We start from the raw sequence: 42,875 nt of genomic DNA, 5'->3' as shown, positions 1-42,875 counted from the left end.
GCGACCGGCAGGTCCTCATGCTCTTCACCCTGCCTGACTCCGACAAACCCCAGCAGCTCTATGGAGTTCCGGTCGGATACCACGAGCAGGGCCAGTACACCTTTTACCTCGACGAGATCTTCTTCTACGACGACCCGCACCAGCTCTATGCGCATTGGGGACCGGAGATCTGGAAGGCCGTCGACTCGCACCAGGTCATCCTCGGGATGACCGAACGCGAGACACAGCTCTCCCTCGGCCAGGTCTCCAAGAGCGTCAGCAAAGATTACGGCAATCGCCTCGTCGTCTATGCGAACTTAGGCAAGCCCATCGCCGTAACCTTTGTTAACAACAAGGCGACGGCCTTCCGGCCCGACCAGGGCTTCTAACGCCGCATCGCCAGCAAGTCCGCCGCACAGCCTCCCCATGCGGCAAAAAGGAGTTGGCGTATGGGTCAACCAAATGCAACCACGAGGACCAGCTGGATACGGCCGGTCCTCTTTCTCCTTTGCTTCATCGCGGCAGCCGCAGCCCTGCGGCGAATCGTCGCGCTGCTTCTTGTCCAGGCCTCGACCCGAACGGGACAATTCGGCGAGCTGGACGCCGCGTTTGCCGCGCGCAAAGCCCTCACACTGGCCCACGTCGTTCCGGCGCTGATCTTTGTCCTTATACTTCCGCTCTGGTTCTCGGTCCGGATGCAAAGCCGGGAGCCGCTTCATCGGCGGATGACCTGGACTCTCTTCGCCCTCGGCTTTCTCGTCGGAGCGACCGCCATCCCGCTGGTTGCGAATCCGGTGGGTGGCGCGACCGAGCTCTCGGCCATCATCGTCTTCGACAGCCTCTTTCTTCTGTCGCTCGCACAGGCCTTCCGGCTCTTCCTGCAGCACAAGCCGCGGTATCGCGAGTGGATGCTGCGCGCAATCGCCGTCCTGCTCGGCATCGCGACGACACGGCCTGTCATGGGCGTCTTCTTCGCCACAGCGCGGCTCACGCACCTCGAGCCGCACCAGTTCTTCGGGATCGCCTTCTGGATCGGCTTCGCCGTAACCTATCTCGCCGGCGATGGTATCTGCAGCGCCATCCGATTCCGTTCGGCGCCGCAGCCTGAAGCTCAGCCTGTGTTCCGCAGTCCTGCGCTGATGCCGTTGATCGTGGCCGAGATCGCGCGATCCAGTTCAGCCGAAATGGTCTCGCCCTTCGCGGTCGCAACCCGCTTGCGGCGGATCAGCTCAACCTGGATCAGACTCATGGGATCGACGTAAGGATTTCGCAACCGGATCGATCTCTCGAGCACCGGGTTGGTTTCAAGTAGTCTCTGCTGCCCGGTAACCGCAAGCACCATCTTCTGGGTCAGCTCGAACTCGTCTTTCAGCATGGTGTAGACGCGTTCCCGTAGAGCCTTGTCTTCCACCAGCGAAGCGTAGAGCTGCGCAATTCCGAAGTCGGATTTGGCCAGCGCCATCTCCACGTTCCGGATGATGTCGACAAAGAGCGGAAAGTCCCGCGCCATCGAGCGAAGCTGCTCGAGACCGTCCGGAGTCTCTCGGGCGAACGCATCCAGCGCGTGACCGACGCCAAACCACGCCGGAACCAGCTGGCGCGACTGCATCCAGCCGAAGACCCAAGGAATGGCACGCAGGTCAGCCATGCTTCTCTTCCCGCTGCGCTTGGCTGGACGCGAACCGATCCGGGCGTTCTCCAGCTCCGCAACCGGCGTCGCCTGCTCAAAGTAAGTGAACGTGTCCGGGCTGTCGATAATATGGCGCCGGTAGAAGGCATAAGAGGTCTGCGACAGCTTCTCCATCGCCGCCTCCCATCCCGGCGTGATCTCGCCGGTAAGGTGAGGTGTCTTCGCACCCTTCTGGAGGACCGCGTCCGGCCGGGTCAGGGCGTCGAGCGAAGCAGCGATCATCAGTTCAAGATTGCGCTCCGCCAGCACAACATCGGAGTACTTCCAGTTGAGAACTTCGCCCTGCTCCGTCAGCCGCAGCTCTCCGGAGAAGCTATCGACCGGCTGCGCGAAGATCGCGCGATGCGTCGGCCCTCCACCCCGGCCGACTGTACCGCCACGGCCGTGGAAGAGACGCAGCGTAACACCGCAGTCCGCAGCCACCCGATGCAGCTCGCGATGAGCCTTCCAGATCTGCCAGGTACTGGTGATCATGCCACCGTCTTTATTCGAGTCCGAATAGCCCAGCATGATCTCCTGCCGGTGGCCCCAGGACTTGAGCAGAGGCTGAAAGGCCTCGCTCGACCAGAGACGCCGCATGATTGCCGGAGCGTTTTCGAGATCTTCGATCGACTCAAACAGAGGAACCGGTTGCAGACCCGGATCATGATCCCGATCATCGCCCGGCTTGCCGCCCGCGGCTTCTACACGGACACCGCCCAGCCGAGCCAGCCAGAGGACGTTGAGCACATCCTCGGCGCTCGTTGCTCCGCTGATCACGTACTGGCAGATCGCTTCGGCGGGATATTTGCGTTTCAGCTCGGCGATGGCCCGGAAGGTCTCCAGAACCTCTGCCGTCTGCGGAGAAAGGGCGGACGGCAGCTGCAGTTCCGTCGCACTCTGGCTGGTCTGTGCACAACCCGCAATCTCGGCCACGGCCGCTGCATGAACGCGCGCGTGCTGTCGGATATCGAGCGTCTGCAGATGCAGGCCGTATGTTCGCACCTCCACCAGCAGCGGATCGACCAGCATGCGGGCGAGACGCTCTCCCTTGTGCTCCATCAGGCTGGACCGCAGCACGGAGAGATCGGCCAGCAGATCCTCCTTACGCTCGTACGGTTCCAGGGCCGGCTTGGGAGGCAGGGGCACCGAGCTCTGCGGCGACGCGCCCAGGCGCATCAGGATGCACGCGATCAACAGGCGGAGATACTCAAAATGAAATCGCTCTTCCAGTCCCGTTTGACCGGCGTTACGAAGCTGGTCCAGGTATCGATCCAGCAGTCCCTGCAGCTCCGCCGAGACCGGCACCTGCTGGGTTGAGCTGCCCAGCTGCTCGAAGACATTCTGCAACCGGCGCCGATAGTGGTTCAGCAGCAGCGTCTGCGCCATCCCGAGCGAATCCCTGGTCGTCTGTGGGGTCACGAACGGATTTCCATCGCGATCGCCGCCGATCCATGAGCCAAAGCGCACCAGCAGCGGAAGCTCGGCGATACGAACCTTGACCTCGGGATACTCTGCCTCGATGGCATCCGCGACCTCTGCATACAGAACCGGCAAAGTATCGAACAGCGAGGCCTCGTAGTAATCCAGAGCCATGCGGGTCTCGTCGCGGACGGTCGGGCGAGCGCTGCGAACGTCATCGGTCTGCCAAAGGGCCGTGATTTCGCCCGTGACTTCACGCTCGAGCGCTTCCAGCTCCTTCTCGGGGACGGCAATCCCGTCCAGGCGCTCCAGCAGGTCGGAGATGCGTCTCCGCTTGAACATTACAGAACGCCGGGCGACCTCGGTGGGATGAGCCGTGAACACCGGCGTGATAGTGATGCGCTCCAACATGTCCAACGCCCGCTTGGCGTCGAAGCCTGCGGCACGCAATCGGCGCAGTGTGCCTCGAAGGTCTCCTCGTTGAGGAGGCGCATCGTTCAACTGGCTGGCACGCCGTCTTCGCTTGCGATGATTCGTCTCCGCAAGGTTGATCAGTTCGAAGTAGAAGCTGAATGCGCGGGCGAGCTGATAGGCGCGGGTAAGGTCGTCTGCGTGTGCGTGGACCCGCTCGATCGATTGCTGCAGCTGTTCCGCAGCGGCGGTCGTGTTTCCGCTGGCATCGGCCTCACGACGGGCGATAGCGGTTCGCCGCAGCTCTTCCACGGCTCCGTAGAGATCGTCGCCCGACTGCTCCTTGAGCACTTCGCCCAGGAGCATGCCCAGGGAACGTACGTCACGACGAAGCGGAGCTTCTTTCAGCTCGCCGGTTGAGGAAAGCAGTTCCGAGAGGCGCTGCGGCCAGTTAGAGGGTGTCCAGAGTGACGGCATCACTATTGATTATGCACCGGGCGAGAGTTGTCCGTTATCCGTCCACCATGCGAGGCAAAGCCACAAGGGCCAGAGGTCCGAGCCCCGCTTACATCATCAGAGCGATCTGCTCGAACTCTGCCTGCATCAGCTCGACGTTGTAGCGCGACGATTCCAGTCGCGACGCCGTTGTTCGTGCCGCGCGGGGGGAGACCCCATAGCCCTTGGTGCTCAGATAGTGGCTGATCACATCAGCGGCCTGCCAGAAATCCAGGTTCCCATGCAGCAGCTCTTCACGGAGTCCAGTGAGATCAGCGGTTGAAAATTTCTCGAATTCGCTTGAGCTGGGCACAATCATCGCTGTCTTATCCTCTCGGGCCGGTGGCCTTCTGGCGCTATTAGTTAGTTGTTAGACGCGATTTCTCCCCTTGGGATGCGTGGCGGATTCATTTGCGTGAACAAATAAAGTGACAGAGTACTGCAATGACGCGGTAATTGTCTGAGCGGTGTCGTCTTCTCGTCTCATTTTAGAGATTCGATCCCTCAGCACATGTCAGAGCTCTGTCAGTGCAGTCGCTCTGTCGGCTGATAAACATAAATTGCTCGCACCGTGCGACCGAAGACCTGCGTTGTGGATGTGCGGCGGAGAGGAGAGTCGCTCCTTGCCGTGCAATGCATTGAGACAGCCCCGTTGATGAAGCCGCGATACCATAGCCCTATGAACGATCTTCCTCATGTACTGAACGGAATAGCCGTCGCCGCAGAGATCAAGGCCGAGGTAGCTCGCGAGGTCTCTGAACTTTCTTCGCGCGGTGTGCGTCCCGGACTCGCCGTCATTCTGGTGGGAGAGGTTCCCGCCTCGCAGATCTACGTGCGCAGCAAGGTCAAGACCTGCGGCGAACTGGGCATCTACAGCGAGATGCTCACGCCGCCGGAGAGCATCACAACCGAAGAGATGCTCGCGCTGGTCTCTGACCTCAATGCCCGCGAGGATATCGACGGCATCCTGATCCAGCTCCCTCTTCCGAAGCACGTGGACACCAAGCGTCTGCTCGAAGCCGTCTCTCCGGACAAGGACGTGGACGGCTTTCATCCGGTCAATGCCGGCCGCCTGCAGAGCGGTCAGCCCGGCCTCGCACCCTGCACGCCAGCCGGGATCATAGAAATTCTTCGCCGTAGCGGCCTGCCCATCGCTGGCGAGAATGCGGTCGTGGTCGGGCGCTCGGATATCGTCGGCAAACCCGTCGCTCTCATGCTGTTGAACGAGTCCGCCACCGTGACTGTCTGTCACAGCAAGACGAAGGATCTTCCATCGGTCACACGCAACGCCGATATCCTCGTCGCTGCGATCGGCCGGCCGGGCTACATCACGCCCGAGATGGTCAAGCGCGGAGCGACGTTGATCGACGTGGGCATCAACCGTCTCACCGATGCCGCCGACGTCGAGAGATTCTTCTCTGGCGATGCGGAGCGGGCTGCCACCTTCGCAAAGCGCGGCTCAGTGATCGTGGGCGACATCGACCCTGCCGCCTTCGAACTATCCGGAGCCTACACACCGGTTCCGGGCGGCGTTGGAGCCTTGACCATCGCCATGCTGATGCACAACACAGTGAAGGCCGCAAAGCTGCGCCGCGGCATCTCCACAGGCAAGCGCTGAATTTATGTTGCGCGTCGGCCTGACTGGAGGGTTGGGCAGCGGAAAATCAACCGTCGCCCGGCTATTCGCGCTGCACGGCGCACACATTCTTGAGGCTGACGCCATCGGGCGGGAGATGATGCAGCCCGGTAATCCGGTCTATGCCTCTATCGTGCAACACTTCGGTCCCGAGGTGCTGCTCGCGGACAAGCAACTGGATCGTACTGCTCTGGCGCGCATCGCCTTCGCGGGAGGTCGCGTCGAAGAGCTGAACGCGATCGTTCATCCTGCCGTGATCGCACGCCAGGCAGAGCTAGCGCAAGCGATCTTCAGGCGCGATCGCAACGCCGTCGTGATGGTGGAGTCTGCTCTCATCTTCGAGACAAAGTACACCCAGCAAGCCTTTGGCGAGACGAACGCGATAACGGATTCCGCGGCTCCATGGAAGGCTCGTTTCGACTGCATCATCCTGGTGACTGCCCCGGAGGAGCTGAGGATCGAACGCTATCTGCGGCGCATCGCGGCGGGCACACAGCTCTTCCCCGAGCGCCGGACGCAGCTTGCGGCGGATGCGCGTGCCCGCCTGGGGCAGCAGGTTCCCGATGAGAGCAAGATCCCGCTCTGCGACTTCGTTATCCAAAATGACGAGTCGATGATGCAACTGGAGGAACGTGTCGACGAACTCTGGCCCCTGCTTCAGTTCGCCTCAGTAAATACACACCAGCACTAACCTGCTTGCGCCTCAGCAGCAATATGGTCCGGGGGTAAAGTAGAGCGAACTTCCACCGCACTCCTGACTTCTACGGCGAGGTCCGCGTGTGGTCCACCGGCCCATCCCTCGATACAATTAACCCAGTGCGGTCCAACGCTCGACCGCGATGGGAAGATCCAGGAAACTCACCATGAAACTACGCCCCGTTCTGCTCGTCATTCTTCTTCTTTCCGGCTTTTACTACGTGACGACTCATTCTGCGTCCACCGGAAGAATCTTCCCCTGGCTCCACTCCTCTTCGGAAAGCGGGGCGGCCACCAACGATGCTCCCGTCAGCGGTCCCATGGGCAGCTTTCATCTCACCGAAGCTGCGGCCCAGCCTGCGTTCGATACGGAAGAACAGCAGAACATTGCCGTTTATAAGAAGGCGATTTCGTCCGTGGTCAACATCACCTCGACGGAGGTCGCATTCGACTTCTTCTACGGTCCTGTCCCGCAGCAGGGTCAGGGTTCGGGATTCGTCCTGACCAAAGATGGGCTGATCCTGACGAACAATCATGTGATCGGCAACGCGCAGCGGCTTGAGGTGATGCTCTCGGACAAGCACAAGTACAAGGCTAAGGTTCTGGCTGTGGACAAGAACCACGACCTGGCGCTGATCAAGATCGAAGCGCCTAATCTCACCCCGGTCACGCTTTCGGACTCGCGCAATCTGATGGTCGGCCAACGGGTCTATGCCATCGGCAATCCCTTCGGCCTGAACGGCACGATGACGCGCGGCATCATCTCTGCGATTCGTTCTATCCGGGGCCCTCAGGGCAATCCGATTGAAGATGCGATCCAGACGGACGCTGCTGTCAATCCCGGAAACTCCGGTGGTCCTCTGCTTAACTCCAAGGGCGAGGTCATCGGCATCACTACCATGATCGCCAGCAACGGCGCGGATCAGAGCTCCGGCATCGGGTTCGCCATACCCGTCAATACGGCCCGCGCCATGCTGGACGACTACGCCAAATACGGCTATGTCCGCAGGCCAACCCTCGATATCGTCACACTGCCCATCGGGCCGGACATCGCCGAGCAGATCGGTCTTCCGGCCGATTACGGCATCCTCATCGAACGCGTCCTTCCCGGTGGAGCCGCAGAGAAGGCGGGTCTGCATGGTGGAACGCAACGCGCTTATCAGGGCAATATTCCCGTGATGCTCGGCGGAGATCTTATCGTTGCGATGGACGGGCAGGAGATCACCAGTCCTCAGGATCTCTCGGCGGCGATGGACTCACATCGCGCCGGGGACGCCGTGACGATTACCGTCTTCCGCGGTCGCAAGCGTATGGACGTCAAGGTGACACTCGGCGACGCTCGCGATCAGCAGGACCCCCGCGGAGCCCAGAGCACCTAGCCCGCAGCCTTACAACGGAAGATAGCGACGTCCCACGATGTGGAATCTTCCGCTCAGTACATAGGAGATCGCCTCAGGGTAGGCGATGTGCTCCTGCTCGAGGACTCGTGCCGATAGGGTGTCGGCAGTGTCGTCATCCAGCACGGGTACGGTCTTCTGCAGCACGATCACACCGTGGTCCACCGCCTCGTCCACAAAATGGACGGTGCAGCCGGCGACCTTCACGCCGTACTCAAGCGCCTGGTGCTGCGCATCGAGACCCGGAAACGCTGGCAGCAGAGAGGGATGGATATTGAGAATGCGGTTTGAGAATGCCGCAACGAACGCCGGGGAGATGATACGCATGTATCCGGCGAGGCACACCAGATCGACGTTGAAGTCCGACAGGGCTGTTATGACCCTGGCATCATGGGCTTGGCGTGCGGCCTGTCCCTTGCCCTCCTGGGGAATCGCCAACGCGGTCAGGCCAAGCGAGCGTGCAGCCTCAAGCCCACCTGCCTCGGGCTTGTTGGAGATGACAACTGCGATCTCTGCGTCCTGAATGCGCCCATCGGCAATCGCACGATGGATAGCGAGAAAGTTCGAACCTCTACCTGAAAGAAGGATGCCTAGTCTGCGCACTATTTTTCCTTGACGTGCTGTTCTCAGGTTCGATTCTAAAGCGCCGTGCGGACAACCTACCTGCTTCGCGAAGACTCACACCTTTCATATGAGGTAATTAGTCCCGCGGCTATGCCGCAATGAAGGAGTCTCCCCGATGAGAATCTCGAAGAAGCTTGCCTGCTGTCTTTTGCTGTGCGGTGTCGCCGCAGCTATTCCCTCTGCAGCTCGCGCTGCTACAGACGATGACAAGAAGTTCCTCGCCACTGCGTCCCAGTCTGACGTCAATGAGATCAAACTCAGCCAGCTCGCAGAGCAGAAGGCGACCAATCCCGCAGTAAAAGCGTTCGCCAAGAAGATGGTTGCGGAACACACGAAGATGTCCAACAGCATGAAGCCATTCGCACAGTCCTGGGGGCTGACTCCTCCAGCAGATCTGGACGACGACCATAAGCAGGGATATTCAAAACTGAACGGACTTTCCGGCGCTGAATTCGATAAGGAATATATCGATCAGATGGTAAGGGACCATACCAAAGCGCTCGAGCTGTTTACCGATGAGGCGAAGGCTACAACGGACGCGAAGTTCCGCGCCGCTGTCCTGAAGGCCAAGACGGCGATCGCTGCACACAAGAACATGGCCTACGACCTGCAGAAGAAGCTCTAGCAGCACCAACGGATCGGTCCTCCAGACGCTTCTGGAGGACCGATTCAAGTCGCACAGCTTTATCTCTATCTATCCCTCCGGCGGCTCCCCCTGCAAAATCATTCGAAGTCTTTCCGGATCCACTCAGGATCTCTGCACCCGCGCCTCCATCTGGCCTGTGCTTCTCTTAGCCGCGGTGTGCGAATTCCAATCTAATCGCCTTGTGTCGGTACTCCCGACATCACTGGCGTACTACTGGGAGCGGCTGAACCTTCGGCTCTCTCGATCGTGATCGCAAAGGCCTTCGCGGCGATGCCGGGGGGAAGAGGCGGCATCACGACGCTCGCGTCGCCGCTCTGGTCAGGAACGAAGACACCAGCAGGAAGAGGCGCCGTACCGTTGGCCGGAATCACCCACAGTTCGTAGGCCTTCCCCTGGGGAAGACGCTTTAGATTGTTGCCCTGGAAGATCAGCTCTCCCCGATCTGCGAGGTAAATGGCGTGCCCAGTCGGTTCCACCGGGGTCTTGGCTGCGGTCAGGGTCGCCCGTTGTGCGCCTGGTGACTTCAGGAGGTTCACGACACGTTGCGAACGTACGCTCTCTTCCTGAGCCCGCGCTACCAGCTGCGACTGATTGTGCAGCTGCTCTCTCAGTGTGTTTACTTTGACCCCCAGCCCTGCCGCTCCGATCCCGAGCGCGGCCGCTATGGTCCATGGCAACCAGGCCGTTCGGGAAGCAGGTTTGGGGAACGGAGTTACTCCCGGCGCAGTCTCGCTGACACTCTCCGCCTGCACCTCAGTGCCGAGGCTGTCGAGGAATCGCTGGCGGGCCGCGGGGGGAACAGGGTGCTGCTCCACACTCACCGCGAGCGCCGTCAGGTCTCCCGAAATTGCGCTCAACTCTTCGCGGCACTCTGAACAGCTCTGCAGATGGGCATGGATCCGCGTCCGCTCTTCATCGCGAAGGTTACCCATCGCATAGAACGCGAGATCTTCCAGCGCGATATGTATGCCGCCGTTCATGCCTGCAAAGCCTTTCTTAAACTCATCAAAGCCAGCCGGATCCTGGTCTTCACCGTACCCAGCGGGTCTCCGGTTCGATCGGCGATCTCCGTCTGACTCAAGCCCTCGAAGTACGCCAGTTCCACCACATTCCGTTGCTCAGGTGGAAGCACTGTCAGAACCGACCGGACCTTCTGCATCATCGCCCCGCGTTCTACCTCGGATGCGAGGTTCTCCCGCGATGAAAGTGGATAGTCATCGACTGATTCCATGGGACGCCTGCGTCTTAGAATATCGATTGCGCGGTTGCGGGCAACGACCAGCAGCCATGCCCCCAGCGATCCTCTGCTCGAAACAAAAGAAGTCGGATTTCGCCACAACTGGAAGAACACTTCCTGCAATAGATCTTCGGCGCTGCCCGCATCCCGGAGAACTCGCAATGCGACGGAATAAACCATGCCTCCATAACGGTCGAAGAGCTTCGTCATTGCGCTCTGATCCCGTTCACTCACGCGCTGCAACAGCGAATCGTCGCTCTCTTTGGGCTCGCTCTCATCCCGTATGTGCTGCCGTTGCGGTGCGTCACTCATAGAACGCGGAGGGAGGCCCATCGGATTGTCTGGAGAACCCGTCATTAGCGAAACTTTTTGGTGCTTCCAGCCGGTAGGATGCGACTTTTCCATAGGACGTCGCAAAGGCCGGGAATTATCCCGGCCTCCGTGTCGTGCATAAACGCGGTAACTTACTTGATGTTGCCGTTCATCGCCTTCGGATAAAAAGCGCCACCCGTACCTGCCGGGCCGCCTCCATAGACGATATTCAGGACCTGGGAGGTGGAACGGGCAAATGTCATGCCGTTATCGTCGTTATCCACAATCGTCGCCGCACCGCTGATAACACCAACACCGATGTCGTCGTTTGGCGTGGCTCCACTAAGATGTGCACGCGCAGCGGCAATCATCTGCGAAGCAATCTGCACCGCCGAACCCGCCTGGAAGATACGGGTCCGAATCGACGCCGCGTGATAGGCCTCGACATTGTGAATGCCGATAGCCTTGTCGAGGTAGGTCTTATTCGAGATCAGGCCTGCCGCTCCCTGGTAGGCGGTTACGCCGACATCCTCAAAGATGTACGCGCCAAGCAGGAAGTTCGTCTCGCTGGCGAATGGATCGAAGCTCGGCCCAAGACCCGCTGCCTGCGCGAGTGCGTTGAAGCTGTTCATCAGATCGATTGGAGGCTGAGCGACTGCGGCGGTTGCCAGCTGTGACTGGAGAAACTTCACGTGGTTCTGCTCGTCCATCGCCACCTCAGCCGCGAACTTCTGCAGCAGCGGAGTCGTGAACGCAACCTTCGCGTTCGGCTTCACCGTGACGGCACCGCCGGCGGTACCGTCGCCACCTTTGGTGGCAATCCCCGCCTGGTCGAGCGTCATTCCCGTAGTCGCGATGGTATAAAACTGCGCTTCGAGATACTCAAGGTTGAGTGCGAAGTTCAGGATATCGGCGTCGGTGACCGTGGCAGACTGGGCAAATGCAGTCCTGCCCAGGGCAAGGCCTGCGAGAGCAGCCCCGCCCATCAGAATGGCAGATCGACGCGATGAACGGTTCTCCTCAATCGACGCTATGTTCTGGTTTATCTCTTCATGGCTCATCGTCATCTCCTAGCTCGCTGATGCTGTAATCGTTCCGTTCAAGCCGTTGGGGAAGAAACCGCCCGACTTCACAACGCCGGCTGTCGGATTCAAATAGACGATGTGCAATACCTGGTCCGTCGTCCGGCTGTATGAGATGGAGCTCGTATCCGCGGCCACAATGGAGCTGGCAGACAAGGTCGTCTCCGCGCCTCCACCCGCCTTACCCCGCAATGCGGAGATCTGGTTGGCATAGGTGATGTGGGGAACGTCCAGTTGCGTCAGCAGGGTACGAATCTCGCCTGCATGATAGGCCTCCGTCGCGAGAATGCCCGCAGCCGCTGCAAGATTCTTCTTGTCGGTCAGCAGCCCAGCGGCACCGTGATACGCCGTCACCCCGACATCCTCAAAGACGAACGCGCCCACGATGAAGCTGTTCTCGTCCGCGAACGGATTGAAGGTAGCGCCGATTCCCGCAGCCATCGCCGCTGCGTTGAAGCTGTTGGTCAGATCGATAGAAGGCCTGTTGACCGCCGCCGAGCCGAGGGCCTTGCGCAGAAACCGCACGTGAGCAAGTTCGTCGTTCGCGATCTCCTGCGCATACTGCTGGATCGCCGGGGTCTTGAAGCCTACCTGCGTTCCTCCCGTCACCGCACCGGCACCGCTGCCTGCATCCGTGCTCGATAAGCCGGAGCCCGTAACCGCTCTTAGATAAAACTCCGCTTCCAGATACTCCAGGTTCAGAGCGAAGTTCAAAACGTCGGCGTCAGTAAGCGTCGGTGTCGTTGGAGTAGTAGGTGTCGTGGGTGTAGTCGGTGTCGTCGTTGTAGTCGAACCGCTATCGCTACAACCTTCCACCAGCGTCATCACTGCCACCGCGCCAGCGCTCGTCCCCGCCACGTTCAGAAATCTACGACGGGAGACTCTTCTTTTTTCTAATATCTCTTCGAGTTTGCTCACGATATCGAGCTCCTTTTGCGTCCAGAAACCTCACTTACTATCTCTGTACGCAGGAGCGTCGCCACCGGATTTATAAGAAACGATCTTTTCTGCCTGAACGGCGCCGGATCAGTTGTAGACGGTTCAGTTGTAACTGACCTTCCGCTCGCCCCTGACGATCCGGCCTATGATGCAGTGCCGCTCGTTGGCGCGATTCAGAATAGCCTTCGCCTTCTTCACCTTCTCTGCCGGGATCACGACGATCAGGCCGATTCCCATATTGAAGGTTCGCAGCATCTCGTCCTGTTCGACATTGCCCAGCTTGCGCAGATGCTCGAACAACGGAGGAACCTGCCAGGTCGCCAGGTCTACCTGCGCGCCCATTCCCTTGGGCAGAATCCGCGGAAGATTCTCCGTGATGCCGCCGCCGGTAATATGCGCCATTCCGCTGACGACCTCGCCCGCAAGGAGCTTCTTGATGATCGCCAGATAGCTGCGATGGATCTTCATCAGCGCAGCTCCCGTCTTGTCCTTCAGCTCATTTACATACTGCTCCGGACCGTACTTCGCCTCTTCGAACAGCAGCTTGCGAGCCAGCGAGTAGCCATTCGTATGCAGGCCGTTGGAAGGGAGGCCCAGCAGGATATCGCCTACCTCAACCTTCTCGCCCGTAATGATCTTGTCGCGGCTGACCGCGCCCACGATAGTTCCGGCAAGGTCGTATTCGCCATCGCCATAAAAGCCGGGCATCTGGGCCGTCTCGCCGCCGATCAGCGCACAGCCATTCGCGCGGCACGCATCGGAGATGCCCTGCACCACCGTCTCCACGACAGAGTTCTCGAGCTTGCCCGTCGCCAGATAGTCGAGGAAGAACAGCGGCGTGGCACCCTGCACGGCGATGTCGTTGACGCAGTGGTTTACCAGGTCCTGACCGACCGTGTGATGAATCCCCAGGTCGAAGGCCACCTTCAACTTGGTTCCTACGCCGTCGGCCGAAGAGACCAGCACGGGATTCGGAAACTTCTCCACATCCAGGGAGAACAGGCCGCCGAAGCCGCCAATCTCGCTCAGCACCTGCTTGTTGAAAGTCTTGCGTGCAAGCATCTTGATGCGGTGTTTGGACTTGTCTGCCGCCGAGATATCGACACCAGCATCGGCATAGCTGATGCTTCGCTTGGCCTGCGTTGCGGGCTTCGAAGCAGTGCTCTTCGGCGCAGCCGCCTCGCGAGGCTTTTTGTCGCTCGACTCCGCCTGCTTCTGCAATGTGCTGTCTGGGGTGGTCGCGTCGGTCGTGGGGGTGTTCTCCGGCAAGGTGCTCTCCAGGGGGATTTTTATGCAAAAGTGCAGAGTTTCCAGTCTAGCAGCACCCCACGAATCTCTGCCCCAGCCACCTCAACCCGCGGCTTGCACGCACCCTGCATCCATCACGCCGATAAACCGGGAGCGAATCTCTCCCTCAGGCACCGGGCAGACCGGATACCGGCCAAAGGTCGCATAGCGTATCCGCCCGACTAACGCATAAACCGCCTCACGAATAAACCGCGGCGTCCACCGCACCATCCTGCCCAGCCAGTTCCACGGAGCCTTCAACTGCCGCAGCGCCCAGGCGACGGCGTCCGAGTGGCTAAAGAACCGCTCCCTGCGCGTCATCGCATTCAGAAAGATCGCAGCCGACTCCAGGGACTCCGGCGTCTCCCCATAGCGCGCCAGCAGCTCCTTTCCCACCTCGGACTGCAGCGGAACATACCGCATCTTTCGCTCCGGGTCCCGCTTCGCACAGAACCGCGCTACCCGATTGCAAAGGCCGCAGTGACCGTCATACAGCAACACCGTCTTTCCCCTCAGCTCTGCCCTTTGTTCCGTCGTCATGCTGTTTTTCCTCCCGTCCTATACTGAATCTGATGCCTCTCTCGCACAGCCGATCACACCTTCTGCAGCAAAAAGCCGAGGCCGTCTTCCCCGGCGGCGTAAACTCCCCCGTGCGGGCCTTCCGCTCCGTGGGCGGCGATCCACCGTTCCTGACGCATGCTGAAGGCGCCTGGCTGTTTGACGAAGACGGCAACCGCTACCTCGACCTCTTCGGCTCCTGGGGACCAATGATCCTCGGCCATGCCTTCCCCCCCGTCGTCGAAGCGATCCGCGAGGCGGCTGGCCGGAGTGCCAGCTTTGGAGCCTCCACCGCCGCCGAGGCTCAGCTTGCCGCGCTCGTCCAGAGGTGTTTTCCCTCGGTTGAGAAGCTCCGCTTCGTCTCCTCGGGCACCGAAGCCTGCATGTCGGCCATCCGCCTCGCACGCGGCTTCACCGAGCGCGATTTCATCATCAAGTTTGAAGGCTGCTATCACGGCCACTCCGACGCCATGCTGGTCAAAGCTGGCTCCGGAGTCGCTACGCTCGGCATTCCCGGCTCCGCCGCGTCCCCGCCGAGACCGTGATGCACACGCTCGCCCTGCCCTTCAACGATCTCGATGCCGTGAAAGCCGCCTTCGCCGCACGACCCGAACAGATCGCCTGCGTCATCCTTGAGCCCATCGTCGGCAACGCGGGAACCATTCCTCCGGCTCCTGGATATCTCGAGGGCCTGCGCGAGATCACGCGCCAACATGGTGCGCTCCTCATCCTGGACGAGGTCATGACCGGCTTCCGCGTCACACTCGGTGGCGCCCAGCGCCTCTACGACATCAAGCCCGACCTCACCACTCTCGGCAAGATCATCGGTGGCGGGCTTCCCTGCGGAGCCTTCGGCGGCCGCGCCGACATCATGAACTGTCTTGCTCCCCTGGGTCCTGTCTATCAGGCCGGGACTCTCAGCGGGAACCCGCTGGCGATGGCGGCAGGAATCGCCACGCTCGAATACCTCATCGCCAACGAGCAGAGCGTCTACCCGCAACTCAACCAGATCACCGCGCGGATCGCCGAAGGTGTAGCTGCAATCGCTCGCGAGCAGGGAGTCAGCCTGACCACCAATCAGGTAGGCTCCATGTTTACCTGGTTCTTCAACCAGGGCCCCGTGACAGACTTCGCCAGGGCCTCAAGCTCCGACACCGTCCTCTTTGGCAACTTTCACCGAGCCATGCTCGATGCTGGGGTCTGGCTGCCACCCAGCCAGTTCGAGGCCGCATTCGTCTCTACGGCCCATACCCCGCAGGATGTTGACTACCTTCTCGATGCTGCACGCAAGGCATTCCGCTAAGCGCCCGGAGACTGAAGAGCACCTTCGCGCGTTCGCTCAGCCATTGCTTGCATAGTGGAAGTGAATCTCCTGTTCGCTCGAGATCGCTCTGCCGTTGACGGTCGCAGGCGTAAACGACCACTGCCGGACGGTGGCCAGAACCACGCTGTCGATCCTCTCCCCCAGGCTCTTCACAACAACCAGCTCGGTTACCGCTCCCTTTTCGTCGATAACGGCGTTCAGGATGATGTCACCGCCAGTGCCATCCGGAAGAAGTGACAGGTCCGGCTTCGGCCTTGGATGAACGACCGGGAGGGCGATCACGACCTCCTGCGCTCCGGCCCCGGCGAGCGCGTCATGCGAGATTCCCATGTCGGCTTTCGGGGCCTCCCTTGTCGGCGTCTCTCTCTGGTGGAGAGGCTTGCGGACCAGCGCCCTTTCTTCCGCTTTCTTCTCTGAGATCCCGGCGCGGGCATGATCCCCCGGGGAATGTGCCAGACTGCCGACGGCCAGGTAGGGCAGGATTCGTGTCCCTTGCGAGATTCCGGGATTCACCGCTTTCAGCTGTCTCGGCATCCGGTGATAGCCAACGATGAGGAGAGCGAGAAGTGCACCGTGAAGGAGAACGGAAGAGATGCTGCCCCCGGACACCCGACGGAATCCTCGCCTTCTGTTCCCTGACTTTCGATCCTTCGGTCCTGTTTGCATCGACGGAGACCTCTCGTGCCTTTGGTTTAGTCCTTGACGACTGATTTGCCAATCTAAATCTCGGAAAATACCTGCGAAGCTTCCCTGATCTCTTACGCTACACCTCGCAGCCCTCCTTCAGAAGGCGACCTCCGTGAGCACATCGGTCCGGCGATCTGAGGGAAACTCCTGCAAGTTACTGATCCTGTGCCCACGCCGCGCAGAGGCCTATGCTCACCGGTGCAAATGCATCTTCCGGTTACTTTTCCCAGCCACATTCATCTCATAGAGTGTGGGCATGGAATCTGCATCAGCGCCCGGGAGTCTTCATGTTCGAGTCCGAGAAGGTCCTCAATCAGCAGGGAAGGCAGACCAGCCGTAGGGTCTTCCTCATCGGAGGCACAGCCGCAGCTGCGTACATCGCGCTCTCGCGACTCAGCCGGTTGCACGTCGAGGCCAGCGAGACCGTTCACGGAGTAGCCGGTGAGGTCACCGTCATCAACTTCAGCAGCGATGGCAGCCGTCTCGGCGGGCAGACCGTAGCCAAGGTGCTGAAATCCGACCGCGCGTGGCTCGATCAGCTCGGCAAAAACTCCTTCCAGATCGCCCGGCAGGCAGATACCGAGATGCCCTTTACCGGCGTCAGCTGGCGCGAACACCGCAGGGGAATCTTTCGCTGCATCTGCTGCGAGACAGCCCTGTTCAGCTCGCAGACCAAGTTTGAGTCGGGAACCGGATGGCCCAGCTTCTGGCAGCCGATCGCAAAGGAGAACGTCTCCGAGCGCACCGACCTTTCCCTCGGCATGGCGCGCGACGAGGTGCGATGCGTACGGTGCGAAGCTCATCTGGGCCATGTCTTCAACGACGGCCCCGAGCCCACCGGACTGCGCTACTGCATGAACTCCGCCTCCATGCGCTTCATTCCGGCCTGAGCCGCGCAATCTGATCAGCAACGGACTACTCCGTCCGAAGCGCCACCACCGGCTCGATCAACGAGGCGCTTCGCGCCGGAAGGTAGCTGGCCAGCATACCGCAGCACGCGAGTAAAAACGTCACTGCAAGCATCACCACAACGTCATACCCGCTGAATTTATAGCCAAGCCAGACCGTCAGAAAGCGGCCGGAGGCAGCTATCAGCAAAGCGCCCATCCCTACGCCAACCGCAAGCAATAGCAGGGCGTGCCGCAGCACCAGCCACACAATCGTCTCTCGCTGCGCTCCCAGCGCCAGGCGAACTCCGAGTTCGCGGGTTCTCTGACTCACCAGGTAAGCTAACAGGCCATAGATCCCGGCTACGGCGATGACCAGCCCGGCAAACGCGAAGAGTCCAAGCAGACGGGCGGCCAGCACCTGGTTGCCAAGGGAATCATCCAGCACCTGCTGCATGCTCTTGATCCCATCCACCGAGGCATCCGGCTGTAACTCGGCCACGATGCGGCGAATCGATTGCGTAAGCGTCTCCACAGGCAGCGGCGACCGAACCGCGACGTTCATGTAGAAGTTGCCAAGGATCGGATACAGCTCGTCTTTTGGCAACAGTTGTGTGAGGTTGTAGTCGATCTCCGGCAAGGGAGGCTGGCCGACCGTCTTCTGTGGGCTGTCGTCCACGACTCCGACGATGGTGGACCACTGCCGTTCACCGGCATCGTTAAAGCGCACCTGTTGGCCGATCGGGTCTTCGTTCGGAAGGAAGCGCCGCACAAATGCGCTGTTGACGATGGCGGTCGGCGTCGTCGAAGCACTATCCGTCGGCGCGAAGAACCGTCCCCGCATCAGGCGGATTCCCATGGTCCGAAAGTAATCCTCCGTGGTGGCGCGGGCCTGGGCGTCGGCATGCGCCGACTGCGGGGGTTTGGGATGATGCGCAAGCTCGACCGTCATATTGAAGTCCCAGGAGCCTTGTAGCGGACGGACCGTCGTCAATCCCACAGACTGAACGCCCGGCAATGCCTTGATTCTTTCCAGCAAAGGCGCATAGAACGTCTGCACAGTCGACGAAACACTCTTCTGCTCCGGAGCAGCTTCTACATAAAACGCAGGCAGGTGATTTGGAAGGTAGATCTCTCCCGTAATCACCTGGCTGGCGACAAAGCCGACGCGGGTATGCCGCAACGAGACCAGCGTTCGCACCATCAGAGACGCTGCTACCAGCAGGGTAAGAGTAAGTGCGATCTCGCCCACGACGAGCGTGTCGTGCCATCGAGCCTGTTGGCGGCTGACCCCGCTGCCTGCCGCCGCGCCCTGACGCAGTGACTCCTGCGGAGTCACTCTGGTGGCGTGCAGTGCAGGCAGCAGACCGAAGAGCACCGCCGACACGCACGATGCGATAAACAGGTACGCACACACCTTGGCATCGACATGGATCTGATCGCCAAAGATAACCGCATCGGCAAGGTAGCGCTTCAACAGATGCAGGGCCAGCGCGGCAAGCTCCAGGCCCAGCAAGCCTCCCGCAAAGCTCAGCAGAAGACTCTCCGTAAGCAGCTGGCGGATGAGACGGCTGCGTTGCGCCCCCAGCGCCGTCCGTACCGCAAACTCTCTCCGCCTCGCATTTCCCCGCGCCATCAGGAGCCCCGCGACATTCGCACACGCAATCAGCCACACAGCCAGAACCGCCAGATCCAACGCGATGATCGGCGCACGAGCCGAACCCGTCACCACATCGGAGTATCTGTCGACGCGAATCGGATCGGCCCGCTCATCCTTCGGATACTCATGACGAAGCTGGTCATGAATCGAGTTCATCTCATGCCTGGCCTCCGAGAGGGAGACCCCTGCGCGAAGGCGGCCGATGACGCTCATCACGGCGGAACTGCGACTCTGCAGCGCTGCATCCCCGATCGGAGCGGGAGTCCATATGGCGTTACCTCCGGACTCCGCGGGAAATGCGAATCCCTCCGGCATCACTCCGATCACCGTATAAGGAAGTCCATTGACTGGAATCGAACGTCCCAGGATCTCCGGATCGCCGTGGTAAAGCTCGTGCCAGATCGATGCCGTCAGGATGACCACGTTCGTACGTCCAGGCTCGCTGTCCCCAGCCGCGAAGGTGCGGCCCATCATCGGTCTTGCTTCCAGCAGATCAAAGAGATTCGTGCTCGATAGAATCTGCGCCACCAGCCTTGGACTGGCAGTACCCCCCAGGGTCGGCACCTGTTCGCTGTAAAAGCCGATCTGCTGAAAGGAATGGCTGCGTGCCTGCCAGTCTCTGATGTCCGGCATCGAAGTCGGCGCAAAGCCTCCACTCTCCGTCCGCACGGCCATCTGCACGACCTCATCGCCGCGTGGAAATGGCATGGCCCGCAACAGCACCTGGTCCACAACGGAGAACATCGCCCCGTTTACCCCGATTCCAAGTGCCAGCGTCAAAATCGCCGTCAGCGCAAAGACAGGGCTATTGCGAAGCTGACGTGCAGCATAGTTCAGATCCTGCAGGAAAGAACGCATCATGGTCTCCCGAAAACCCTGCATTGCACATATGCATGCGATCTTCCGAAGTCGCCAGTCTACAAGTCTCGCAGAATCAGGTGCCAGCCCTCTGCCGAGAGAGCACCGCTGTTCAGAAATGTGATCTCCTGTCCGAAACCGGACAGCAAAAATCCGGACTCGCTCTGAGGCTGATGTCCGTTCCTCCATCCAGGGGAGTTCTGTACCATGATCGGGTTTCGAATTAACTCATCTGTACCCAATCAAAGGAGCATTGGAATGCAAAAGCAGACTCGGAGAGGCCTCTTGAAGAATGCAACCAAGGTAGCCATGGGTGGGGCGCTCGTCGCTCCGGCTGCCTCGGCGCAGACGAAGGCCGCGGTGAAGAAAGACGCAACCGGGAAGTCTCAGAAGGCCTTCCCCTTCACGACCGTGGTCTCGTTCGGGAATCTCCTGTTCGTCTCTGGAATCGGCTGCCGTGTCCAGGGCACCATCGAAGAAGAGACAAAGTGGGTCCTCGACGAGGTCGAGAAGAACCTCGTCGCTGCCGGATCGTCCCTCGAAAAGGTCCTCAAGGTGAACATCTTCATGGAAGACATTAAGCAGTTCGATCGCATGAATGCCGTCTATAAGACACGCAACTGGGGCACAGTCTTCCCGGCGCGCAACACCGTGCAGCCCGCGGCGCTTCCCGCCGGAGACTACGGCCTGGCCATCGACTGCATCGCGTACGTCTAACTCAATCGCCAAATCCGGCTTAGCAGGGCGATGAGCAGGCGGCGAGCACCTTCCCGCCGCCTCGCTCATTCTTCCTCGAGCCGCAATCAGCTCGCCGCAACCTTCTCTGCCGCGATGGAATTCAGCCTGCCGAGCGCAGCAGCAGGCAGCTCAAGGCTCGCAGCCGCAAGATTCTCGCGCAGGTGCCCCACTGACGACGTTCCCGGGATCAGCAGGATGTTGGGCGACCGATGCAGCAGCCACGCCAGCGCAACCTGCATCGGCGTCGCCTCCAGAGAGGCCGCGACCTCATTCAGCGTTGCAGATTGCAATGGACTAAATCCTCCGAGCGGAAAGAACGGCACATACGCGATGCCTTGATCCCGCAGCTCGTCGATAAAGGCGTCGTCCACCCGGTTCGCCACATTGTAGAAGTTCTGCACGCAGACGATCCCTGTGATCTTCTGGCCCTCTTTCAACTGCGCCGGAGTGACATTGCTCAACCCGATATGCCGGATCAGCCCCTTCTGTTGAAGCTCCGCGAGCACCGTCAGAGGCTCTTCTATCGCCCCGTCTGTCGGCGCCGAAATCCCACCGACGCGCAGATTGACTACATCCAGTCTCTCCAGCCCGAGATTCCGCAGATTATCCTGAACGCCTTCCGTCAGTTCCTGCCGGCTCAACGCGTGATTCCAAGACTTGTCCTGGCCTCGCTTCGCCCCCACCTTCGTCACCAGCACCAGCTGATCGGGATAGGGATCGAGCGCCCGCCGGATAAGCTGATTCGTGACATGCGGGCCGTAGAAGTCGCTGGTATCGATGTGGTTGACCCCGGCAGCAACCGCCTCCTGCAGCACTGCGATTGCTCCCTCCACGTCTTTGGGAGGTCCCCATACCTGCGGGCCTGCCAGCTGCATCGCTCCATACCCCATCCGGTTCAGCGCAATCTCAGTCCCGGGAAGAACAAACCTTCCGCCAGAGTTCATCTCATTCATCGTCGAATCTCTCCCTCATGCATCTTTCACTTGGAAGTCTTGCTTCCAGGGTTTAGATGAAGGAAGCTTCATGTTAGGAGTTCGCATTTGATCCAGTCCCCTCAATCGCACTTAAAGCCGCGTAAGCAGCCGGTTCAGGCCCGTTCTGCCGCCAGCGTCGACGCCATTCTTGAGGCTACTGTTCAGGTTTTGCTCGAAGTCGGCAAGGAACGCCTAACCACCACGCGTGTGGCTCTGCGCGCCGGAGCCTCGGTCGGAACCCTCTATCAATACTTCCCCAACAAAAGCGCGCTGCTGCAGGCGGCTCTTAGACGTCACCTGGAAGACGTCCTCGCAGCCGTCGAGCGCGTCTGCCTCGAACAACGAGGAAAGCCTCTCCACCAGATGGCAGAAGCTCTCATCAACGCCTTTCTTCAGGCAAAGATGAAGGACGGAAGGTCGAGCGTAGCTCTCTACGCCGTCAGCTCCGATCTCGATGGCGCCAGCATTACGCAACAGACAGGACTACGCGCGGGCAACGCCATCGCCGCCATGTTGGCCTCCACCTCAGATAGCCTTACGACAGACCCGCAACTCATCACCTCCATGCTCCAGGCAGCCATGGCCGGAGTAAGTCGCAGGCTGCTTGAGTCAGAAAACCCGAAGAAACACTTCGACGTCTTCCGGAAGGAGCTTATCTTCTTCGCCGGCTCATATCTTGCCGCATGCGTCGCGCGATCTTCCCAGCCGGTCCTCTCCCGCCAGAGCTGACGTGCAGGTGATTCATCCCCACCGGCCTCCGCAAATCGAGGAACCGATTACCCCTAAGTGGGATAGCGTCTTCGTTATTTCCGCGATAGCGTCTCTTGAGACCCCTTAGCTGGGTCTTCGCCGGTCTTCGCTCATGGAGATACCTTCGTCGCCATGATCTCTATCATCGGACGCGTCGCTCTACGGACGGCAAATTCCCAATTCCTGAAGGTCGGACTCCTGCGTGGCAAGAAGACTCCCTGCTCTCAACACATCCATCTGGCTCATCCTGCTGGCTGCTGTCGGATGCATTGCCTTCACTGCCGGGGGAGGGATCTTTCTATTTCGCAACACCCGAAACCTTGAAGATGCGGGCCGCTGGGTCCAGCACACGCAGCAGGTCCAGCTCTCTCTTCAGAGTGCTTCCGCGCTCACGCAACGCATCGAAACCGGCACCCGGATGTTCAAACTGACGCAGGATGAAGATCACCTCATCGACGCGCAGAAGGGTGCGATTCAGTTCGGTACCGGCATCACCCATCTACACAGTCTCACCTCCGACAATCCAGGTCAGGTCTCGAATCTCGGCGAACTCGACAAGTGCTCCTCCGCCCTCGTGCTGAGTCTCAGCAAAGACCCTCCTGCCCTGATCGAGGCGAACGCATACCTTCTTCGGTGCCGCCGCATCCTCTCTCTGATGGAGAACGAAGAGCGCGAGCTCCTCGCGCGGCGAGTTGAGGTCACCCATCAACGCTCCCAGGTCTCCATCGTCACGGAGATGATCCTGGGCGTCGTCGGCTTCGCAGTTCTGATCACATTGTTTGCGCTTCTTCTGCGGGACGCCATCGTCCGCAACCGTATCGCCCTGCTATCCGAAAAGACCAATCTCGAACTCAACGAAAGCATCCAGCGGCTGACTGAATACGCACGGGACTCGCAACTGCTCTCCATCGCCCGCGACGATCTGCAGCTGTGCACGGATCAGCAGCAGGTCTACCGCTCCGCGGCCTCGCGCTTCGCTGAGCTGCTGCCGGGCAGCAATGGTGCTCTGTGCATCATCAACAGCTCACGCAACATGGTGGAGAACGTCGCCAACTGGAACAGCAGTCAGTCTGCGCCCCGCATCTCCGACATCTTTCATCCCGACAGCTGCTGTGGCCTGCGTTCCGGACAGCTCCGCTGGTATGCCCCAGTCGCATCGCACATCCAGTGCGACCACTTCGTCGGACCCAACCCTGAGTGCTATCTCTGCGTCCCCCTCGTCGCCCATGGAGAGACCATCGGCATCCTCTACATCGACTGTCCGGACGAAAGCGTGCGGCAGATCGTCGAAGCTCGAACCGGAGGCATCCGTCAGCTGGTTCAGCTCACCGCGATGGCTCTGGCTTCTCTCCAGATGAGGAAGAAGCTGGAACACCAGTCCGTTCGCGATGGCCTGACCGGCCTCTTCAATCGCCACTTCCTCGAGATCGCGCTGACGCGGGAGCTTGCTCGTGCCACCCGCCGCAAGGGATCGCTCGCCGTTCTCATGATCGACGTCGATCACTTCAAGCGGCTCAATGATCAGTTCGGGCACGCCGCCGGAGATGCCGTACTCAAGGAAGTCGCCAGGATCTTCAGCTCCAGTGTCAGAACCGAAGACCTGGTCTGCCGCTATGGCGGTGAGGAGTTCACCATCATCCTCCCCGACATTACCCTTGAGGCAGCCTTCAACCGTGCTGAGGTCATCCGGAAAGCAGTCGCGAACCTGCGCAGCGAGCTGGACAACGAGCTCTACAGCGCCGTGACCATCTCGGTCGGAGGAGCGCTCTTCCCCACCAACGGGCAGACCTCCGAGACTCTCCTTCGGCAAGCGGATGCCGCGCTCTATCGTGCCAAACACGAAGGCCGCAATAAAGTAGTCATGGAGTAGCACCTACTCCTGCGGATTACCCGCATCACCATCCGCGAGTCTTCGACTTCAGCTATTTAGATCTCAGCGCACCTACTTTTTGGCCCCACCCATCGTTCCCGGTCGCAACTCCTTCGCGTCCTGCTTCAGATACCCGGCGAGCGCCTCGTACTGATTCGTCGCGATAAAGTTCACCCGCGCGGCAATCGCCGCCTTCCAGCGTGTCACAACCGCCTCCCGCGAACCGAAGTTATAGCTCATCCCCCACCCTTGATCCTCCGAGGGAGCAAAGCCATCAAGCGCGTAGAAGCGCACCCAGTAACCCATCTCGTGCCCGTGGTCTACCAAGGCTCGTAATCTCGCATCATCGGCGGCAGTCCAATCTCCGGCTCGCGGTTCGCCACCTTCCTCCACCGCATACCACGAGCTGTTCCACCAGCGCCGGTAGTTGGTCGGCTTCTCATGCAGCAGTTCCTCGGGGCTCACCGTCACCGCCCAGTGCATCGCCTGCTCTTTGGTCATGTTCTTTGGCGCCGGATGCGTATGTGCCGATCCAAACAGTCGCAGCCTTCCGCCTACCGGAACATCGTCGTAGAAGACCTTCTGCTGCTCGTCAGCCTCCTCGGTCACCACCAGGATCGGCTTTCGATCGATAGGCGAAAGCTTCTCCGGATCGCTTGTCTTGACCGCCGTCGAAAGCCACTCCTCATGTCGCCCAAGCACCTGCCACACGCCCTTCAACAAGGCGCTCTGGTTGTCCTTGAAGTCGAAGTGCAGCACGATCAGAGGCCATTGGTTGCGCTTGTTCTCCGCGATCGCCTTCTCCACAACCGGGCTGACCTGCTTGAAGAAATAGTCCTCTAGCGTCGGCTCATCGCCCGTGGGCTGCGGTGTGTGCGAGACCACAACCCGCCCCTTTCCTGTCCCCGGATCCACGTACCAGGCAAGATCCTGCTCAATCGACACCGGGAAGCCGGAGTTCAGGGCTCGCTGAATCCGATCGTTCCACTTACCTTGATACGGATAGCAGTTGTGCGCGTCCAGGATGGGCTCATTGTGATTGAGAAAATCGAGGTCCGGGCCCTGCGCCTGTACAAAAACAGACGAAAATGCGATCCCGGCCATCAGGGCCATTCGCGCTACCGCTTTGTGCTTCATGAGAGAGTTCCTTTTTCGAAGGTGATCGATACCGAAGACAACTATAGCGATTCTCCCGCTCAGTCGTTGAGGAGAGGGCCAGACTCCGTGTTCCTTGCACCGGATCCCAGCCTGGGAACCCAATCGAACGAACCTGTGATGGGTATAGCCCAAATGTGCTACGGCGCGAACCCACACTTAACCGTTACGGTTATGGTTGAGTTTCACAAAGGCGGTTATGGATCATCTCGCCGTTATAACAGGGACCTACGATCTTCGTCTGGTCTTTGCCTCTATCGTGATCGCACTGCTGGCAGCCTACGCCGCCCTCGATCTTGCCGGCCGGGTCACCGTATCCACCGGAATCGCACATGTCACCTGGCTCTGCGGAGGCGCCTTTGCGCTCGGTCTAGGCATCTGGTCCATGCACTACGTGGGCATGGAAGCCTACAGGCTGCCCTTCCCGGTCCTCTACGACTGGCCCACCGTTCTGCTGTCCATGCTTGCTGCAGTTCTGGCTTCTGCGGCGGCCCTGTTTGTCGTCAGCCGCAAAAGGATGACGCTCCTCGCCGCCAGCGCAGGTAGCATCTTTATGGGCGCCGGCATCGCAGGAATGCACTACATCGGAATGGCCGCCATGCGCCTGCCCGCAATGCATCACTACAACGCCCCGATCCTCGGCCTCTCTATCGCCCTTGCCGTCGTTATCTCGTTTGTCGCTCTCCGGCTGACCTTCTCGAACCGCGAACAGACCTCCTCCTTCAGCCTCCGCAAGCTCTACTGCACAGTCATCATGGGCCTCGCCATTCCAGTCATGCACTACGTCGGAATGGCTGCGGTGACCTTCAATCCCATGCCGCTCGACCCAGCCACGCTCGACCACGCGATGGGCATCTCCTATCTGGGTCTCTTCGGCATCGGCCTCGTCACCGTCTTCACCCTCTGCCTGGTCTATCTCTCAGCGATGCTCGATCGCAGGCTGTCCCTGCAGGGAATGCAGCTTGAACTACTCCAGCAGAGCCACCGCCTGGAGCTCGAAGTCGAGCGCGCGCAAACGGCCGAGAACAGCAATAAGGCCAAGAGCGAGTTCCTCGCCAACATGAGCCACGAGATCCGCACTCCTCTCAACGGCATCATCGGCATGACCGACCTCGCGCTCGAGACGGAGCTCAACCGTGAGCAGCGCGACTATCTTCAGACCGTGAAGCTGTCTGCCGATTCTCTTCTCAGCGTCATCAACGATATCCTGGACTTCTCCAAGATCGAAGCCGGCAAGGTCGACCTTGAAATCATCGACTTCGACATCTACGAATGCATCGAGGGAGCTCTCAAGACCATCGCGCTCCGAGCTGACGAGAAGGGCCTCGAGCTGCTCTGCGATGTCTCCTCCGAGGTCCCCGCCTGGGTCGCAGGAGATCCCGGCCGCCTGCGCCAGGTCATCCTCAACCTCATCGGCAACGCCGTCAAATTCACCGAGCAGGGCGAGGTCGCACTGAAAGTTCGTCTCGATCAGAGCGACGACTCGAAGGTCGCCCTTCGCTTCACCGTGATGGATACCGGCATCGGCATCGCGCCTCAGAAGCTGCAGTCCATCTTCGACTCCTTCAGCCAGGCAGACGCCTCCACCACCCGCGAGTTCGGCGGCACCGGCCTTGGACTCACCATCTCCCGCCGCCTCGTCGAGATGATGGGAGGAACCATCGCGGTCGAAAGCATCCTCGGTAAGGGTTCAAACTTCGAATTCACCGTCAGCCTCCAGCGCGCTCAGGAGCGCCGCCCGCTTCCGGCCCAGATCTCGGCTGGAGTCTCGATTCTCGTCGGAGTCAAGGTCCTTATCCTCGATGACAATCGCACCAATCGCCGCATCCTGGAAGGCCTGCTGGCGCGCTGGGGCATGATCGCCGCCGCAGCATCCGACGGCCCCCAGGCCCTGCAGATGTATATCGAGGCCGCCGCCGAGGGCGAGCCCTTCCGCCTCGTCCTCACCGACATGCACATGCCAAAAATGGACGGATTCGACTTCGTGCAACGTCTGAATGAGATATCCGGCTCCGCACCCTCTACCATCATGATGCTTACCTCTGGCGGCCAGCAGGGCGACGCACAGCGTTGTGGCCAGCTCGGAATCGCCGCCTACCTGCTCAAGCCCGTCCGTCAGGCCGAGCTGCGTGAGGCTATCGCCGGTGTCCTGATGGAGCGCGAGACCGTCCAGCCAGCTCCGCTCATCACCCGATACACGCTCCGCGAACAGGCGAGCGGAGGAAATACCTTGAAGATCCTGCTTGCGGAAGACAACATCGTCAACCAGAAACTCGCCACACGCATGCTCGAAAAACGCAACCAGACCGTCACCGTCGTAGGCAACGGCCGTGAAGCTCTGGCAGCCCTTGAAATCGCAGATTACGACCTCGTCCTTATGGACATGCAGATGCCGGATATGGACGGCTTCGAAGCCACCATCGCGCTGCGCGAGCTTGAGAAAAATACCGGCAAACACCAGCCCATCGTCGCCATGACCGCATTGGCGATGAATGGCGACCGCGAGCGCTGCATGGCTGCCGGTATGGACGGCTATCTGTCCAAACCCATTCGGCCGGAAGAGCTGGACGAAACCCTGGAGCATTATCTCGCTCTGAAGACCGCGTCCCTCGGCGGCTCTGATCCCGAGCCAACCAAAAACAGCTCCGTCGACATCCTCGAGCTGCTCAATCGAATCGACGACGACCGTGCACTCCTGGCCGACCTGAGCGATGTCTTCCGCGCCGACTACCCGCGACAGCTCCAGCGGGCCCAGAAGGCTCTCGACTCCACTGACGCAGCCGAACTGCAGGCTGTAGGACACCTGCTGAAAGGTGCGCTTTCAAATCTCTCCGCCGGCTTGGCGTCTCAGCTCGCTGGCAGCCTCGAGGAAACGGGCAGGTCCGGCAAAGTCTCCGGAGCCCAGGACATCCTGGACAAGCTTACCCTTGAACTCGACACTGTTATGCACGTACTCGACTCGCTGTGCCCCGAGAATGCTAGATGAAGATACTCCTCGCTGAAGACGAGCCCGTCAGTCGTCTGATGATGCAGCGTGCGCTGCAGCAGTTCGGATATGAAGTCGTCATTGCCCAGGACGGCCGCGAAGCTGCCGGCATCCTCTCCGCGCCGGATGCACCGCGGCTGGCAATCATCGATTGGATGATGCCGGAGCTCGACGGCCCCGCCCTGTGCCGCAAGGTACGGCAGCGCCACTACGAGACGCCCTACGTCTACATTATCCTGCTGACCTCCCGGCAGAACAGCGAAGACGTCGTGGCCGGTCTCGAATCCGGCGCCGACGACTACCTGGTCAAGCCCTGCGCCCTGGCAGAGCTCAAGGCACGGCTCCGCACCGGCCGCCGCATCCTTGAGCTCGAAGACAAGCTCGTCGAAGCTCGCGAGCAGATGCGCTACAAGGCCACCTTCGATTCACTCACCCGCCTCAAGAACCGCGCCGCCATTCTGTCGTTCGCACGCAAGACACTCAGCCGCGGACATCACACCGGCAAATCCACGGTGCTGATCCTCTGTGACGTCGATAACTTCAAACGCATCAACGACACCTACGGACACCAGTCCGGCGACGCTGTCCTCGAAGAGATCGCGCGTCGTCTTGACGCCTCCGTTCGCCCCGGCGACGCCGTCGGCCGCTACGGTGGCGAGGAGTTCCTGATCCTCCTCGCCGACTGCGATCCATCCGTGATTGAACGACGCTGCGAAGACATCCGATGCGCGGTCGCCGCAACTCCTATAAAGACTCCCGCGCACGAGATCCAGGTAACCATCAGCATCGGAGCCATCCTGCACATGGGCGGAGGCGATGATTCCGTGCTCCAGGACCTGCTTGCACGCGCCGACGCAGCTCTCTATCGTGCTAAGGCACTGGGACGCAATCGCGTTGAAGTAGTCGGATCCACCCCTGTCATCCGCACGGTAGCTTTGCCCGGTCCGCACGCATTTCACAAAGCAAAAGGTGGTCACAGTACGGCGCAGCTGCCCTTACTGATCTCAAGTCTCGGCTGACTCTCTGCGCCTCTACGAATCCGTGAACATCGTGTGATCGACCGACTCCCGGTCGTCGAACACGTAACACTTGCCCTGCCACTTGCTCTCGGACTCGGCAACCTCCTCCAGATACTTCAGGATGCCGCCCTTCAGGTGGTAGACCGTGTCGAAGCCTTCCCGCAGCATGAAGGCCGACGCCTTCTCGCAACGAATGCCGCCGGTACAGAACATCGCAATCTTCCGATCCTTCTGCTCTCCCAGCTCCTCACGCACATAGGTCACAAAATCCGAGAACTTCTCGATCGCCGGAAGTGTCGCGCCCTCAAACGTGCCTATCTCGGTTTCGTAGAGATTTCGCGTATCCAGCAGCAGTACCTCGGGATCGGCCAATAAATCGTTCCACTCCTTCGCCCCGACATACGTCCCCGGCTTCGCCGGATCGACCTTCGTCTCACGAAAGGCAATAATCTCACTCTTCACCCGAAACTTCAGCCGCTGGAACGGGGGCTCGTCTGCCGTCGAAAACTTCACCTCGGCCCGATCCAGCCCAACACTCTCAGCCAGCTCATCCAGCAGAAGATCGATCGTGGAGGCCGAACCTGCCATCGTGCCGTTGATCCCCTCAGGCGCGATCAGCAGGGTGCCTCGAAGATCGCTGTCTTCGAATCGAGCCAACAGCTTCGCTCTCAGAGCCTCCGGCTCCGACAGGGAGAAAAATCGATAAAACGCTGCAACCGTATATTTCACGCTCTTCCATCATAAATTGGACGCCATTTCGGTCGCTCTCCAGGTCCACCCGCAACCACGAAAGCGGCACTCACAACTCAATCGGTACGATTGAAATTTTCATCGAAAATCCCCGGCTAATCGAGCCGCACCGGGTGCGCCTCATCAGCCGTGATGGCTATCTCCTATATTTATAGTTGACGTATTTTCTCTTCCGGAGTAATCTCCTATTCCTATAGGAGATGCGGCAATGGCAAAGGTAGCGAAAGTCTTGACTCCTCTAGAGCGACGCATCATGCATGTGCTCTGGGAGCAGGGTGCGGGCAATGTTCAGAAGGTTCTGCAAGGCTTAACCGGTGAGCCTCAGCTTGCTTATACGACGGTTCAAACTACGCTGAACGTTCTGCACCGCAAAGGCAGAGTCAAAAGAAAACTTGTCGGGCGCGCATTCGAATACAGCGCCACCGTCACTCAGGAAGCGGCTGATTCTCACGCCATCAAAGATGTCCTGCAGAAAGTCTTCCGGGGTTCCGTGGACGACTTGCTCCTCTCTCTGGTCCGAAGCAAGCACCTCGACGCGAGAAAGCTTGCCCAGCTGCAGGCAAAACTTGAGGCTGCAGCAGACGAAGAGGAGGATGCGGAATGAATGCAATCCGAGAGGCCCTGTTCGACCTGCTGTTCAATGCGTTCTTGCAGATTGCATCCTTTGCCGTCGTTGCGGCAGCCTTCTCGCCGCTCATAGCGAAAGCGAAGGCAAAGTATCAACACCTGTTCTATCTTGGCGTGCTTGCCCTGTCTCTCGCCATACCTGTAAGCAATACATTCTGGCACACGCGGCCATCTGTGATCGCGGAGAGACCTTCGCAGGACGCACTTCACAAGGCATCATCGCTCAATGGGGCTTTCTGGATCTGGAAGGGGAACTCCAAAGCGCAGCTTCAATTCGAGTTAGGAGCAGGAGTTGAGAGTGCAATCGTCGCCATCTGGGGAGCGTTCGTTCTCTATCAGCTCATTCACTTCGGCCGCGGCGTCCGTCGAGTTCACCGGCTGCGCCGAGACGCTTCGCCGCTTTCTTCGGCCGAAATCGGAATGGCTCGCTCCGTCGTTACCTCGCCCCGGGTTGCTTTCCTCAAATCTACAGATATCGACGACCCGGTTGCTGTAGGTGTGCTTCACCCTGCGATCATCCTGCCGGCCAAGCTGATACCAGCTCTTCGAACGCACGAGCTTTTGGCCGTGTTTGCGCACGAATACGCGCACGTTCGTCGAGGAGACTTTTTTGTTCACATCCTGTGTGTAGTTCTCTCCTCTCCTGTGGCCATCCACCCTGGCATTCGATACCTGATGTCGAAGATTTCGCAGACGCGCGAGCTCGCCTGCGATGAGCACGCTGCCTGTCAGCTCGGAAAAGGTCATTTGTATGCCCGCACGCTCTTACGCCTGGCCTCACTGTGTTTGCACGCGCCCCGTGGCAACGCACTGGAGCTGGGTATTTTCGATGGTGACAACCTGGAGGATCGAATCATGATGCTAACCAACAAGAGAAATCCTTTATCACCCGCCGGTCTGTTTGGACTGGTATTGGCCATCACTTTGACGTTCGGTTCGGGCGTAGTGATCGCGCGCGCAACGAGCCGTCAAACAACCTCTCCGTCCTCCGATGCCGCGCATGGTTTCGCTGGAACTTGGCATTGGATGTTTCAAGGGAAGAGCTTCGCCACGATGACACTGGCTCGCAGAGGATCCGGCTTCACGGGATCCGTCACCGAATCGCGTATCGCATTAAATGACGAGGGAGGATTGAGCAACGCTGATCCTTCCGACGACACCACGCCAAAACAGATCGCCGAAGCAACACTGGAAGGTTCTGCACTCCACGTCAAAGTCGTGGATGGTTTTGAGTTCACGGTAACCCTGACGGACGACGGGCATGCCGAGATCCATCCTGGAGGGGCACCACCCAACATGAAGCCGATATTGGCGGATAGAGCTCAATGAGCGTCTCCTCTGGCTGCGCGGTGTTTGCGTTTAAAATCGGATGGCTGCTGACGAACCGGTCGGAAGCAGCCATCGCATTGCTCGCTAACTTTTCCTCAATCACAGAAGCCGGTGCGCTATGCTGCAGCAGGCGGTCCGAACCACGTGGTGAGAGCGTCATTGAGATCGGGTTGGGTTTCGTCTCCCACCCAGGCCACATATCCGTCGGGACGAATCAAAACGGCCGCGGGAGCAGTGACCTCCCCTACGGCCGGGAGGTCCCAGATACCTGCATATCCGGCTTCGATCAACTGAACGCGATCTGCCCATGGCGTGAAATCGAAGGCGAGGTGGTCACCGAAATTGAGCAAAGCTGGCCGGGCCCTGTGCAGCAGGCTGTAAACCCGCATCGGGCCGTTGGCCGTGGACAGATCGAGGTCCGGCATGCGGCCGCCAACAAGCGGATGCCCGTCGCCGAGGTTGTAGCGGACACCAAGTCCGGACATCTCGGCAGCGATCCGTTTGCGCGGCTCCTCCATCCCAAGGAGGTCCAATACAACTTCGCACAAGGCTTCAGTGCGATCATCAGTACGTTGTAATGCGACCTGCGCCATGGTCGTGCGCAACACGCGGGCCCCCACTGGATGCCGCTCGTCGTGGTAAGTGTCGAGCAAGGTCTCAGGCGATGTTCCTTTCACCACCTGCGCCAACTTCCAACCCAGGTTTACCGCATCCTGCACACCAGTATTCAGGCCCTGCCCGCCCACTGGAGAATGCACATGTGCGGCATCGCCAGCCAGGAGAACCCGACTCGTGCGGTAAGCCTCCGCCTGCCGCGACATGTCGGTGAACCTGGAGATCCAGGTTGGACTATAGATTCCATAGTCCTTTCCGCATGCGGCGACGAGTGCCTCACGGAGATCGCGCAACGTGGGCTCGGTTGCGGCGACGACGACCTTTTCAGTCACCATGACATTTACGGGCCCCTCATCGGCAAAGATTATTTTGCCGTCGCGAATCTCATACTTCTCCCTGCCGAAAGCGTGGGTGCCAAGTGCGGTGCGATGAATGCCTAATGGCGGCTCCTCCGTCACCTCGACCTCGGCGAGAATGCTGCTGGTCGTCGCATCCCATCCTCGAAACTCAATGCCGGCAACTTTGCGGACAAGACTGCGACCGCCATCGCACCCAACCAGATAGCTCGCCCGCAGCGACGCACCCTCGGACAGTTCCATCGTGACGCTGGTGCCGTCCTGAACGAAATCTCTTAATTCGCGGCTGCGATAGATCGGTACCTCCAACTCGCTGACCCACTCAGCGAGAATGCGCTCAATATGCTTCTGCCTCAGTGCCAGCCCGTAGTTGTGCCGGGTTGGAAAATCACTGATGTCCAAACGCGTGACCGCGAATCCCGTGACCTGGGCTATTTGTCCTTCGGCGAGGAATCGGTCCACGATTCCGCGCTGATCGAAGATCTCGAGTGTGCGCGCACTCAGACCGCCAGCACGCGAACCGGCAAGCTCCTGGTTCGGGCGGCGTTCGACAATGGCCACGTCAACGCCTGCCAGCGCCAGCTCGCCTGCCAGCATCAGTCCGGTGGGGCCTCCCCCTGCAATCACTACCGCATGCTCTTTCATCGTGCCTCCCTTTGCACCTTCTTGTGCTTCAGCCGACGATGATGCAGCATGGCTTGGGTCTTGCCGCAAGCCCCCCGGTGCGCAATAATCTAGAAGTGGGGAGGAGAAAGATCCTCTTCTTTCGTTTTCCGCAACAGCCGAATAATCCGTTTACGAAGCGCGCGGCGCGGACCATCCTTTCGAGCAGACAAGTTCTGCGGGTAGTCACCTCAGTCGAACAACTGATAATGCCCACAGATAGCCGCTCCGGACCCATTGCTAGGGCCTGTCGTCGGCCTCCTGTCCCACCACTCCCAATTGAGAACCGATCGATCTACCCGTTAAGCCCCGGGGAGGAGATCTTCATGGCATCGGGAGCATATCTGGTTCGTCCACTTACGCCCCGTGTCCGCAAAGCCTACTCCCACGCATCCACCCGTACAAATCGCATCGTTCTGTACCGCTCGAGCAGTTGCTCTACAGCTCGCACCGTATCCATGCGCTTCGCTCCCAGCCCGGTGTGGCCTCCATCGTGGAGCACCATGTCGGTCCCAAACCCTCGTCTCAGGTTGCGCTCCACGCCGTTTACCGCGTTCTTCACAATCCCATCGATGCCAATCGGCTTCCAGTCCGAGCAGATAACGTTCCACTGCACCGGGATCATTCCCATCTCCCGCACCACCCGCAACACCGCCGGTCGCCGGGCGCCATGGGGAGCACGAAAATAGCGCACCCGCTCTCCCAGGACATCTTCAATCGCCGCGTTCGCCTCGCCCAGCTCTCTGCGGATTCGCCCCTCGCTGTGCCACGCCAGCCAGGGATGCGTCATCGTGTGATTGCCCACCAGGTGTCCGGCAGCGGCAATCTCACGCACCAGCCCCGGACACTGCCGTACAAATCCGCCGATCAGGAAGAAGGTCGCCTTCACCTCCGCCCGGGCCAGCACTTCAAGTAGTTGCGGCGTCGCTCCCGGGTTAGGGCCGTCGTCGAAGGTCAGGGCAAAGTCAGCCGGTCGCGGAGGTGCAACCAGCGTCCTCCCGAAGATCTGAGACTCAGCCGAAAGGGCCGCCCATACTGAACCTCCCGCCACTGCCGTAGCAAGTCCCAGGGCAGCTCCTGCAGCCAGCGCCGGCACCATGCTCTCGGTTGATACTCTCTCGATCACCGGCGGATCTCCTCTTCCCTGGGACCTTCCTTTTCAGAAGGACGCCTCAGCAAAATCATCTCACCCTAGATGCGCAGGTCTCCCGCTCGCCCGTGTCAAGCCCCAACCACACCTAAGCTACAGATTCTAATAGACTTCAATGTGCCGAAAGGATTGCGGCCAGTCGCTACAATGGAAATAGTCACTAGGAGGAAGAACTGGTGGCCGGGATCGTTCCGCCTTCCCTTCATCTTTTTTGCTTTCAGTAATTTACCCGCAAGTTCCTTGGATTGAAGAATTTGCACCGCAAGTCCAAGCTAAGATATTTACTTTGAATAATTTACGCAAATTCAGTACCCCGGGGGGGTAGGTCGTTACCGACCCAGGTAAGTCTTATACTGGGTCTCCACCACGCCGGTATTGCGAGCCAGCGTCAACTTCGCCTGGTTGTATTGATAGAGTGTCTGTACCAGTCGAGACTGCGCGGCTGCCAGCGACGCCTGAGCCTGCACCACGGGAAGATTGTCATCGACCCCCGCGGCGTAGCGGTCCGTCGTATCCTGCAGCGCCTGGGTAGCCAGGTCGACGTTACTACGGGCTACCTTCACCTGCTCGTCGGTAGCCTCCACATCCAGCATCGCGGAGCGGATCTGCTGTTCGATCGTGACCTTCAGGCTCTGAATCTGCTGCCGCAGACCTGAGAGCTCCGCCTGTGCCACCTCGCGCTCGCCGCGAAGCTGCCCCTCCTGGAAGATTGGGAACGAAAGCTTGCCCGCGGCAGTAAAGACGCCATGGTAGAGACCGGTCGTCTCTCCCAGGACGCCGTAAAAACCACTGACCGAGACTGTCGGCAGACGCTCGTACTTCACCGCCTTCAGCGTGCGGTCTGCGACCTCCATCTGGGACTCGAGGCTGCGAAGATCCTTGCGGCGCTCGAAAGCCACTCTCATCGCCTGATCCAGCGGAAGCGCAGCAAACTCGGCGTAAGGAGTCGTGTCCGTCAGGGTAAGCTCCTGGTCGGCAGGCGTGCCCATCAGGCGATTGAGCGCGATCTTGTCCTTCGCGAACGTATTCTCATCGTTGATCAGGGTCTGCTGCTGGGTCTGGAGCTGGACCCGCGCCCGCAGAACATCCAGATGCGTCCCGACGCCAGCGTCATGAGAAGCCTGCGCCTGGTTCAGCGCTACCTCATCTGCCTTCAACAGCGCCCGGGCATTCTCGATCTCGGCCGAATCCGCCACCGCGCGCAGGTACTGTGTGCCCACATTCAATGCCACCGTGCCGCGCTCGTTGAGAGTCGTCCACGAGGCCGCATCGTCGGCCCGTTGCGCCGCCCGGTACAGGAAGTAGGCCGGAACGTTGAAGACCTGCTGGCTGAGATTCACCTGAGCCGAGGTCACATTGACCTTCACGATCGTCGGAGAGGTCGAAGTATCGAAGCCCGGAATCTGGACCGCGCCCGGCGTGAAACCCAGCGCCGCAAGGTTAATCTGCTGGGCTGAGCTCTTCGCCACAGCCGTCATGCTGGGGAGAAGATTGTTCTTTACCTGCAGTACCTGACCGTGAATCGACCTCTGGTTCTGAAGGTCGAGAAGGATGCCGAGATTATGCTGCAGACCGCGTGCGATGGCTTCATCGATGCTCAACGGCAGTGCGCCGACAGTAGCCTGCTCCACCACAACCCCGCCCGCCAGTTTGGCAACCGGCGCGCCGGAGGTAACCTGCGGTTGTGGGGCCTGCGGAAGCTCTTCCGGCTTGGGCTGCTGTGCCAGCGATACCGGGGCGAGACTCAACCACGCGGCAAAAACTGGCAGAAACTTCCTTGTCATTGAGGCGCGAGACTCCAATTTCATCAAAGGTGGGACAGCAAATCGTCTGTATTCACTACGATTAGATTACCCGGCCCCGGACGGGGTTGCGAAAATCCGCCGCAAAATCCGAGCACGCCCGCCGCGGTCGTCTAAAATACAAAGAAAGGCCTTATGCGTCCAACCACCATGAATCGCATCGTTCTCGCCGCCTCTCTGCTCCTCGGATTGTGCCTTCCCGCCGCGGCTCAGTACTCTGCTCCGCCAAATACGGGCAACTCCTTCAAAGACACCTCCATGCTGAAGCCTCCGGCCGGAGCAAAGGTGGCCATCATCAAGTTCGAGGATCTCGAGTGTCCCGCCTGCGCGCACGCCTTCCCCATCGTGCACGAAGCAGCCGATCGCTACAAGATTCCCATCGTGCGCTACGACTTTCCGCTCCGTATGCACATCTGGAGCCGCGATGCAGCCATCACCGCACGCTATCTGCAGGACAAGGTCTCGCCCCAGGTCGCAGACGAGTTTCGTGGGGCGGTCTTTGCCGCTCAGAACTCCATCGCCTCCAAGGACGATCTTGCAGCGTTTACGCGCCGCTTCTTCCAGTCTCACAAGCTGAACGAGCCCTTCGTCATCGATCCAGCGGGCCGATTCTCTGCTGAGGTCAACGCCGACTACACTCTCGGCGAACGCATCGGAATCTCGCAGACACCGACCATCTGGGTCGTCAGCCAGAAGAACTGGGTGCAGGTCACCGATATGAACCAGCTCTACGCCACCATCGACAACATGGAGTCTCAGGTCGCCCAGAACACACCGGGTAAAACAGCCTCAAACTCCAAGCTGAAGCACCCTTCGACGGTCCAGCGGTAAAAGTTATCTGAACTCGTTTGGCCCTGCGGTGGAATCCTCGCTGCAGGGCCTGAAGTTTTTAACCGCCTATTTCGCCTCGAAGATCAGGAAGTAGTCCTGCCCATCCGCCTTGGTGAAGTCGTAGGTGGCGCTGAGACGAAACCCGGCTTCGCCCATCTCCTTCTCGACCACACCGTGGTCCAGACCATGATTGGCGCCGTTTCCATTCCTGTCGATGATCCCGATCTTCGCTCCCTGCCGGAGTGCCGGTCGAAGCTTCTTCATAAAGTCCACTGGGTGGGCGATCTCGTGGTAGACCTTCAGCAGGAGCACAGCGTTCACGCTTCCTGGCGGAAGCAGGGGATCATCTGGCTGGCCCAGAACCGTTCGCACATTGGTGAGCTTATCGCTGATGACCCGCTTGCCGATGGTCTCAATTGCAATCGGGTTGATATCCTCGGCCAGCACTGCGCCGGTAGGTCCGACCCGCTTGGAAGCCCGTTCCGTAAACCACCCAGAACCCGCGCCGATGTCGGCCACGTTCTTACCGGGCTGAATCCCCAGCAGGTCCATCACCCGATCGATCTGCAGTTTCTTATCGCGATCCGGATAATCGAAGATCGACAGATCGCCGGTATAAGGACGACTTGAGGAGCGCGGGGGAGCCGAGGGCACGGCAGTCTGCGAAAAGGCAGGAAGCGCCGCTGCGATGACAAGCGTCAGTAGAAGCTGCCGGGCGGCAAAATGACGAGAAACGACGCGCATTGCGCTCATCACACCTCCAGGTCCGCGAATCGGTCCGCTATTGAATCTGCACCAGCTCCTGCGATCCGGTCTTATGGGATGAGCCCGGCGTCACTGAGCTATTTTGCGGTGCGCGCCAGTGATCGATATAGCTGACCTGGTGAACGCAGCTGATGGTGCAGCTCGGGGAGCAGCTCTTCTCAGTCAGGAACTCGCGTTTGACATCATCGACGGTGTAGTCAGCCAGAGGAACGGCCGGGAACCCGCGCTGCTGGCTGCAGTAGTGAACCAGACCGTTCTCGCAGATGTACAGATAGCGCCCGCCAGCGCGGCAGCGCCAGTCGTTCGTCTTTCCGTTCGCAATCGCTACCTGGAAGTGATTGAAGCGCGAGTAGCTGCGACGGGTCATGGCACGAACCTTGTCCCACACCTTGCGCTCGGCTTCGCCAAGCGGCTTCAACTGTCCGGAGCCGTCATGGATGATCCCGATAGTCGAGCTGAAACCCAGGCCCAGCGCTCGCTCGCTGACCACGCGAGCATCGTCCGGATTTGCAATTCCTCCACCAACCACGGAGTTGATATTGACGTGAAACTCGGCATGCTCGGCGAGCATCTGCAGTTTTTTGTCCAGAACCTTCAGACTCTTCTTCGAAACCGCATCGGGCATTACATTATCGATCGAGATCTGCATGTGATCGAGTCCGGCCCGGTTCAGGCGCTGAATACGATCCGGCATCAGCAGATAACCGTTGGTGATCATGCCCGCGATAGCGCCCGTCTTGCGAATACGGGCGATGATCTGGTCCAGATCGGGATGAAGCAGGGGCTCGCCGCCCGAGATCGTGATGACGCTCGTTCCCAGTCGACCCAGGTGATCGATACGGCGCAGCATCTCGTCGATCGGGACCGGATCAGAAAAATCGTCGAACTCATTGCAATAGGTGCAGGAGAGATTGCACCGGCGCATGGGCACAATATGCGCCATGTAGGGATGGTCGGTCGAGCCTAGGGCGTCGCCAATGGAGCGGACCTCCCGCGCCTTGCGGGTGATCGCCTTCCATCGTCGTCTTATGGAGCTCGGCGGCGTCAGGTTCGTGGTCGAAGCAGAAGACATATCAGGTTTTAAGTATATCGGACGCAGCAACTTGAGGCAGGGCGAAGGGACTGAAGCGAAGACTTTTAGTCGAGCCGCACCACATTGTCCAGCTTCGCGTGAACAGCCTGCACGTGGTCCCGGAGCGCCGGAGGCTCCGCCCTCATGCGATCCGCGGCAGCCGTCACCTGCTGCCGCGCCAACTGCATCTGGCGGCGAAACTCGGGATTAATGGACCAGAGATCCAGCTTCGCCTTCATCTCGTGCATCTCCGGAGCGTTGCGATCCTCCTGCAGGGTGTTCCGGAGACTGGCGTCCATGGCATTCAGAACAGGCTCGATCTGCGCGAGGGTCTCACGCGTCTCGAGCGCCTGGGGCGAGTTGCCGAAGAAGCCCTCCAGACTGGCCCACGGCTCAACAGAAGAGCGCTTCCTGGAGTCAGGAACGAGGGTCAGGTTCTGGACCTTCTTGTCGCGAAGCACAACCACACTGACAGACTTTCCCCGGTTCTCGTGGATCGTCTTCGACCAGTCACTGCCGTTGACGATGTCGAGCGAGTTGATCTTGATGACCACGTCACCGGCCCTCATGCCTGCATCGGCGGCCGGGCTGTGGGCCTCAACGCTGCGGACGAGGAGTCCCGAGCTTCCCTGCGCTCCGAAGAAATCCGCAAGCTGTGGCCCCATCACTTCAAGCTTGGCGCCGGTGTAGGACGAGCTGACGAGCATCGTCGTCCCCAGGAAGGTACGCGTACCCTTCACCGAGGACGCACGCGAGGTCGAAAGGAAGGAGTGGCCGGCATGGGAGAAGGCAGAGGATCCGCTGGCAGGCTCCGGAACAGTGTAGTGATTGTCCCAGGCCTCGCGTTCGACCTCGTTGCGATCGGCCAGCTGCGTCTGAATCGTCTTCTGCTGCCCCTCGCGGCTGATCACAAACGTGACCTGGCCGCCCGCTGGAATCTCCCGCAACAGGTGACGCAGTTGCGTCTCACCATCGATCGCCTGGCCATTCATCTTGAGGATCACATCGTGCAACTGCATCCCTGCTTTGCAGGCCGGAGCATCATGGTCTACGCCAACAATCTCGGCTCCATGCTTGTCCGTCATCTTGAGCGTGGCGAGTCGATCGTCACTCACGTCGCGGATGTCGACTCCAAGATATCCCTGGGGAGACTTGCTGGACGGCCCAATGATCCGGAAGATGGCCTGCGGATGCATAAGCCGCGACTGCGCCAGAGATGGATGTTCGGTGACCAGACCAAGGCCCGCAAAAATCAGAACGCCAAACGATCTTACGTACCTCATCTCGACTTCCTCGCATCCCTTTCTACATAGTTGGAAGTACCGAACCACCAGGAGCCAGCTACTGGATCGAATCCGATCCCTGCAGCGTGTTGAAGCTCACGGTGCGGATGTATGGATTCTCATCCTGAGTGGAGACGGTGCGCAATACTTTACGAACACTGGAATCGTGCTGTACGGGTGCAAGCAGACTGACCGCGGCCATCCGCACGTCAGCATCAGGATCGTGGGCCAGAGACTCAAGAACCGCATCCCGGACCCTCTGGTCCTGACCGATGTAGCTCTGAAGACCCTCAAGCGCCTTCAGGCGAACGCCCGGATCCTTGTCGTAGCGAAGCGAAACCAGTAGCGCGCCCCGGACGCCCTTGCCATCGTCGCGCGCGGCGCACTCGTGACCAGCCTTGCACTCGCGCGCCAGCAGCTGCACCGAGTTGGCGCGTACGCCCTCTGCGGAGGCTGTCGTGCCCTTCATCAGAAGATCGCGAATCTCCTTGTTGTCCAGCGAGCCCTCGATCGTCTCCGGAACGACGCGGTTGTAGTGCACCTGCACCAGCTCCGAGTCAGGCGTACGGTCGATGCCTGTAACACTTGAAATCACACTCTGCGAAGGATTGCTGTAGGAGACAGGACCCGCGTGCGGAGCGGGTGCCTTGGATACCTCATAGCGGTTGAGAAAGTTCCCGCCGATAAACCCTACTCCGACAAGCAGCGTCGCCAGCGCCGGAGCACTCCGGAGATGTCCCATCCAGAGAAAGAGATTGATTCTGAACCTCGTGAGAAATCCGTGCGGGGGAATCGCGTCCAGTGCATCATCCAGCCGCATTCTCGACTGGGCCAGCAGATTGGGATCCGGCTCCTCTACCGGAAGTACTCCCAGCTGACTGTCCAGACCCTGCAACAGATTCAGCTCTTCCCGGCACTCTTCGCACGTCATCAGATGCTGCTCCAACGTGCCCGATAGCTCATCCGGCAACTCGCCGTAGTACGCCAGGATTACGTTGTCTCTCACCATCTCACACTTCATTTCCGTATACCTCTACCAGCCTCAAAAATGTCGCCGTACTTCGATCGCGGGTCTATCTGCGCCCGTCTATTTTTTTGCTACAGTCCTGCTCTACTTCTTTTTCTTTATTGCGGTCCTGCATACTTCTTTACTCGTCCTAACTCCCCCGTAGCTCAGCCAGATTTGCACGCAGCTTCCTCGTGGCGCGGAACAGGGTATTCTTTGCTGTCTCTTCCGTGGTGCTCAACATCTCACCGATTGTTCTCAGCTTCAGGCCCTGGTAGTGCTTCAGCTCAAACACCATTCGCTCGCGCGGCGTCAGCTTTTCCAGCGCGGCGAGAATTCTCTCGCCCATCCGTTTACGGTCCAGCTCCCGGGCCGGGTTCGCCATCGCCCGGTCGTCGGAGATATTGGCCAGCAGGTCCAGCTCATCGCCGCCGGAGTCGATCATCGTCGCCGGATCTTCTCTGCGACTCTTACGCCGACGCAGCTGATCGAGACAGAGGTTCGTCACGATGCGATAGAGCCAGGTGTAGAAGCTGCACTCGAATCGAAAGTTCCCCAGATGCCGGTAGGCCTTGATGAAGGCCTCCTGGTGCACGTCCTGCGCATCCTGTTCGTTCCCCAGCATGTGCAGCGCCAGCCGAAGTACGCTCTGGTCGTAACGACGCACCAGACTGTCGAAGGCTCCACGGTTTCCCTTCTGGGCCTCGCGAATCAGCTCATCGTCCTCGATGCGCTGCTGTGCACGAGCCTCCAGCTGGGCCTGGGTAAGCTTGCTGTTTCTCGCGCCGGGTTGAGCCGCTGCCTTTGCCATCCCTGGCAACGATTCTACCGCCGCATCCCTTAAACCCCGTGCAAAAGGACTGGCCCGTCGGTTCTGGGGGGTCAATGAAAGCCTGGATAGCAGCTCCCCGCCAGAATTAATCTCAATTGCTTCAGCTTTCATGCGTCTGACTCCGGAGTCAGGAACAACCTTTTCCTAATCCAATAGACCCGGATGTCTCTGAAAGGTAAGCAAGCTCCGGAAAGGCATCTCTCCTCAGTCAATTCCTTATAAACTCAAGCCTATGGCCCCACGTTCGATCTCCCCCGGTCTGTTCGCCGATACCCCTGCGTCCTCCTCCTCCTCCTCAGGCTGGGTTACGGCCCACTGTGATGGCGGAGCTCGGGGTAACCCGGGACCGTCCGGTTATGGCGCCGTCCTGACCGGTCCGGCCGGAGAGCCGCTGGCAGAACTGAGCGAATTCCTTGGCGTCCGCACCAACAACTACGCCGAGTACTCCGGCCTGCTGGGGGTCCTCGAGTACGCCCTGCAACACGGTCATCGCCGC

Annotated in this window: 36 protein-coding genes and 2 pseudogenes; 16 read left to right on the top strand and 22 right to left on the bottom strand. The window is 59.8% G+C overall.

The genetic code is table 11. The annotated features are described in order from the left end of the window. Window positions 1-368, top strand: a pseudogene (locus JAO29_RS22335) (hypothetical protein); the annotation flags it as partial. Between the two features lie 722 nt (window positions 369-1,090). Here JAO29_RS22335 and ppc read toward each other — a convergent pair. Beyond that, window positions 1,091-3,958: a phosphoenolpyruvate carboxylase gene (gene ppc, locus JAO29_RS22325; protein WP_334270494.1), complete on the bottom strand. Its 2,868-nt coding sequence runs from the start codon at window positions 3,956-3,958 to the stop codon at window positions 1,091-1,093. Window positions 3,959-4,046: 88 nt separating this feature from the next. Next, complete coding sequence (locus JAO29_RS22320; RefSeq protein ID WP_334270493.1) at window positions 4,047-4,295, bottom strand: hypothetical protein; 249 nt, start codon at window positions 4,293-4,295, stop codon at window positions 4,047-4,049. Window positions 4,296-4,655: 360 nt separating this feature from the next. Between JAO29_RS22320 and JAO29_RS22315 the strand changes: the two genes are divergently transcribed. The 3 genes from JAO29_RS22315 (at window position 4,656) to JAO29_RS22305 (ending at window position 7,687) form a co-directional block, all read left to right on the top strand. Next, complete coding sequence (locus tag JAO29_RS22315) at window positions 4,656-5,594, top strand: bifunctional 5,10-methylenetetrahydrofolate dehydrogenase/5,10-methenyltetrahydrofolate cyclohydrolase (RefSeq protein WP_334270492.1); 939 nt, start codon at window positions 4,656-4,658, stop codon at window positions 5,592-5,594. A 4-nt stretch (window positions 5,595-5,598) separates the two neighbouring features. After that, window positions 5,599-6,303, top strand: a complete 705-nt coding sequence (gene coaE / locus JAO29_RS22310) for a dephospho-CoA kinase (RefSeq protein WP_334270491.1) — start codon at window positions 5,599-5,601, stop codon at window positions 6,301-6,303. A 172-nt stretch (window positions 6,304-6,475) separates the two neighbouring features. Then, the gene (locus JAO29_RS22305) at window positions 6,476-7,687 is read left to right on the top strand and encodes a S1C family serine protease (protein ID WP_334270490.1); all 1,212 of its coding nucleotides are present in this window, start codon (window positions 6,476-6,478) and stop codon (window positions 7,685-7,687) included. A gap of 9 nt (window positions 7,688-7,696) precedes the next feature. On the opposite strand, the gene purN is transcribed toward JAO29_RS22305, so the two are convergent. Continuing rightward, entirely contained in the window at window positions 7,697-8,308 is a 612-nt protein-coding gene (gene purN / locus JAO29_RS22300) for a phosphoribosylglycinamide formyltransferase (protein ID WP_334270489.1), read from the bottom strand. Window positions 8,309-8,444: 136 nt separating this feature from the next. Here purN and JAO29_RS22295 point away from each other — a divergent pair, with 136 nt between their 5' ends. Further along, complete coding sequence (locus tag JAO29_RS22295) at window positions 8,445-8,954, top strand: DUF4142 domain-containing protein (protein ID WP_334270488.1); 510 nt, start codon at window positions 8,445-8,447, stop codon at window positions 8,952-8,954. Window positions 8,955-9,145: 191 nt separating this feature from the next. Here JAO29_RS22295 and JAO29_RS22290 read toward each other — a convergent pair whose 3' ends face one another. The 6 genes from JAO29_RS22290 to JAO29_RS22265 form a co-directional block, all read right to left on the bottom strand. Beyond that, window positions 9,146-9,955 (bottom strand): anti-sigma factor, encoded by an 810-nt coding sequence (locus JAO29_RS22290; protein ID WP_334270487.1) that lies wholly within the window; start codon window positions 9,953-9,955, stop codon window positions 9,146-9,148. Continuing rightward, window positions 9,952-10,569, bottom strand: coding sequence for a sigma-70 family RNA polymerase sigma factor (locus JAO29_RS22285; RefSeq protein ID WP_334270486.1), 618 nt, complete (start codon window positions 10,567-10,569; stop codon window positions 9,952-9,954). Before JAO29_RS22285 ends, JAO29_RS22290 begins: the two co-directional genes overlap by 4 nt. A 107-nt stretch (window positions 10,570-10,676) precedes the next feature. Beyond that, window positions 10,677-11,585: a ferritin-like domain-containing protein gene (locus JAO29_RS22280; protein ID WP_334270485.1), complete on the bottom strand. Its 909-nt coding sequence runs from the start codon at window positions 11,583-11,585 to the stop codon at window positions 10,677-10,679. 9 nt (window positions 11,586-11,594) lie between these two features. Next, window positions 11,595-12,524 carry a ferritin-like domain-containing protein gene (locus JAO29_RS22275; protein WP_334270484.1) on the bottom strand — a complete coding sequence of 310 codons (930 nt, stop codon included), beginning with the start codon at window positions 12,522-12,524 and terminating at the stop codon, window positions 11,595-11,597. A gap of 123 nt (window positions 12,525-12,647) precedes the next feature. Further along, complete coding sequence (gene purM, locus JAO29_RS22270; RefSeq protein WP_334270495.1) at window positions 12,648-13,670, bottom strand: phosphoribosylformylglycinamidine cyclo-ligase; 1,023 nt, start codon at window positions 13,668-13,670, stop codon at window positions 12,648-12,650. Between the two features lie 225 nt (window positions 13,671-13,895). Continuing rightward, window positions 13,896-14,372: a thiol-disulfide oxidoreductase DCC family protein gene (locus JAO29_RS22265; RefSeq protein WP_334270483.1), complete on the bottom strand. Its 477-nt coding sequence runs from the start codon at window positions 14,370-14,372 to the stop codon at window positions 13,896-13,898. A 32-nt stretch (window positions 14,373-14,404) separates the two neighbouring features. Here JAO29_RS22265 and hemL point away from each other — a divergent pair. Beyond that, window positions 14,405-15,693, top strand: a pseudogene (gene hemL, locus JAO29_RS22260) (glutamate-1-semialdehyde 2,1-aminomutase). A gap of 36 nt (window positions 15,694-15,729) precedes the next feature. Here the strand turns inward: hemL and JAO29_RS22255 are convergent. After that, complete coding sequence (locus tag JAO29_RS22255) at window positions 15,730-16,380, bottom strand: energy transducer TonB (protein ID WP_334270482.1); 651 nt, start codon at window positions 16,378-16,380, stop codon at window positions 15,730-15,732. A gap of 308 nt (window positions 16,381-16,688) precedes the next feature. Between JAO29_RS22255 and msrB the strand changes: the two genes are divergently transcribed. Further along, complete coding sequence (msrB, locus tag JAO29_RS22250) at window positions 16,689-17,291, top strand: peptide-methionine (R)-S-oxide reductase MsrB (RefSeq protein WP_334270481.1); 603 nt, start codon at window positions 16,689-16,691, stop codon at window positions 17,289-17,291. Between the two features lie 25 nt (window positions 17,292-17,316). Here msrB and JAO29_RS22245 read toward each other — a convergent pair whose 3' ends face one another. Beyond that, window positions 17,317-19,809, bottom strand: coding sequence for an ABC transporter permease (locus tag JAO29_RS22245; RefSeq protein WP_334270480.1), 2,493 nt, complete (start codon window positions 19,807-19,809; stop codon window positions 17,317-17,319). A gap of 282 nt (window positions 19,810-20,091) precedes the next feature. Here JAO29_RS22245 and JAO29_RS22240 point away from each other — a divergent pair, with 282 nt between their 5' ends. Next, window positions 20,092-20,523, top strand: coding sequence for a RidA family protein (locus JAO29_RS22240; protein ID WP_334270479.1), 432 nt, complete (start codon window positions 20,092-20,094; stop codon window positions 20,521-20,523). 86 nt (window positions 20,524-20,609) lie between these two features. Here JAO29_RS22240 and JAO29_RS22235 read toward each other — a convergent pair whose 3' ends face one another. Further along, window positions 20,610-21,497 carry an aldo/keto reductase family oxidoreductase gene (locus JAO29_RS22235; RefSeq protein ID WP_334270478.1) on the bottom strand — a complete coding sequence of 296 codons (888 nt, stop codon included), beginning with the start codon at window positions 21,495-21,497 and terminating at the stop codon, window positions 20,610-20,612. Window positions 21,498-21,584: 87 nt separating this feature from the next. Here JAO29_RS22235 and JAO29_RS22230 point away from each other — a divergent pair, with 87 nt between their 5' ends. Both JAO29_RS22230 and JAO29_RS22225 read left to right on the top strand, forming a co-directional pair. Continuing rightward, the gene (locus tag JAO29_RS22230; RefSeq protein ID WP_334270477.1) at window positions 21,585-22,247 is read left to right on the top strand and encodes a TetR/AcrR family transcriptional regulator; all 663 of its coding nucleotides are present in this window, start codon (window positions 21,585-21,587) and stop codon (window positions 22,245-22,247) included. Window positions 22,248-22,470: 223 nt separating this feature from the next. Then, window positions 22,471-24,138, top strand: coding sequence for a sensor domain-containing diguanylate cyclase (locus tag JAO29_RS22225; protein ID WP_334270476.1), 1,668 nt, complete (start codon window positions 22,471-22,473; stop codon window positions 24,136-24,138). Between the two features lie 72 nt (window positions 24,139-24,210). Here JAO29_RS22225 and JAO29_RS22220 read toward each other — a convergent pair whose 3' ends face one another. Further along, window positions 24,211-25,275, bottom strand: coding sequence for a hypothetical protein (locus JAO29_RS22220; protein ID WP_334270475.1), 1,065 nt, complete (start codon window positions 25,273-25,275; stop codon window positions 24,211-24,213). Window positions 25,276-25,492: 217 nt separating this feature from the next. Between JAO29_RS22220 and JAO29_RS22215 the strand changes: the two genes are divergently transcribed. Both JAO29_RS22215 and JAO29_RS22210 read left to right on the top strand, forming a co-directional pair. After that, the gene (locus tag JAO29_RS22215; protein WP_334270474.1) at window positions 25,493-28,279 is read left to right on the top strand and encodes a response regulator; all 2,787 of its coding nucleotides are present in this window, start codon (window positions 25,493-25,495) and stop codon (window positions 28,277-28,279) included. Further along, on the top strand, window positions 28,276-29,298 hold the full coding sequence (locus JAO29_RS22210) for a GGDEF domain-containing response regulator (protein WP_334270473.1): 1,023 nt from the start codon (window positions 28,276-28,278) through the stop codon (window positions 29,296-29,298). Before JAO29_RS22215 ends, JAO29_RS22210 begins: the two co-directional genes overlap by 4 nt. 12 nt (window positions 29,299-29,310) lie before the next feature. Here the strand turns inward: JAO29_RS22210 and trhO are convergent, their stop codons facing one another. Then, the gene (gene trhO, locus JAO29_RS22205; RefSeq protein WP_334270472.1) at window positions 29,311-30,027 is read right to left on the bottom strand and encodes an oxygen-dependent tRNA uridine(34) hydroxylase TrhO; all 717 of its coding nucleotides are present in this window, start codon (window positions 30,025-30,027) and stop codon (window positions 29,311-29,313) included. 229 nt (window positions 30,028-30,256) lie between these two features. On the opposite strand from trhO, the gene JAO29_RS22200 reads away from it, so the two are divergent. Further along, entirely contained in the window at window positions 30,257-30,652 is a 396-nt protein-coding gene (locus JAO29_RS22200) for a BlaI/MecI/CopY family transcriptional regulator (RefSeq protein ID WP_334270471.1), read from the top strand. Beyond that, on the top strand, window positions 30,649-32,004 hold the full coding sequence (locus tag JAO29_RS22195; protein ID WP_334270470.1) for a M56 family metallopeptidase: 1,356 nt from the start codon (window positions 30,649-30,651) through the stop codon (window positions 32,002-32,004). The genes JAO29_RS22200 and JAO29_RS22195 overlap by 4 nt, the downstream gene beginning before the upstream one ends. Before the next feature lie 116 nt (window positions 32,005-32,120). On the opposite strand, the gene JAO29_RS22190 is transcribed toward JAO29_RS22195, so the two are convergent. The 3 genes from JAO29_RS22190 to JAO29_RS22180 all read right to left on the bottom strand — a co-directional run bounded on the left by JAO29_RS22190 (window position 32,121) and on the right by JAO29_RS22180 (window position 36,572). Next, window positions 32,121-33,620 (bottom strand): FAD-dependent monooxygenase, encoded by a 1,500-nt coding sequence (locus tag JAO29_RS22190; RefSeq protein ID WP_334270469.1) that lies wholly within the window; start codon window positions 33,618-33,620, stop codon window positions 32,121-32,123. A gap of 397 nt (window positions 33,621-34,017) precedes the next feature. Beyond that, window positions 34,018-34,764 (bottom strand): polysaccharide deacetylase family protein, encoded by a 747-nt coding sequence (locus JAO29_RS22185; protein WP_334270468.1) that lies wholly within the window; start codon window positions 34,762-34,764, stop codon window positions 34,018-34,020. 353 nt (window positions 34,765-35,117) lie between these two features. Continuing rightward, a complete protein-coding gene (locus tag JAO29_RS22180; protein ID WP_334270467.1) occupies window positions 35,118-36,572 on the bottom strand; it encodes a TolC family protein in 1,455 nt (484 codons plus the stop codon). Between the two features lie 153 nt (window positions 36,573-36,725). On the opposite strand from JAO29_RS22180, the gene JAO29_RS22175 reads away from it, so the two are divergent. Next, on the top strand, window positions 36,726-37,421 hold the full coding sequence (locus JAO29_RS22175; RefSeq protein ID WP_334270466.1) for a DsbA family protein: 696 nt from the start codon (window positions 36,726-36,728) through the stop codon (window positions 37,419-37,421). Window positions 37,422-37,487: 66 nt separating this feature from the next. Here the strand turns inward: JAO29_RS22175 and JAO29_RS22170 are convergent, their stop codons facing one another. From JAO29_RS22170 to JAO29_RS22150, 5 genes are all read right to left on the bottom strand, one after another. Beyond that, complete coding sequence (locus JAO29_RS22170; protein ID WP_334270465.1) at window positions 37,488-38,165, bottom strand: methyltransferase domain-containing protein; 678 nt, start codon at window positions 38,163-38,165, stop codon at window positions 37,488-37,490. Between the two features lie 37 nt (window positions 38,166-38,202). Beyond that, window positions 38,203-39,258, bottom strand: coding sequence for a radical SAM protein (locus JAO29_RS22165; protein ID WP_334270464.1), 1,056 nt, complete (start codon window positions 39,256-39,258; stop codon window positions 38,203-38,205). 65 nt (window positions 39,259-39,323) lie between these two features. Next, the gene (locus JAO29_RS22160) at window positions 39,324-40,541 is read right to left on the bottom strand and encodes a PDZ domain-containing protein (protein WP_334270463.1); all 1,218 of its coding nucleotides are present in this window, start codon (window positions 40,539-40,541) and stop codon (window positions 39,324-39,326) included. Window positions 40,542-40,599: 58 nt separating this feature from the next. Beyond that, complete coding sequence (locus JAO29_RS22155; RefSeq protein WP_334270462.1) at window positions 40,600-41,562, bottom strand: HEAT repeat domain-containing protein; 963 nt, start codon at window positions 41,560-41,562, stop codon at window positions 40,600-40,602. 136 nt (window positions 41,563-41,698) lie between these two features. Next, on the bottom strand, window positions 41,699-42,490 hold the full coding sequence (locus JAO29_RS22150; protein WP_334270461.1) for an RNA polymerase sigma factor: 792 nt from the start codon (window positions 42,488-42,490) through the stop codon (window positions 41,699-41,701). A 121-nt stretch (window positions 42,491-42,611) separates the two neighbouring features. Between JAO29_RS22150 and JAO29_RS22145 the strand changes: the two genes are divergently transcribed. Continuing rightward, window positions 42,612-42,875, top strand: a 264-nt coding sequence (locus tag JAO29_RS22145) for a reverse transcriptase-like protein (RefSeq protein WP_334270460.1), incomplete at its 3' end; no start/stop codon positions are given.

Source organism: Edaphobacter sp. HDX4, assembly GCF_036877565.1.
GTDB lineage: Bacteria > Acidobacteriota > Terriglobia > Terriglobales > Acidobacteriaceae > Edaphobacter.
The sequence above is the reverse complement of the archived record's forward strand: the minus strand, read 5'-3'. Positions and strand labels throughout refer to the sequence as shown.

Coding starts and splice junctions, on each gene's coding strand:
- ppc (WP_334270494.1), bottom strand. CDS start 3,958: ATGCCGTCACTCTGGACACCCTCTAACTGGCCGCAGCGCCTCTCGGAA.
- JAO29_RS22320 (WP_334270493.1), bottom strand. CDS start 4,295: ATGATTGTGCCCAGCTCAAGCGAATTCGAGAAATTTTCAACCGCTGAT.
- JAO29_RS22315 (WP_334270492.1), top strand. CDS start 4,656: ATGAACGATCTTCCTCATGTACTGAACGGAATAGCCGTCGCCGCAGAG.
- coaE (WP_334270491.1), top strand. CDS start 5,599: ATGTTGCGCGTCGGCCTGACTGGAGGGTTGGGCAGCGGAAAATCAACC.
- JAO29_RS22305 (WP_334270490.1), top strand. CDS start 6,476: ATGAAACTACGCCCCGTTCTGCTCGTCATTCTTCTTCTTTCCGGCTTT.
- JAO29_RS22295 (WP_334270488.1), top strand. CDS start 8,445: ATGAGAATCTCGAAGAAGCTTGCCTGCTGTCTTTTGCTGTGCGGTGTC.
- JAO29_RS22290 (WP_334270487.1), bottom strand. CDS start 9,955: ATGAACGGCGGCATACATATCGCGCTGGAAGATCTCGCGTTCTATGCG.
- JAO29_RS22285 (WP_334270486.1), bottom strand. CDS start 10,569: ATGACGGGTTCTCCAGACAATCCGATGGGCCTCCCTCCGCGTTCTATG.
- JAO29_RS22280 (WP_334270485.1), bottom strand. CDS start 11,585: ATGAGCCATGAAGAGATAAACCAGAACATAGCGTCGATTGAGGAGAAC.
- JAO29_RS22265 (WP_334270483.1), bottom strand. CDS start 14,372: ATGACGACGGAACAAAGGGCAGAGCTGAGGGGAAAGACGGTGTTGCTG.
- JAO29_RS22255 (WP_334270482.1), bottom strand. CDS start 16,380: ATGCAAACAGGACCGAAGGATCGAAAGTCAGGGAACAGAAGGCGAGGA.
- msrB (WP_334270481.1), top strand. CDS start 16,689: ATGTTCGAGTCCGAGAAGGTCCTCAATCAGCAGGGAAGGCAGACCAGC.
- JAO29_RS22245 (WP_334270480.1), bottom strand. CDS start 19,809: ATGATGCGTTCTTTCCTGCAGGATCTGAACTATGCTGCACGTCAGCTT.
- JAO29_RS22235 (WP_334270478.1), bottom strand. CDS start 21,497: ATGAATGAGATGAACTCTGGCGGAAGGTTTGTTCTTCCCGGGACTGAG.
- JAO29_RS22220 (WP_334270475.1), bottom strand. CDS start 25,275: ATGAAGCACAAAGCGGTAGCGCGAATGGCCCTGATGGCCGGGATCGCA.
- JAO29_RS22215 (WP_334270474.1), top strand. CDS start 25,493: ATGGATCATCTCGCCGTTATAACAGGGACCTACGATCTTCGTCTGGTC.
- JAO29_RS22210 (WP_334270473.1), top strand. CDS start 28,276: ATGAAGATACTCCTCGCTGAAGACGAGCCCGTCAGTCGTCTGATGATG.
- JAO29_RS22200 (WP_334270471.1), top strand. CDS start 30,257: ATGGCAAAGGTAGCGAAAGTCTTGACTCCTCTAGAGCGACGCATCATG.
- JAO29_RS22195 (WP_334270470.1), top strand. CDS start 30,649: ATGAATGCAATCCGAGAGGCCCTGTTCGACCTGCTGTTCAATGCGTTC.
- JAO29_RS22190 (WP_334270469.1), bottom strand. CDS start 33,620: ATGAAAGAGCATGCGGTAGTGATTGCAGGGGGAGGCCCCACCGGACTG.
- JAO29_RS22180 (WP_334270467.1), bottom strand. CDS start 36,572: ATGACAAGGAAGTTTCTGCCAGTTTTTGCCGCGTGGTTGAGTCTCGCC.
- JAO29_RS22175 (WP_334270466.1), top strand. CDS start 36,726: ATGCGTCCAACCACCATGAATCGCATCGTTCTCGCCGCCTCTCTGCTC.
- JAO29_RS22170 (WP_334270465.1), bottom strand. CDS start 38,165: ATGCGCGTCGTTTCTCGTCATTTTGCCGCCCGGCAGCTTCTACTGACG.
- JAO29_RS22165 (WP_334270464.1), bottom strand. CDS start 39,258: ATGTCTTCTGCTTCGACCACGAACCTGACGCCGCCGAGCTCCATAAGA.
- JAO29_RS22160 (WP_334270463.1), bottom strand. CDS start 40,541: ATGAGGTACGTAAGATCGTTTGGCGTTCTGATTTTTGCGGGCCTTGGT.
- JAO29_RS22155 (WP_334270462.1), bottom strand. CDS start 41,562: ATGAAGTGTGAGATGGTGAGAGACAACGTAATCCTGGCGTACTACGGC.
- JAO29_RS22150 (WP_334270461.1), bottom strand. CDS start 42,490: ATGAAAGCTGAAGCAATTGAGATTAATTCTGGCGGGGAGCTGCTATCC.